Genomic DNA, 57312 nt, shown 5'->3' with positions numbered 1-57312 from the left:
CCGAACCGGATGTTTTTGCCCAAAAATCAACAAATGACGGTGCCGTCTGGGTAATTTCAAACACAGAAACCAGGGCTTCGCTAATAGCAAGCGTTTGTTCACTATCGTCTTTGCTGAAAGTAACCTGCTCATCCCCGGAAAAAGCCAACAGCTGGAGCAATTCATCTACCAGGACCTGGTCATTTTCGAACCAGACACCCAGAGCATCACCCGGCTGATAAGTTAATCCGGACTCGCCCAGGTCAATTTCGATATGACGGACATCTTTTGCCGACTCCCGACCGGTAATTTTCTGACTTACCAGAAACTCTGCAGCATAAGGGTTTTGCTTGTTGTAACTGCTGTCAGCGCTGTTTGAAACCGGCAGGTTCACTACAGGCGCCAGGGCGTCAGCAGATGACGTCAGCTCTTCCTTTAAGGTTTCAACAATTTGTGTGCTCCAGGCCTTGGCATCGCTGTCGTAGTCGACGTCACAGTCAACCCTGGCGCTTACCTGGGTTGCACCCAAGGCTTTAAGGCGTTCATCAAAATCTTTACCCGTCTGGCAGAAGAACTCATAACTGCTGTCCCCTAATGCCAAAACACTATATTTCAAGTTCGGCAGTTTAGGGGCTTTTTTCGAAAACAAGAACTCATGGAATTCAAGGCCGTCATCCGGCGCTTCACCTTCGCCGTTGGTACTGGCAACGATTAACAGGTGTGTTTCCGACTTCAGCGACTTCGCTTTATAGTCGGCAACATTTTTTAAATTAACTGTGATCCCCGCCGCTTCAGCGCTTTGCGCCAACTGCTGCGCCACACCTTTGGCATTACCTGTTTGGGAAACGTATAAAATGGTTAACGTCGATGAAACCGCCGCTTGCGCCGCCGGTAATACCGCCACCGAAGACTGCTCGCTTTTCGCGGCTAAATAACCACTGGCCCAGGCAAGCTGAAGTGGAGAATAACTACCTATGGTTTGTTGAAGGGATGCCAACTGATCCGCATCCAACATGGTTTGACTTAAATTTCGCTGCTTTGGCAACATAACAGATACTTCGCCCATTAAATTTGATAGCGACAGGATAGACAAAGCAAAACGAAATTAAAAAGAATAGAAAATGATTTTTTATTCCAAAAGTGTATATAAGCGTTAATGAAGTGAAAAAGTGCTTTTCGTTCAGATAACAAACAGGTTTGCACTTGTTTATTCCTGCTGTTACTAAGGAAGGTGTAAAATACCGTTCCTCCTGAACATCGCCATTCTTTCACATCCATGTAATCATGGCATACCGTGCCTCCTGAACATCGCCATTCTTTCACATCCATGTGATCATGGCATACCGTTCCTCCTGAACATAAAAAAGAGGCCGTAGCCTCTTTTCAAATAACAAAGGTTTAGTTGTTAACCCTAGACCATATCTTCAAACGGATTAGATGTCGGTAAAGTGATGTCATGCTTAAACCCGGGCACGGATATCGACTGTTCGCTGATCTTGATGTCATTCTCATCAATCTGGCCCTGGCCAAACTTATAGATCAAGCCAAACTGGCCATTATCGGCATTTTGCTGGTAACGGGCCTGCGCCTGTTCTACCTGCTGCAGCTTCTGCTGATAACCGGCAAAGGCTTCTTTACCGTAACGTTTTTCCATCATCGACAGCGTCACCTTAGGTGAAAAGATAGCCGCCGTGGCATTATTGCCGCCAAAACCCTTGGAGTTGATAAAAGCCACGTCCATATCCGGGCAAGTCCAGTGCTCGGTGGCAATGTTTAATCTTTCATCATGAACATCATCCGCCACCTTATCGATTGTGGTCACTCCCGGCATAATGTTATGGGCAAAAATACCCAGCGCCATCGCCAGCTGATCACCACTGGCAGGGCCTATGGTATGACCGACAAAGGCTTTAGGGGCTGCTACCGGCCAGTTGCTGATATTAAAACTGTCGGCAATGCGATCATAAATCAAGGACTCTGTTACCCGGTTTTGCGGGGTACTGGAACCGTGGGCGAGAATAAAGCTGCGCTGTTCCAGGGCTTCGCCCCCTAAAATGCTTTTTGCCAGCGCCACCGATTTTGCCATGGTGATATAATTACCCGGACCCGGGGCAGTAATAGATTTCTTAAAGCCGTCGGCATTAACAAAAACATCGGCTACTGATCCCATCACCTGGGCGCCCATTTCCAGCGCCAATTCATCGTCCATTAATACCGCAAACTGAGCGCCTTCACCTATGGTAAAGCCGCAATTCTCCCCGAACGGACGGCTGGTTCTGCGGTGATCGACACTGTCTGTGCCATCGAGTCTTTTCAGGCCTTCTTCATTGGCCAGGGCGCTCATATTACCAAAACCTTCTACCACTTCAGGGGTCACAGCTGCTTCAGCACTACCGACAATCGCTACCCGGATCCTACCTGCCTGCATATCCTGCACGGCGGCGCGCATATTATAAAGAAAAGTAGCGCAGGCACCGGAAGCGGTAAAGGTGGTACCGACATTACCGGTAACATAGGCATTGATAAAATCGGTAGACATAGTATTTAAACCTAATGCCAGGTTTTTCGTTGACACCCGGTCACCGCGTAAGCGGTTGTTCATCATGCCGCCCAGACCTTCATTTTGTACCTGCCCCATCACGGAAGCCGAGTACACTCCGATCTGATCGGCGCCGATCTTTTCCAGGATATCTTCCCAGGCAATCCCGGTTGAATGTATGGCATCGCTGGCGCCAAAAATGGTCGCCTGCAAACCTCTGGGCTGATAACGGCTGTTATAAAGATTTTCCGGCTTAAAACCGGTAGGAAACTGTCCTGCCGCCTTAATGGGATTGTCGCGCACCGAGTGATGTTTAATATCCAAATTATCCGGAATGTCCACCTTCACCCGGCCATCATCAAGCTCAGTGACTTGCCAGCTTGATGGTAATGGCGTTGGTAGATCACGTTTACGGGTTTCAAAACTAAAACCCTGCTCGCTTGGGGTCAGGGTCATTTTCTGATGCCAGGGGGTCGCATCCGGATCAAAGTGGTTGTTTTCTATTTTCCGGATCAGGGTGCCGTTGAGGATCTGTTCGCCAAACACGCTTTCAATATCGGCAGGTGCAATCGCCTTACCTTCTTGATCAAAGAGCTGGCCTTCACGGTAGCTCACCAGGTTCATTAATGTCGCCAAACCGACAAAAGTTTCCTGCCGTGCCCGGGCATTGAGTTTATCGATAACGATTCGGCGAAAGCCCTGATGAAACGATGTACGTCCTGCAGCGTTGATGCCGCCCATGCCAACAATAAGAGGTAAAGCCGTCATTAATAAACCTTTACTTAATTCAATAGTTTTCTCAGATGTTATTAGTTTATGTGCTTTACCCTAAAAATAATTAGCATATCAGGCCATATAAGATGCAAAAAAGGCCAAACAAAAGTAAACTGACTCAATATAAAGAAAAAACAGAACCCTCATGAGCCAAAAGCAAATCACCATAGCCCTGCCGATTTATCAGCATGTGCTGGCAACCAGCTTGACCTTACCGATAGAAATGTTACTTGCCGGAGAAGCCTTTGCCAGACGCCATGACAGAAATGCAACTTCATTGAATATCCAGCTGGTCAGCCAGGATGACCGGGCAATTGCCTCCCGTGCCGGTATTCGACTCACACCTGATGCCCAGCTTCGGGACTGCCCGACTCCGGATATTGTGATCGTACCCAGCCTGTGGCGAAATCCCAGGCCGGTGTTACGCCAGCAGCAGGAGCTGATTCAATGGTTACATGATTTATGGCAACAGGGCACCACCCTGATAGGCACAGGCACCGGGGTATGTTTTCTGGCACAGTCGGGGTTACTCGATAACCATCCCGCCACCACCCATTGGCATTATGTCGAACAGTTTAAACGTGACTATCCGGCTGTAGTGCTAAAACCGGATTTTTTTATCACCCAGTCGGAGCGGATTTATTGTGCCGCCAGCTTAAATGCCCTGGCAGATATCATTGTTCATATCATAGATCAGACATACGGCCGCGCGGCTGCCCAGCAGGTGGAGCGTAATTTCTCCCATGAGATCCGGAAACCCTATGAAGAGCAGAGGTACAGGGAAGGAGCGGTAGATCGCCACCCAGATGAATTGATTTCCCAAATCCAGTTCTGGTTAAAAACCAATGTCTCTTCCCCCCTGACCCTAAACCAGGTCGCCGCTCAGTTCGGTTTAAGCCAGCGCTCTTTTACCCGGCGCTTTAAAACGGCTACCGGCAGCAGCGCCGGGGACTACTGGCAGCAATTAAAACTGGAGACCGCCAAAGAGCTGCTATCTTCGAGTAATTTATCGATCCAGGAAATATCCTACCAGGTGGGATATCCGAACCAGGGAGATCTGACCCGGTTATTTAAAAAACATCTGGCGCTAACCCCGAAGGATTACCGCCAGATGGTACGTAAAAAACTCTTCAGCCAGGAATAAAGCCAGCCCTTATCAGCCGGAGTCAAATATCATCCGGGCGACCAAGATCACCTTGTTGATAATCACAGACGCCGTCGGGGAAAACCGCTTCAAGCTGCGCTATATATCCGCTCATATCATGCTCTCCGTAAAGACCTGCTTTTACTGCCTGTTTCACCGGCATCAACTGGCATTTGAAGACATCTCCGGCCCAGCCGCCACCGGCCTGGATACGGCTGGTGCTGTACATGGGATATACTTGCTGACAACTGCCGCTCTGTTTTTGATTCCACTGGCCATCCCAGACATCCTTCCCCCGGTGCAAGATGGCGCCGTCGGCAGCAAAACAGGTATCTTGCAACTGCTCCGGCTTGGCTTCAAGTACACCGGCAAAAGAGTCCTCTTTTTTATTTAACAGCCAGCTATCCATCATATTAAACGCCTGTTGCAACGGATTATGCTCTTTGTGAGAGATCCAGATCACATGATTATCCGCATGGCCATTGGCTTGCTGCATCCTCAGCCGGCTGTAAAATGATGCGGAAACATGGTGCATATCCAGATCATCCTCTAAATAATGGCGCACATCGATCACCGGCAACGCCACCTTACCGATAAAGACCTGGCCGGAGCGGTAGGCCGCCTGCATAGCAGCAAGGGAACCGGTCCTTCTTTGCGCCGCATGCCCGTTCACTTTAGTGATATTCTGATTGCCCCATAAGGAAAGCCATAAGGGGAGTTTTTTACCAAATGGCGTGATCAGCGATTCTGCTTTCATCTTATCCTGGGGTTTCCAGCTACCGATATGTTTATTGATATCCAGAAACTCTTCAAAACTGATACTGTTATCAACAAAAGCCGATAAACCATACTGCACGCCGACATTATCCCAGGTGGTCAGGCCAAAACCCTGGTTATCCTTGCCCAATACATTTGCCATATCCTGCCAGTAACTCCAGTTGACCTTCTCTACCACATCGGGGTGGAAAAAATCGCGGATAAAGCCCTGCCTGGGATTATTGATAAAACTGGACAAACCAAAATAACCATTGATGCATTCACTGTTGCCCTTAGGCAGGGAAGGAACAAAGCCCGCCATCAACTGGTTAACCGGCTGCAGGAAGCCGGCTCTTTGAGGAAAGTCATTAATGGCATTCATGCCTTCGATCAGCTGCCTTTTTTGCCAGTCATTCCAAGTCGCCTTATCCCGGCTGCGGAAAGTGAAGTAGTTATTTAATAAATCGCAATCTAAGGCATAAGTGGTTTGGGTGATCATATCGGGATAAGAATATAGGGGGATCAAACCGTCGAGTATACCCCTGCTGTTCTGGCCTATCAGGTATTGAGCCAACCCGCCGCCTGAGCCACCGATACCAACAGTGTAAAGGGGCTCACCATATAAGCTGACAAATTGTTGTTTCACCCGCCGCGCAGTATCTTCTGCCAGCAACATATTATAAGTATAACTGGTGCGGTTGCCGCTGGAGCTGATCACCGCATAACCGTCCTGTAACTGCTGCAGCTGTCGGGTGATCACCCGGCGCGCCGTTTGCCGCCCCTGGCGGTAGCCTATGCCGGAGCCGCCGTTAAACTGATAGATCAAACGCTGATTCCACTTGGATGTTGCCGTGCGAGAATCCAAGTCATCCGGGGATACCGGCACCACCAGGGTATAAATAAAGCGGTTAATGGTGCCCTGCTCCACCCGAAATAAATTCCCTTTGCTCATTTGGCCATGTGCCTGCTGCTCCAGCAAGTCCTGAGTAACCCGCTCAACCTTATCCCCGGCGTCAACCCTGTAATAGGCCACGGATGTTGGTAAAGAGCAATCTTTGCTGTAGCCGATAACCTCTTTTTTGTCCGTTATTGAGCGGTAGACGGGTACTCCCAGACCAAGCTGGTTATCCACTTCAGGCTGTCCAAGCCCGGAATCTAAGGTCATGCAATAAAAGGGATATTGCATTTTTCCGGCATATAAGCTGTTGACCGGCCCGGTTTCACCGATAGCAATCGGGAAGGCAAAGGTTTCTTGCGGTCTCGGCAGCAATCGAATATGGCGCGTAACCGGCAGTTGAAAATTATCCGGCGCCACTGCCACGGCTTTTACCTGCCGGTAAGCAAAAGATTTAGCCGGCTGCCAAAGTTTAATAAAGAAAAAACCAATGATAGTGACTAAAAATAGAAGTGTAACCCCAAGGAAAATCCACCTTTTTTGTGTCATAACCCGCTCCTCCTGTACAGCTGTTTTTGAGCATATACACCTTTAATTCTAGTTTAAAAAAGCACAGGTTTTCGACGAGCCGGTTGCAACTCATGTAAAGTATTTGGATTTAATCAGGTTATTTTTTTATTTGATAACGGGGAGAAAACAGAGAGAAATAACCGGTACCGGAAAAACCAGCACCGGCTGATAAAGATTAAAAGTGCATGATAACCCCGGCAAACAGACCTTTAAATTCAAGATCTGCATAAAAGTCATCAAGATCATCTAATTCAAATTTCACTGCCCGGTAACCTGCAGTTAAGTTAACATCCAGGGCAAAGTTATCCGTCAGGGCATAGCTGACCCCGACCTGGTAATCATATAAGGTATGATCATCAAAAGTTAAATAGTTACCTTCGGCAAACAGGTTCCAGTCGGTAAAAGGCAAACCTATGATCACCGAGCTATAGGCCATAGGTATGATTTCCGACACCGAACGGCTGGCACTTTGAGTATTACCGGTATCGGCAACCTTTACATCACCGTCGAGATCCCTGGCGGTTAAACCAAAATCAAAGGTCAGCAGATCATTGTCAAACAACTCATAATAAAAAGTGTAATCGTTATAGCTGACATCAAAAACCGCATCGACACTGGTATCTGCGCTAAAAGTTTGATCGTTAAATTCAAAATCAGTTGTCAGCGTAGTATTACCGTCGGTATCCAAATTGGTGTGCGCCAGTTTCACATTCGGTAAAAACGGCAGCGGATGCTCCACGGCAACGAAAAAACTGCCCTGCTGCTCATCCTTTAAATTAAAATCGCTTTGGGTGGTGCTTTCCCCGAATACCCCTTCGGCTTCGTTATCCCATACCTGGCCGCCGAAATAGACCCCCAATAAAGTGTCCGCCTGTACCGATGCCGATAACAAGGTGGTAAGAGTTAATGCTATTGCTGCTTTTTTCATGTTTTATCCCTGACTTAATAATTCATTTAAATCAATTAATGCGGCATTGGCCCGCGAAATATAATTGGCCATCACTAACGAGTGGTTGGCAAGAAAACCAAAACCGTCGCCATTAAGGATCATCGGACTCCATACCGGCTGCTGGCTCGCTTTTAATTCCCGGATGATTTGCTGCACGCTGACTTTGGCATTTTTCTTCTCCAGGACATCATTAAAATCGATTTCTATCGCCTGCAAAAAGTGCAATAACGCCCAGCAGGCGCCCCTGGCTTCATAAAATTCATCGTCGATTTTCCACCAGCTGGTTTTCATTTGCAGACTCGATGCCGCACTGGTGGACTGCTGGGCCACACTGTCACCCGCCAGATCGGTATTCATCTGCTCCCGGCCGACACTGGCACTTAACCGCTGGGAATAGCTGCCTAAGCGTTTTTCCACTTCTTTAAGCCAGTCGCGCAGGTTATCGGCACGGGCATAAAACTGCGCATTCTGGCTGCTGACATCGGTAAGCGCACTGCGATAGGCATATAACTCTTTGATCGCTTTCTTATATTCCCCTTCGGCACTCGGCATCGCCCAGCTGGTATGGTCGATATTCAATTGCGGATGGGCATTTTTTAAATGCTGATTTTCCAGCGACTGGGACTGGGAGCGGCTAAACTCCTGGCGCATCACCAGGGCCATATCCCGCACCATTTCCAGGGCGCCAAATTCCCAGGCGGGAATATTATCTAAAAACACCGACGGCGGGATGGCATCGTTGGATAAATAACCGCCGGGTTTATCCAGCATGGTTTCGATCACCCGGATCAAAGACGTGGTTGTGGTATAACCGACCACAGGCGCAACATTATCAAGGGTGGCATCCTGGGTCACCTGGGTCTTGATATCAAATTCATCCGGCTCAAAACTCCACCACACCCCGACAAAATAAAAAATAAAAAACACAGCCACGACCATAGTCACGACTGTTTTTGTGGAAAAACTAACTTTCATAAACGGCTCCTAATCTCCTAATGATGGTGATGGTGATTGTCTTTCTTCTGATGAGTGTTTTTTTTCTTTAAGCCCTGCACCGGCAACTCGATATTGACATCCTGCCCCCCGGAAAAATGCAAGGTGACCGGCATGTTTTCCCCATGCTTTAACGGCCCAGGTAAATCGAACACCATTAAATGCAGTCCTGAGGGTTGTAAGGTCACACTTTCCTTGCCCTTGATAGTGATTGACGCCTTTTGCCTCATACGCATCATGCCGTCGGACATGGTATGCTCATGAATTTCAATGCGCGGGCTGCGTTTGCTGCTGGCGCCGGTTAAAGTAAAGGTCTTATCGCTGCTATTGGTGATGGTCATGTAGGCTGAGGAAATAACGGTGCCGGGAATGGTTTCCCTGACGTAGCCGCCATCAACAGCGATTGCTCCGCTTGCGGTAAAACTTAAGGCCCTGAAGCTGCAAACAGTTAAAAAACAACATATAAACAATGAAAAAGCCGGGTAAAATTTTTTCATCTCTCTCTATACTTCCTTATCCAGACGCATTATGGTTGTGGTGCCCGCTATTGTAACTAAGCTAAGACAAAATGGATAATTTAATTCTTACTCATGAACACCAAGGTGTTTTCACTATCACCTTGAATCGCCTTGATAAAAAAAATGCCCTTAACACGGCCATGTACCAGTCCCTGATCAAACACTTTGCTTATGCCAGCGAAAGCGACACTGTGCATTGCCTGCTGATCCAGGGGGATCAAAATTGCTTCACCGCAGGTAACGACCTGCAGGACTTTATTGAAAGCGCCGAAAGCGGAGACCTGGTGGCAATGGATTTTGTCAGGGCCCTGGCCGCTTTCGACAAGCCAATTATTGCCGCTGTCGCCGGTGTTGCCGTGGGTATAGGCACCACCTTGCTGCTGCACTGCGACATGGTGGTCGCCGCCAACAACAGTCACTTTAAACTGCCCTTCACCCAGTTAGGCCTGTGCCCGGAAGCCGGCTCCAGCTTATTGTTGACCCAACGCCTTGGTCATAACCGCGCCTTTGAACTCCTGGTCTTAGGCAAGTCCTTCGAAGCGGAGCAGGCGCTGGAATATGGCCTGGTAAACCAGGTATGCCAGCCGGATGAAGTACTGTCACGTGCCGCAACCCTGGCCGCTGAAATTGCCGCCCTGCCGCAAGATGCCGTTAAAACCAGCCGGGCCCTTATTCATCAAGCCAGCCAGGCAATATTACCGGCAGTCATTGAAAATGAAGGTAAGGAGTTTGTCCGGCTGATGGCCACCGATAGTTGCAAGAATATCCTGGCTAAATTCTTCAAATAATTGTTTTATCTAACCTTAAAGCCAGATAATGACCACAAGTTATCTGGCTTTTTTCTTCACGATAAAAAAGTAAAAACCTCTCTTTAATGGGCTGGTTGGCGGCCACCGCGGCTAACCAGCCAAATAGCACAGGCAATCAAAATGATCGGCCAGAACATGCCCAGCATCAACATTAAAGCGCCACCGAAGATCAACAAGATAATAAAAATAATCGAACCAAAGACACTTAATACTATGGCTAACGCCGCTATCACCAGCACCACCACAAACAAGGCAGCAAAACTGACCGCCTGAACCGGCTCAAGCAACTCATTGTCCATATAAACATCTACGTTAAACCAATCGATAACACTGGCGCCAAACACATAGGTTAAAAATAATGTGGCAATAATGGCCAGCAATAACGACTTCATAAATGACATAAAACCTCCTTCTTTAGTTCTTCCACCGCAGCTTTTACGGTTTTGATTACCTGTCCGACATCAGCAAGGCCGACACCAGGTAAGCCACGCCGGTTGCTACCGGAAAGGTGATCAGTGCTACAATTGCTGCCACCCTTACCACTAATCTGGGTAACTGATAATACTTGGCCAGGCCGGCGCAGACCCCGGATAGTTTTTTATGGTGGACATCTTTGCTCAGTGTTTTTTTAACTGAATAACTTCTCTCGTATTGCATCTCTACTCCCCTTTCCGGCACCTTCAAGGCGATTCCATCATTGAAGGCATACCGGATTACTTGTTGATAAAATCATTGCCAACCAGGGTTGGCGGCCGGAGCCTGGTTAATAACTAACCGTTAGCCACCTGCTTTTTCAGCTGCGCCAGCTCCTGCTCTATGTTGTCGTCATTTTCCAGCTCACGGAACTGGCTATTAAGATCTTTGTTTTCCGTCAGATCATAAGCCTCAACTTCCGCCTCGACCCGGTCGATTTTTTGCTGGTAACGTTCAAACTTGGCTATCGCTTCATCAATATTGACCACCGCCGCCTGCTGACGTACTTTCAATCTGGCCTGGACGCTTTGCTCACGCACCACATATGCCTGCTGGCGACGTTTGGCTTCGGTTAACTTATCCTGCAAGCGCTGGCTGTCTTCCTGCACCTTGCTTAAATATTCTTCCAGCGTATCCAGCTCTTCCTGAATGAGCTGCGCCTGCTCTTTGCTTTTGTTTTTTTCTGCCAGTGCCGAACGGGCCAAATCTTCTCTATCTTTACTAACCGCCAGTTCGGCTTTCTCCTGCCAATGGCTAATACTGGTCTCTATGGTGCGTTTTTGCCGTAATAACGTTTTCTTCTCGGCAATATGTTTTGCCGCCGCCGCCCGCACTTCAACCAGGGTTTCTTCCATTTCCTGAATGATCAATTTGATCATTTTTTCCGGATGTTCAGCCTTATCTAACATGCTGTTGATATTGGCGTTGATGATATCGGCAAATCTTGAAAACATACCCATAATGGCACTCTCCTACTCTTGTAAATAATTTTTATATTCTTGACTGTTTTGTTTTTTATCCGTTGTCGTTTTGGCCGTTTCGCCGGAAAACAACTGGGCACTTTCGGCTTTAAACTCGCGGATCTCCTGGCTGATAGAATGGCTCAACTGCTGTGTCAGCTCAGTCACCATCTGCTGTCCCTGGGCAACAACAAACTGGCTTACCGTCGCTTCTACCGACACCTGTTGGGCATTGGCGTTAGTTGCTAAAGCCGTTAATAAAATACCTGCTAGTGCCAGTTTTTTATTCATTCGTTTATTCATAACCGAGATCCTTATAGCCTTTAAATAACCTGATAAAAGTGCTTAATCACATAAGCTTTGAACTATCTATTACAATCCACATGCCAAGTTAAAAATAAAAAATAAACAACTGATAAATAAAGACAAATTCAAAAGTAAGGATTGACACCCCAAACAAAGACATATTATGTCAAACTAAAATATAGCGATTTTAACCACTGAAGGAGTGAAATTGACCAACAAAAAAAGTTAAGTGCAAATGGGTGTTTTCGTTAAAGGTAACTAAGGAGAAAGATCAGGAAAAGCCCGCAATTACATACGGGCCTGTTGCAGCGTTCAATATTAATCGCAAGTAACGGGTAAATTCAGCTTTTGTCCCCATTCACTCCAGGAACCGTCATAAACACTGATATCCCGATAACCGCAATAATCGGCGGCAAGCGCCAGGATACAGGCGGTGATACCTGAACCGCAAGTCATCACCAGGCTATTTTTCTCCCCGGTTAATGCCCGAAGCTTCTGCTGCAATTCATCTTTTGTTTTAAATTGCCCGTCGCTGAGCAACTCGCGATAAGGTAAATTTACCGCCCCCGGCATATGGCCGCTGCGGACACCGGCTCTGGGCTCAGCTTCCTTACCATAAAAGCGGGGCGCTCCCCTGGCATCCATCACAGTAACATCAGTATCCGTCAATACCTGGCTCACCTTATGATAATCACAAAAATACCCGCCCCTGGGGCTGGCAATAAAATTCCCTTGTGTTATTTCCTGCGTTGTAGCTGGCGCCTGCGGGAGTTGCTTTTGACACCACAGGGGCAAGCCCCCGTCTAATACCGCCACATTGTCAAAGCCCATGGCTTTAAACATCCACCAGGCCCGGGCACTGGAAAAAATCCCCAGATCATCATAAACCACAATCTGGCTATCCTGATTTATTCCCAGCTTTCTCGCCTCGCGGGTAAAAGCTTCGGCTGAGACCATGGTATGGGGTAAATCACTTTGCTGATCAGAAAAGAGTCCTTCCAAATCAAAACGACGGGCATTGGCAATGGCATATTGCGGCCACTGGCATACCGGAGCTGGATTATTTCCCACAGGAGGAATACTGGCATCAAGAATAATTAAATTAGCAGCTTCCAGGTTTGATAAAAGCTGTTCGGGGGTAATGATATGCTTAAAAGTAATTGACATAGCTAGCATTTATAGAACAAGAATTAAACTAGCTTAATTTTAAAAATGGCCGGTTTCAACCACTAAATCAGCAGCCAAGCGCCGAAAAGAAAGGCAATAAAGGGAATAGCCTATGGCTTAGGCAGCAAAGAAAAAATAGAGATAAAACGGACAGCCAGCACCATCCGTTTAATCACAGCCGGTAATCATAGACGATTCATCGTTGAGCAAACTTGTTTGCTTACCTTCAAAATAAGCGACGATTAATGACACGGCTAACAAACCAACCCCGGGCAGCATCATCAAAATAAATAACATGCTCAAACTGATCATAACCACAACCCCACTTATTTTGCGTTAACCTGGACATTGTTTTTAGCACCGCTGAAATAACCAGTCTGTACCAGCAATTCATTCGCTTTGCTTAGCTCTTGCACCGATAACAGGTTTTTCCTGATCGCCTGGCGATTTTCCTGCTGCATTTGTTTGTTCAACTGCACAGCATTTTGCTGCATCATATTTTCAACTGCCTGCTTTACTGATAGTTCTTCATTGGCTTGTACGGATAAAGAGGTTAAAAACAAGCCGGTCATCACTACGGTAACTAAAGATTTCATCACTATTCTCCACAAGTCTGTTATTAAAAAAGGTAGCCAAATCAGCTCCCTTTCATTCGGTATTAATTATTAAGTCGACATAACTATTACAAAGGTTGTGCCAGCAAATGAAAAAAATCATAAAACCATGATTTTTAATGAAATTTAGTTTTGATGGCAAATTAAGATAGAAAAAGAACTAACAAGGAAAGCCATTGAACAGCTGAAAGTTAGTGAAAAAAACCACTAATTGGTAAAAATAATGATTAAATAACAATGAGGTTATAAAACAGTAAGAAGGGTAGAAGAAACAAGATCCCGAATTAGGGATCAGATTTCCCGAAAACGGGAAATCTTAATCACAAAAAATATTTTAAACGACAGACAGAAGCCAAAGAAACGGATGCCGCGTTAATCAAAAGACACTTGGGCGAAAGCATCCCGCAACACTTTACTGTCAGCGCCCGATTTACTTGAGCTCTCACTTAAATGACGACGAAACAACCTGGCACCGGCAAAACCGTTGCACAGCCCCAGCATATGCCTGAGCACATGCCAGGCCCTGCCGCCGCCTGCAACATAACGGTCAATATAATCGGCCATTTCATCGATCACCTGCGCCCGGCTAATCACAGGTGAAAAGCTTTGCCACAGGCTTTGATCTGCCTGTGCCAGCAAATAAGGGTTCTGGTAAATTTCCCGGCCGATCATAACACCGTCGAGATGGCCTAAATGCTCATTCGCTTCCGCCAAGGACTTAATCCCGCCATTAATGGAGATTTCCAGATCAGCAAAATCCTGTTTAATCTGGTAAACCCGCTGGTAATCCAGCGGCGGCACTTCACGGTTTTGCTTCGGACTCAAACCGCTTAACCAGGCTTTTCGCGCATGAATAATGAAATGCTGACAACCTGCTTGCGAAACTTCGCTGATAAACTGGTGCAAAAACTCGTAACTGTCCTGATCGTCAATACCAATACGGGATTTTACCGTGATCGGAATATTCACCGCCGCTTGCATTTGCTCAACACACTGGGCCACCAGGGACGGCTCCGCCATCAAACAAGCACCAAAACGGCCGTTTTGGACCCGATCCGAAGGGCAACCGACATTAATATTGATTTCATCATAACCACGCTGCTCAGCAATTTTTGCGCACTCGGTCATGGCAAGCGGATCACTGCCTCCCAACTGCAACACCAGTGGATGTTCCTCATCATTAAATGCCAAATACTCCCCTTTGCCAAATAAAATTGCCCCTGTTGTCACCATTTCTGTATATAAAACAGTCTTTTTTGACATAGTCCGGTAAAAATAACGACAATGACGATCGGTCCAGTCGAGCATGGGAGCCACGGATAGTTTATGAGAAATCATATAGTTAACAAAAAACCTTTAAATTTAAAGCGAGTTCAGGCATTGGAAGTAACAGCTGAAAGATGGCTAAATTATACGGGATTATAAAGTGCTGAACAAAAAAATAATAATCTATGATTAAACAAACTATTGCTGCCTATCACTTACTTTATGATCGAAAGAATCTTGCGAAAGTTTTCAATTTTAGACGTTTTCATCAATTCAAAAATACACATTTCTAAGCTGGTTAAACGGGCGCCGCTATCCCTCATCTTTATTAACGCCAAATCTATATTTGATTGTAAACGAGAGGAAATGCAATCCGAAACCACATCAACTTTAAACCCTTCATTTAACAAACCTAACACACTTTGATAGACACAAATATGGGCTTCAATGCCGGCAACCAGCCACTCCTGCCTTCCCGTGGCTTTAATAGCCTTATTGACCTGTGGTTCACACATAGCATTAAAATGAAACTTCTCAATTGCATCCGCTCCCTTCATCAATTCAACTATTTCCGGAACTGTTGCACCTAAGCCTTTGGGATTTTGCTCTAGCCATATAACCGGCATCGCCAGCAATTTACTGCACTGAAGCAATTTTTTGGTATTAGCAAGAAATAGCTCACTATGCTGCACCATCCTGGCTAAACTGCCCTGTATATCCACCAGGATCAGACCGCAATTTTCTTTTTCAAGCATAAATCCCCCTAAAGCCAAAACGCTCTCCTGGCTAGAGTAAAATAACCTTGACCCAATGTAGCACTATTATCACTTACAGCGACACCACTGTGTGAGGCTAGATATCTTCAAGCACCTCATAAGTGACTATTTCAGGAGCTTGATTAAGAAAGCTCAGCAGGATGGCAAAATCTCCCTTCTTCTCTCTCCAGCTCAGATACAGTTCTAAATTTTGCTCCTGCTGCCAATAGGTTATGATCATAAATTCATTTTCAGATAAGCGTGAAAGCTCGGCGCCGTTATTCCCTATAAAGCTCCTGGTTCCCGGTAGAATTTTTTTAAAAAAAGATAAAAGCGCTTCTGATTGCCCGGGTTTTGCTTCAAATGCAAATGTTGTCATTCGGCTCACAATATAATTCCTAATCGATAATCCAAACACTGTTCATCCGGGCTGATTAAGGCTATTTACCGGCATCAGCCCTTAAGACAACTCTCCTACCGGACTAAACTCAGCAAATTTTCGGAACTGTCAACATTACAATAACCGAAACTTAATGCCGCCATAAACGCATGATGGACATGATGAGCAGGTACGACCACCCCGTTAAATTCCAGATCCAGCGTTGCACAAGCATCGTGGGCAACATGGCATTCATAACCAAAATCGACAGCAGCACGGGTCACAGCATCTATGCACATATGGCTCATTGCACCAACAATAACCAGTTTTTCGACATTAAGACGCTGCAAGAGGCTTTTTAATTCAGTATCACGAAAACTGTTTATTTGATGCTTCAAAATAACCGGCTCACCTTTAGCCGGGGCTACTCTGGTGTGAATTTTTGCTCCCTCGGATTCAGGCAAAAAGAAAGGTGCATCATGTGAAGGAAACTCATGGCGGACATGAATAACCGGCAATGCCTGCTTACGAAACTCAGCCAGCAGAGCAGCAGCATTCGCTGCAGCGGCTTCAGTCGCCGATAACGCCCATTTAGCGCCCGGGTAACTTGCATAATAGTCGTTTTGAAAATCAATTAATAATAAAGCTGTATTTGACATAATCATCTCTCGTGTATTGTTTCAACGTGTTGTAGGCACTATTATGCAAAACACATATCAATCACACCTATGGCGTAACTGCCATAAACCAGTTCAAAAATGACAAAAAATGTTCATGTCGTTATTATCGACTATCCTAATGCACTGCAAAGTGCGGTACAGGGGTTAAAAGAACTTTTTTTAATCGCTAACCGGATAATTGCGGAAAGCCAGCTGGATACCCGGTTTGCAATAACCGTAGCCTGCCCAGAGAAAGAATTGGGCTCTGTCGTACAAAGCGATATCGTTATTCTTCCTCCCAACTTAGACGGTGATTATTACCGTGCCCCCGAAAGCGGATTATTAACATTTCTCAACCACGCCCACCAAAGCGGGGCAATCTTATGTTCAGCCTGTGCAGGCACCTTTATACTTGCTCAAACAAAGCTTTTAGATCACCGGGCAGCGACCACACATTGGCAGTTGGCAGATAAATTCAATAAGCAATACCCCAAAGTCTGCCTTAAGATAGAAAGCTTGCTCATTAATGATGGAGATATAATCAGTGCCGGTGGTTTGATGTCGTGGGTCGACCTGGGACTGGAAATAGTCGCACAATTCACCCGGCCACATATCATGCGCACACTTGGCAAATACCTTATTGTCGATACAGGCAAAAGAGAACAGCGCTATTACGACAGCTTTACCCCCAAACTCAGCCACGGCAATCAACAGATATTGCAAGTTCAGCACTATATACAGGCACATTATAACCAAGCCTTGAATATTGCTATGTTGGCTGCTTTGGCCTGTATGAGTGAACGTACCTTCCTGCGCCAGTTTACCCAGGCAACAACAATGAAACCTATACAATATATTCAAAGAATTCGAGTACAAAAGGCATGCGAACTCTTAGAATCGAGCACACAGAGTTTTGAGCAAATATCCCTGAATATCGGCTATGATGACGTCAACAGTTTTCGTAAAGTTTTCATTAAAGTCATTGGACTAAGCCCGTCAGCTTTTAAAGCCAGATTTGTTTGAATAACTTTTCATGAAACGGGCCCCATTCATTTGTCGCCAGGACAAAACCCTAACCAAGGATAATAAGGCCTTTAACAGAGCCCCCACACAAGAACTAAACAAAAATAATGACAGGTAGGGTTACTTACGAGATAAGAGCCACAAATGATGTTACCGGTTTGATTTGCACCAGGATACTTTGCAAACAATACTTCATTACAATTATCCCGGTAAAGAATATGCAGAAATTCAACAAGAATGAGATAATCCCGGTCAATTCCCCTATTCCCGCTCCCGTGAATTCTTTGCTGATTAATTGACTCTCGCCGACAGTTAGATATAACGTATGAGCTAAACCGATAAGAAATTAAGCAAATCGGTAAAGAGTATATATATATTTTGTTAACGCAGGTCAGATCTTTTGAAGTTAATCACCGCATTATTGTTCTTTATGCTGATAAGCCCCGGCTACACCGAACAAATTTCTATCGGTGCCGATGAGTGGCAGGGATATACCCATAATGACGGCAGCGGCATCTATTTTGAGTTATTGAAGAAAATTTATCCTGACTACCAGCTAGACTTTAAACTCGACAGTTTCAACCGCACCCTGAAAAAATTCAACCAGAAGAAACTTGATATCATTATCGGAGTCTATAAAGAAGACTTAGCACGCGCCCTTTTTCCCAACTGGTATCTGGATACCGAATATCCGATCATGGCTTTTTACAATCCTAAGTCATTAACCATCAATCACTTAAACGACTTCAAACAACTGAGTATTTCCTGGCTCAGGGGTTATTCTTTTCAGCGCTACCTGCCGCAGTCTGAAAACACCTACCTGATTGACGATATCAATCTGGGTTTTAAAATGCTGGCCAATCAACGTATTGATACTTTTATCGACTATAGCTATAACCTGCCGGAGCAATATCAGGACCAATTTTCCTCCTTTGAAGTATTACCGTCCCGCCGTATTTATATCGCCTTTCAGCGCAACCGGCATGGCAAAAAGCTGGCATTACAGTTCGATCAAAAAATGGCGCAATTAAGGCAATCAGGAGAGCTGGAAAAATTATTTTCAGATGATTATCAACGCACCGGACTTGCCGATTTTAATCCCGATAAAAAAGAAATTATTATTTACACCGATGAAGTCAATGTTTTAAAAGAACCACATTCAGAACAGCTTATGCTGGAGCCCAGCCTGAACCGTATCCTCAACCTGACACTGGACTCACTGGATAATTACCACTTTACCTATAAGGTCATGCATGACTTTTCCAAGATATATCAATACAAGCAAAGAAATAACGTTTGTTTTATCGATATGCTCAAAACCCGGCAACGACAGGCGCACTTTGCCTTTAGCGAGCCTTTTTCCCTTTATTTAGGCCAGCACCTTTACAGTAAAATCCTGCTTAGCGATAAAGAAGCCATTAATTTGCCACAGTTTTTCGCTAAGCAAGCGTCGAGAGGGGGAAAACAGCTCAGGCTGGCAAAAATCAGCGGCAGGAGTTATGGCAAAGGCTTAGATCAACAGCTTAGCCAGATAGACCAGACGCATCGCTACCCGACCCCGGTAGATGCTAAAACCGCCTTAAAACAACTCAATAACGGCCGTTTTGAACTCCTGATAGAATATCCTTCCGAAGTTGACTTTTACTGGCCGCAAATCAGCAAAGAAGAGATATACAGCTACGCTATTGAAGGAGCCGACAGCTATCTTTTAGGACATATGATGTGTGCAAAATCGGCGAAAACCGCGCAATTAATTGACGATTTTAATTTCTCATTAAAGAAACGCATCCCCACCCAAGCCTTTTACCAGATGCAATTGCAAGGGGTGGCAAAAAACAATCAAAACGAGTTTACCCGTTATTTCAACCAGGTTTTTCTAAATAACCATCAAGTGCAATAGCCCTTCGGCAGTAGCAGCTCAGCCAAAACCAGTTCAGACCAGTTTATCGCCAGCGCTATTTTGCAGCAGCGCACTCATATGATAAACTGAGGCAAACTCTCAAACGATAACGATATGGCTATTCAGGGACTACTACAACAAGCTCAACAGGTGTGCCAGCAACGGGGCGCCCGGTTGACAAAAATTCGCGAACAAGTCTTTTTGCTGCTTGCCGAACATGACGGTGCCGTCGGCGCTTATGAATTGCTGGAGGAACTGAAAGCCATAGATCCGGCAGCAAAACCCGCCACCATCTACCGGGCGCTGGACTTCCTCAGCAAGCAGGGGTTTGTCCATAAAATAGAATCTATTAATGCCTTTGTGATGTGCCACCATTTCAGTGAATGCAATCATCCAGTACAACTGCTGATCTGCGATGAATGCGGCCATGTGGAAGAAATTCAGTCAAACAATTTTGACCTGGCATTACGCTCAATGGCAGACGCCAGCGGTTTCAATATCAGCCACCAAATCATCGAAGCCCACGGCACCTGCCAGGCATGTAATTAAGAGAGCATAATTTAACTATTTATAAACTATTTTTATAAGTTAATAAGGCGTGTCAGCCACCAGACCATATCAAAAGAATATGGCGTTATAAATAATCATCCACCACGTTAGGAAATCCATGAAATACTCAATGCGCACAGCTTTTGTCTGCTTATGCCTTGCCGTGAGCGGCAATGTTACCGCAGGAAAATTAGCTTTTGATGACAAGTTTCGTCAGTTAGAAGAAATTTTACCGACTCCCAACAGCTATCGTACCGCCTCAGGGGCCCCCGGCCACCAGTACTGGCAACAGCAAGTCAATTACGACATCGACATTTCATTGGATGATAAAACTCAGCGCCTCACGGGAAGTGAAACCTTAGACTACCAGAACAACTCTCCCGACAGCCTGCGCTATCTGTGGTTGCAGCTAGATCAAAACCGGATGAAGCCGGGCTCAGGCTATAAAATGAGCGAAAGTGCTCCCGCCAAGAAAAAGATCACCTATAAAAAGTTCCGCACCCTGGTGGAAACGCCGAAATTTGACGGCGGTTATCAAATCACCAAAGTCACCGACAGCAACGACAAGCCGTTACATTATGTGATCAACGGCACCATGATGCGGGTCGACTTACCCAAGGCACTAAAATCCGGTGACAGCGTTGAAGTCAATATCGACTGGAATTACCAACTGCATGAGCAAAAAGTGCTCGGCGGCCGCTCAGGTTATGAATATTTTGAAAAAGATGACAACTATCTTTATGAACTCGCCCAGTGGTTCCCGCGCGCCGTAGCCTACTACGATGTCATGGGCTGGCAAAACAAACAATTCCTCGGCCGCGGTGAATTTACCCTGGAATTTGGCGATTATGAAGTCGACATTACCGTACCGGCGGATCATATCGTTGCCGCCACCGGGGTATTGCAAAACCCGAAAAAAGTCCTGACGAAAACCCAGCAAAAACGCCTGAAAAAGGCTGAAAATGCCAAAAAACCTGTGCTGGTAATCACCCCGGAAGAAGCCCTGGCCAACGAAAAATCCCGCGCGACAACAACGAAAACCTGGCAGTTCAAAGCCAAGAATGTCCGTGACTTTGCCTGGGCATCAAGCCGTAAATTTATCTGGGACGCCCAGGGTTATAAAGCCGGCAACACAGATACCATGGCCATGTCCTATTACCCTAATGAAGGTAACCCGTTATGGGAGCGCTACTCCACCGAAGCCATCATTCACACCATGGAGCAGTACAATAAGTACACCTTCGATTACCCCTACCCGGTATCGATTTCTGTAAACGGCCCGGTAGGCGGCATGGAATACCCGATGATCACCTTCAACGGCCCGCGTCCGACCCTGAATGAAGAAACCGGTGAAAAAACCTATTCCCGCAAGACCAAATACGGTTTGATCGGCGTGATCATCCACGAAGTGGGCCACAACTACTTCCCTATGATAGTTAATTCCGACGAACGCCAGTGGACCTGGATGGATGAAGGCTTAAATACCTTTTTGCAATTTATCGCCGAGCAATCCTGGGAAGAAAACTACCCGTCCCGCCGCGGCCACGCCAATGATATCACCAGCTATATGAAAAGCAGCAACCAGGTGCCTATCATGACCAACTCCGAGTCTATTATGCAGTTTGGCAACAATGCCTACGGCAAACCGGCGGCAGCCCTGAATATCCTGCGTGAAACTGTTCTCGGCCGGGAACTGTTTGATTTTGCCTTTAAAGAATATGCCCTGCGCTGGAAGTTTAAGCGTCCGACCCCGGCAGATTTCTTCCGCACCATGGAAGATGCTTCCGGCACCGACTTAGACTGGTTCTGGCATGGCTGGTTCTACACCACAGATCATGTCGACATTGCCCTGGAAGACATTCACTTATACCGCCCCAACAGCCAGAACCCGGATACCGAAGAAGCCTGGGAACGTGCGCTGAATAATGAAAGCCCTGAGTTTATCAGCAACTTACGCAACAAAGGCCAGTGGTTACGCACCCAGGACAAACCTGAGTTGTTAGACTTCTACAATGAGCATGATAAATTTACCGCCACCAATGCCGACCGCAATAAATACAACAAGGCGCAAAAAGATCTGGAACAATGGCAAAAAGAGCTGCTGGTAAATGACAGCAACTTTTATATCCTGGATTTTCGCAATATAGGCGGCTTGGTGATGCCGATTATCCTTGAAGTCAGCTACCATGACGGCAGCAAGGAGCGGTTAATCCTGCCGGCAGAAATCTGGCGGAAAAACCCGAAGAAGACCTCGAAAATGCTGATCACCGACAAGGAAATCACCGCCATTGCCGTTGATCCTAACTGGGAAACCGCCGATGTTAATGTCAATAACAACTACTGGCCGGCCAGACCAATCAAATCCCGCTTCGACCTATATAAGAAGAAGAAAGCAGATATGATGCGTGATTATAATGAAGCGCTAAAATCAGCGGATGAGGAGCCTTCAGCAGGTAAAGAGCCATCAGCGGGTAAATCAGAAGATGAAACTTCTGCAAATAATGAGGCTCGATAAGCGCACTTATGCTTAAGCCATTATTGCTTTGCCTGGTTTTCTCGGCCTATTGGGGGGCAGCACCCGCTGCCGCCCATAACTTTTTCTTCGCTATCACCGACTTGTCGGTGAACCCTAGCAGCAAGCATATCGAAATTATCCACCAATTTACCGCCCATGATATTGAAAATGCCATTGCCGAACAGCAGCAAACACATTTTTCCCCCGAGCATAAAAACTACCGGGGACTGATCCGGCAATTGTTCGAGCAACACTTTTCCGTGATGGAAGAGCAGCAGGTTTTGCCCCTGACCTGGGTAGGGCTGGAAGTTGTGCGCGGAAAAGTCTTTGTTTATCAGGAAGGACCGGCAAAAAACTTTTTGTCGGGTTTAGTGGTAAAAAATACATTACTCGTCGATACTTACCCTGAGCAGATAAATACCTTGAATTATCAAGATAATGATATCAAAGGTAGCTTAACTTTTACTCAATTAAGGAAAATTGCTAAAATTGAGTCTAATAACTAACCCAGATGGATTTACATTTGCCCGATAAGCATGCAAAATCAATCTACTAAGAAACAATCAAGGTCCGGAAAACTTCATGAATGTAGAGTTTATTAATCCTTTTTTAGCTTCAATGCTCAATGTAATGTCCACTATGGCACAAATGGAGCTGTCCCCGGAGAAGCCTAAGCTGAAGAAAGATGAAGTAGCCATGGGTGATGTCTCGGGATTAATCGGCATGGTCAGTGATCAGGCTAAAGGCTCATTATCCATAACCTTTGAAGGCCCATTAGCCATAGCCACCATGAAAAACATGGTCGGGGAAGGACCTGATGAGATCAACGAAGAAATCACCGATCTGGTGGGTGAAATCACTAACATGGTCACCGGCGGCGCCAAGCGCATGTTAAGTGAAAAGGGTATCGAATTTGATATGGCAACCCCTATGGTAGTTTCCGGTAATAACCACACCATACACCACAAAGCCGAAGGGCCAGTGGTGATTATTCCGTTAAACTCCCCTCACGGTAAAGCCTTTATCGAGTTCAGCTTCGATAAGTAATCAGATCAAATCAATTATCAAAACCTAAAAAGCCCTGCTAAAGCAGGGCTTTTTAATACATGGACGTGTGTATCCTCCAAGGCTGGGATAGCCAGGAGCCAGGTAATACATCGAGGTATGTATCCAGCGAGACAGGGATAGCCAAGAGCCGGATAATACATGGAGGTATGTATCCGGCGAGGCGGGGATAGTCAGGAGCCGGGCAATACATGATTGTCCCCGGCCCAAACAGGCAAAACGCTATGAAACCACTTTATCCTGCAATTGCGCCCTGAGGGCTTTTGCCGCCAGCACCATATTCTCCAGTGCCGCCTTAGTTTCCGGCCAGCCACGGGTTTTCAGACCGCAATCCGGGTTGACCCATAAACGCTGTGCCGGTACATAATCCAGTGCTTTATCCAATAAATTCACCATCCAGTCGACATCCGGTACATTAGGGCTGTGAATGTCATAAACCCCGGGCCCTAGGTCATTGGGGTACGCCTGCTGCTCAAAGGCATCCAGCAACGCCATATTCGAGCGGGAAGTCTCCACCGTTAATACATCGGCATCGAGGGCAATAATCGCCTCCAGAATGTCATTAAACTCCGAGTAACACATATGGCTGTGGATCTGGGTCGCCGACGGCGCCGTTGCCGCCGATAACCGGAAGGCAGCGGTAGCCCAGTCAAGGTACTCCTGCCATAAACTCTGTTTCACCGGCATGCCTTCACGGATCGCCGGTTCATCGATTTGAATGATTTGCGTGCCGTTGGCTACTAACTCCGCCACTTCATCCCCTATCGCCAACGCGATTTGCTCCGCCACCTGTTGCCGCGGCAGGTCATCGCGGACAAAAGACCAGGCGAGGATAGTCACCGGGCCGGTTAGCATCGCCTTCACCGGTTTGTCTGTCAGCGACTGGGCATAGTTGATCCATTCCAGGGTCATGGCCTGCTTACGGCTGATATCGCCGAAAATGATCGGCGGTTTTACGCAGCGTGAGCCGTAACTTTGCACCCAGGCAAACTGGGTAAAAGCCACTCCTTCCAGTAGTTCACCAAAATACTCCACCATATCATTGCGTTCGGCTTCACCGTGCACCAGCACATCTAAACCTATGGCTTCCTGCTTAGCGACAACATCGGCGATTTCCCCACGGATATATTCCTGATATTGCTGATCGCTGATCTCACCACGGCGCCATTTGGCCCTGACTTCCCGGATCTTCCCGGTCTGCGGGAAAGAACCTATGGTCGTTGTCGGCAGCAAGGGTAAGTTAAGCTCTCTTTGCTGTATAGCCTTACGCTCGCTAAAGGTTTGTTTACGATGAAAATCTTCCGGCTTCAACAGGCCAATGCGTTGCTGTACCGCTTGATTATGAATACGTTCAGACACCCTGCGCGCTATCGCCGGGGCAGAATACAGGGTAATGGCATCGCTGTTCTCCTTTACCAGGGCAGACTTTAATAACGCCAGCTCAGTGCATTTTTGCCGGGCAAAGGCCAGCCAGGAGCTAAATTCCGCATCCAGCTTTTGCTCCTGGGCCAAATCAACCGGGGAGTGCAGCAAAGAACACGAAGGCGCCAGCCACAAGCGCTCCCCCAGGCGGCGATATAGCGGCAACAGAGTTTGATAAACAGAAACCAGATCGGTTTTCCAGACATTGCGACCGTTGATCACCCCTAATGAGATCACCCAGGAATCTGGCAAAGTATCAATAACATTAATCATATCCGTTTCTTCAGCCACAGTATCCAGGTGAATACCGTCAACAGGCAACGCCTTGATCAGCTCAAGATGATGATCAATGGAAGCAAAATAGGTGGTTAACAATAACTTTACTGTCCCCTTATCCAGCTGCTGATAACTACTTTTAAACGCCTGCTGCCAATCTGGGCTTAATTCCAGTCCCAACACCGGCTCATCAATTTGCAGCCAGTTGATACCGGCATCTGCCAATTGAGTCAAAATCTGCTGATAACCTTTGAGTAACTGCGGTAGCAGGGATAGCTTCTCTACGTCCTTGGCAACACTTAAATACAAATAACTCACCGGCCCCAGCAATACAGGCTTCACCTTGTCGCTAAGCTGTTGTGCTTCGGCTATTTGCGCCAGCAACCGGGGCGTATTCACCTTAATATCCAGCCCGTCACTAAGCTCAGGCACGATATAGTGATAGTTGGTATTAAACCACTTGGTCATATCACTTGCCGCACACTGGCAGCCGGAAGGAGCCTGGCCACGGGCAATACGAAACTCCAGATCCAACTCATTGTCATCGCTGCTGTGACGAAAACGCTCCGGCACTATGCCCAACAGTAAAGAAGTATTGAGGACATGATCGTAATGGGCGAAATCTCCCACCGGCAAATATTCAATGCCCTCATCCAGCTGGGTTTGCCAGTTTGTTTTACGAATATTCCGGCACTCTGCCAGCAAGGTTTCTTGCGAGCTTTCACCGCGCCAGTACCTTTCCAGGGAAAATTTCAATTCCCGCTTTGCGCCGATGCGGGGAAAACCTAAGTTATGAATTTGCATATTGTCTCCAAATATTTACATGGACGTCTAGATGTTTATACGGATATACTTATCCAATAAAGGAAGACAAACAAGCGCAAAATATTCAACGGGGTATGAAGAAACTTCATCATGTTCGAGCTTAAACATTTAAAAACCATTTCGGCCCTTAATGCCAGCGGCACGATTCGTAAAACGGCGGAAAAACTTTTTTTAAGCCAGTCGGCCTTATCCCACCAGCTTAAAGAGCTGGAGTTTAAACTCGGCGATAAAATTTTCATCCGCAATACCTCCCCGGTGCAATTTACCCGCCCGGGCCAGCTTTTGCTTGAACTGGCCCACAAGGTACTGCCGGAAGTGGAAAACACAATGTCAGCCCTGAAAGGCCAGAGCGGTGCTGAAAAAACATTAACCCTGGCTTTTGCCTGCCACGCCTGTTTTCAATGGTTATTACCGGTAACCCAGGCATTAAGTCAGCAAAATCCGGGATTAAGGTTCAGCTTTGCCGATCCTTTGTTTATAGAGGAGTATCAACAGGCAGATATTCTGTTTACCGATGAATTAACTGAAAAAAACGACCTGGAGTTGGAGGAAATAGGCCAGTTTGAGCTGGTTGCCGTCGTGGCAAATCAGCACCCGCTGGCGCAGAAGACATTTTTATCGCCGCAGGATTTTCAGGAAATAAACCTGCTGACTTATCCGGTGAAAACACAACGCCTGGATATTTTTAACCTATTTCTGAGCCCGCATGCAATAACCCCGAACAAGATAAAGCAGGTGGAAAACAGCCATATGATGTTGCAAATGGCAGCGGCAGATATGGGGGTGGCGGTATTGCCCGACTGGCTGGTCACCAGCCTGGCCACGCCTGCGCTGTTGAAAAGATTGCCATTGGGCAAAACCGGCCTGTTTAAAACCTTATATGCCAGTTATCGCCCGACCAATAGCAAGCTGACTGAAATAACAGCCTTCCTGCCCCGGGCCATCGACGCCTTTAAGGCGCTGTACCGATAACATCATGCTCTAGTTAAAGGTCAGTGCCAGCGGCTTACCGTCAAAAGTCAGTGATAACTTCAGCTGCTTGCTGCTGTGATCATAACTGCTGTTGAGACGCTTGCCTTCCAGGTATACCGCTTTAAAATGCGGCGCATTATGCACCACCAGGCTCAATTGCTTACCCGGTAGCTGTTTTTTGGTGAGATCGGCCAGGGCTATGTTAAAGCTGAGCTGCTGCTCCCTTGCTTTCGCGACAAAGTCGATCTTAGTAAACTCACCTTGCTGATACTCCTGCGTTTGCCCGTCATCCTGGTAAAGCTGAAAACGTGACTCGCCGACACCGGCATCAAACCAATAATGGATAATAAGTTCATCGCCGGAATACTCCCGGGTGTTTTGCATATCCGGGGCATGGGGAATAATAGCGCCCCCCTTCACCAATACCGGAATCGTTTCCTTATTAACGGGGATCTTTGACTTAGCGCCCTCTTTAGCCCTTGAATAGCGCTTACCGGTAAAGTAATCATACCAGTTACCGGCCAGCAACTGATAATCAAGCGCTGTCACCCCGGGAGCGGTAACCGGCAACACCAGCAAGTTCGGCCCCCAGAAGTAAGCCTTAGTGTCCAATAAAGCATCACCGGCTAAGGTGTCATCTTCAAAAAACACCGGGCGCATCAACGGCGTGCCCTTGCTATGATTTTCCCAGGCCAGAGTATAGTTATAAGGCAAGAGTTGATAACGCCAGCTTAAAGCCTCCTTCACCCGCGCCGCCACTTCTTCACCATGAAACACAGGCTCAGGCAAGACACTGTCGTCAGCATGGGGGCGAAATACCGGCGAAAAGGCGCCAAATTGCAGCCAACGTACGTAAAGTTCGGCATCAAAGGTTTCTGCCGCAACAAAACCGCCTAAATCAGAATGGGTGTAGCCCAGGCCCAATAAGCCCATTTGCAGCGATAACTCTACCTGGGACGCTAATGCCGCCCAGCTGCGGCTGACATCCCCGGTCCAGGGGATCATGCCGTAGCGCTGACTGCCGGCAAAACCCGAACGCATCATGATAAAAGGACGTTGCTTTGGTTTCGCCCGGTTAAAGCCCTGATAAAGGGTTTTCGCCCATTGATGGCCGTAAACATTATGCACTTCATCCGCCAATGCGCTTTGTCCGGACTCGCTTAAGCTATGTACGGCATCCGCGGGATGCACTTCCGGCTCGCCCAAATCCCCCCAAAAACCTGCTATGCCCCAGTCGAGCTGTTTTTGGTAAAAAGGCCAGAACCAGTTCTGCCCGGTTTCGGAAAAAATATCCACCAGCGAGGTATTACCGAAATAAAAATCAAAGGTTTTTGCCTTACCCGAGGTGTCTTTGGCAAACGCCCCGGCATCACTCCCTGCCTGCCAGTTACCGGAGCTGGTTAAAACAAAAGGTTCACTGATCAAGATGCTCTGAATGCCCATGTCGGCAAAATCTTTTACCATCTGCTCGCCATGGGGGAAGGTTTTCCTGTCCCAGTCGAGATTCCCCATATGCCCTTTGATATCCGGACCAAACCAGTAAAGATCGAAAATAATAGCATCAAGCGGCATGTTTTGTTTTTGGTATTCGGCCACCACCGCCCTGGCCTGGGCTTCGCTGCGGTAACCAAAACGCGATGCCATACTACCCAGGGCCCACATAGGCGGCATAGGCTGCTTGCCGCTGGCCGAGGTATAATGATCGAGCAAGTCAGCATAATCGTCCGCCATAGTCACCAGGTAGGCCGTTCTGCCGCCACCGGCGCTGAAGGCCAGAATATCTTGTTCACTGGCCCCTAAATCAAGCGAACCTTTGGCGCTGTTATCGAACATCAGCATATATTTATTGCTGGACATCAAACCGGGCAAACCAAAATACATCTGTTTGGAGTTATTTTCATAACCGTAATGGGCCTTGTTATACAAAGGCAGTTTAAAACCGCGCCTGTCCATGCCCAGCACCCTTTGCCCGCCGGCAAAGAGCTTCTCATCCGCCGTTAACTTAAAACGAAAGCCCTGGCTGTTTTTAGCGGCGATATAACCCAGCTCTTCCTCGAGTTTCAGCTGCCCCTGATGATAAAAAGCAAGTTTAAAAGGTGATTGTTGGATCACTACCGAAGAGGTAGTACTGCTAAAGCTCAGCGCATCTGTTTTTTCAGTGACTGACGTCGTTATGCTTTGCTTATCAAGCAGTAAGTTTTCATCTAGCCTTTTCTCATCAAGTAAATAACCGGGCAATTGCTTGACGCCATTGGCCTGATAATGGACATAAACACTGTTATCGGTAATATATTCGATAGCAATCTGTCCCCGGGGCGAGTGCAGCACAAGTGTATTGCCCTGGTGCCGGTAACTTTGCCACTTTTCAGCAAAAGCCGGTTGCGTCACTGTATCTGGAGCCAAAGCCTGTACCGGCAGGAATAAAGCCGGAGATAAGGAGATACTCAGGGCTAACAACAGTTTAGTTAATAACTTCATAAGGTTTGTTCCATTTGCTGGCGGCTTTTCAGGCTGAGAGCAGGCGTCAAAACGCCATAATATCAGGGCAATATAACCCGCATAAAATGGCCCAGGCCAGCCCCGCCAGGGTGAATACGTATGCAACTGCTTGTCATATCCGTGCCCGAATGAATAGGATAAACTCACTCGAAGCAGTACCCGGCCGGATAATATAAATAACACTAACGCCGGAGGCCAAAATGCCGGAAGCCGACAAACCTGGCCTTAATCCCTGAATATTGGCCATATAAACAGCAATAAAAAATAGGAATAATTAACCATGAACCTGACCCGCCTGGCTTTACTGCCGGTTTCGGCAATCTTAACCCTCTCCCTTGGCGCCTGTGTGTCACAGCCGGGACAAAAAGCAAATTTACCTCATGAACAGAGCATGAAGCCAGCCTTTTATGGCAGTCAAAATCCCTTTGCTTCAGAGTCGGTTTATTTCCTGTTAACCGACAGGTTTGTCGATGGCGACCCCAGCAATAACCAGGAAAATCAGGGGGGAGAATATCCCACCTTTAACCGGGTACTCAAGGGGGAAAACGGCGAACAGGCCAATGTCGGCTATATGGGGGGTGACTTTAAAGGGGTACTGGATAACGCAGATTATATCAGGGACATGGGCTTTACTTCGGTATGGCTGACACCGATAGTCGATAACCCGGACCAGGCCTTTAGCGGCGGAGAAGAAGTCACCTATGGCGCCTATTACAAAGACGGCGGTAAAACCGGTTATCACGGCTACTGGGGCACAAACTTCTACAAGGTAGACGAACACCTGCCGTCAAAAGATTTAACTTTTGCCGATTTTACCCGTAAGTTAAAGCAGGAACACCAACTGAATTTTATCCTCGACATAGTGGCCAACCACGGCTCACCGGCCTACAGCATGCCCGAGCAACAGGGGAATTTCGGCAAAATCTTCAATGAACAGGGAGAGCTGATTGCCGACCACCAAAATATCCACCCGGAAAAGCTGGATAAGCACAATCCCCTGCATGCCTTTTATAATACCCATACCGGCCTGGCCCAGCTTTCGGATGTAGATGAAAACAACGAAGCGGCACTTGATTATTTTACCGGGGCTTATTTGAAATGGATCGACCAGGGGGTACATGCTCTCAGGGTAGATACCATCAAGGAAATGCCCCATGCTTTCTGGAAAAAATTGTTTGACCGCATCCGCGCGGTTCATCCGGAGATCTTTATTTTCGGCGAAAGCTATTCCTACGAGGCAGAATTTATTGCCGAACATACCCGGGAAGAAAACGGCGGCGCCAGCGTACTGGACTTTCCCGGCAGAAAAGCCATCACAGGCGTGTTTGAAAATCCCGAAAGCGACTTCGGGGATCTTTTGTCTTACCTGCATTTAGATGACGGCGTATACCAGAATCCCTATGAGCTGATGACCTTTTACGACAACCACGATATGGAGCGCATGAATGCCTCCGACATGGGCTTTGTTGATGCCAATAACTGGCTATTTACTTCCCGCGGTATTCCGGTGATTTATTACGGCTCAGAAATGAACTTTATGACCGGTAAGCCGGAGCACCAGGGCAACCGCAACTATCTCGGCCAGGAGAGGATCGAAGAGGCGAAAAGTCATGTTATCCATAACGAACTCAAAAAAATCGCCGGACTGAGAAAAACCACTCCGGCCCTGCAGCGGGGATTACAGCTTAACCTTGACTTTAACGGACAAACCGCGAGTTTCTACCGGGTTTATCAGGACAAGGGCATCAGCCAAACCGCGTTAGTACTGTTAAACAAAGGGGACAAGGCCGCCGATTTTAACATCAGCGAAAAGCTGAGCAGCGGCCGCTGGACGGACGCCATCAGCGGCGAACAATACCTGGTTGACGATAGTAATGCCGCCATCAATACCCGGGTGAAAGCACACGGGGTCAAGGTATTGCTGCTAAATGCCCGGGCGAACCATCCTCAACTGCTCGCCGAGCTGGCAAAACAGCAAGAGAGCTTATTTCCTGTCAGTGCAAAAAAAACTGAAATCGCTGCCCATTAGGCCCTACTTGTAAGACAACAACGGACAATCAGCATAAATAAGATAACATTCATTTGAAAAGTTTTATTGCTGATTGCCCGGCCCCGGGTTATCTGCTAAAAATACCTGTCAGCAAAGATGTTTTAGCAATCGTTTAGCAAGAATAAAGCGGGAGAGTAATGATGTGGTTTCAGACGGAAATAACTCTGGCGGCGAGGGGGCGTGGTTTTCATTTAATCACGGATGAAGTTGAACATAACCTGCCCCAGCTGGCCTCAATCAAATGCGGCTTGCTGCATTTATTTATTAAACACACTTCCGCTTCGTTGACCATCAATGAAAACGCCGACCCCACGGTAAGATCGGATATGGAAGAGCACTTTAACCACTTTGTCCCCGCCGATGCCATCTATTACCAGCATATTTATGAAGGCAGCGACGATATGCCCGCCCATATCAAGGCCAGCACTTTAGGCAATAATGTCACTATCCCGATCAGCAAGGGCCAGCTCAATATGGGCATATGGCAAGGTATTTATCTGGGTGAGCACAGGAACCACGGCGGTAAACGCACCCTGGTGGCTACCATTCAGGGGGAAACACTTTAACTTTTACTTAGCTCACATGTTTTATCTGCTTTAACAGCCGCCAGCAGTTATCAAGATTAATCAGCCTTATTCGCTATGATAAAGCTGCGGTACCTGCTTTAAGGTACAGCAGCTTGGCTTATGGCCTTTTAAAAAAACCTGGGCTAGTTTTCAGCGGACAGGCTTGGTGCCGCCTGCTTAGGTGTGACGACCAACTCTGCCTGATTGACAACAATACTGATCTTTTGTCCGACAGGGAAACCGGCCAACCGCAACCATTTTCCCCTGAGTATCACACAGGGTTCAAGCTTGACGGGCACATAGTTAATGCCTATGCCGCGGGTTTTCGTTGCCGTGTTGCAAACCGTTTCCTGCACGGTAAGTTGCCGATAAATGGGATATTTTACTTTTGCCGAGACGGGCTCTGGCGTATGATGATATTCAGCCATGACGTACTCCGGTGAGTTCGTTGTGGTTAGCGACCTCTGGGTGTTGACGCACTCAGGGGTTGCGACTTAAGTTATTACTTTTGCTTTATTGCTTAGTAATAACGCCTGTTATTGCAGCAGTTCATTGGTGGAATTGCTGCAATAAATGCTCTCCTTTTGGACTGGGATAGCACTATTAAGGAAAGACCAATTTGCGGGGAAATCAATAGTGAATTGGTCTTTTTTTGAGGTAAATTTGCAGGTCTTTTGCTTAATTGTAAAGAGGGCGTCCGAGCGAGCCGAAAGCAGAATTAGACATATATCCCCTAGCCCGCTCTCATAAAGTAATTAACCGTTAGCCAGCTGTTTAAACCACTTCTATCTGTACTCGCCGGGTAATATTACATAACAGCTCGTAGGGTATAGTGGTCGCATGCAGGGCTATTTCCTCCACCGGCAAGCCCTGCCCCCATAAGATTGCCAAATCTCCTACTTGATCCTGGGAGTCTTTACCAAGATCTACAGTGATCATATCCATGGACACCCGCCCGACCAGCGGTACCCGGCGGCCGTTCACCAGTACCGGGGTGCCATTGCCGGCATGGCGGGGATAACCGTCGCCATAACCTATGGCAATCACACCGATAGTGGTATCTTCTGAGCTTACCCAGGCAGCGCCATAACCCACGGCCTCCCCTGCTTTCAGGGAGCGCACCGCAATCAGGCTCGACTGCAGGGTCATCACAGGTTTGATCCCCAGGCTTTGTGCACTTTGCTCCGGCGACGCCATGGGCGATACCCCGTATAAAATCAGTCCGGGGCGGATCCAGTCATAGCGGGTTTGCGGCCAGGCATAACTGCCGGCGGAATTGGCCAGCGATTTTTCATTGTTATAAGTCGAGGTTAATTGCTCAAACAATGCCAGCTGGCTGTTGGTGACGGGGTTTTCTTTGTCATCGGCGCAGCCTAAATGGCTCATCAACACTATATCGGGGTCAACATTATCGCTTGCCGAAAGTGCCTGATAAAATTCATCAAATTCTTCCGGATTGATACCTAACCTGTGCATGCCGGTATCTATTTTCAGCCAGACTTTGAGCGGCTTTTCCAGTCTCGCCCGGGTAAGGGCGTCAAGCTGTTGCCGGTTGTGTACTATGGTTTGCAGGTTATTGACCGCCAGAATCGGCAAGTCCTGCTCGGTAAAAAAACCTTCCAGCAAAACGATAGGTTTAACCACACCGGCGGCACGCAGGGCCAGCGCTTCATCGAGGCGGGCAACGCCGAAGGCATCCGCCTGGGGCAAGGCGCGGGCGATGCGCTCCAGGCCATGGCCATAACCATTGGCTTTAAGCACCGCCAGGACCTTGGCCTTGGGAGCAAACGTTTTTACCCGGTTGAAATTATCCACCAGGGCCTGGCGGTCGATCACCGCCGTTGCTGTTGTTAAAGTCACTGGGATAACAGCCTTAATCTTCTTCTAATACATGTGGACCGGCGTAATTGTCAAAGCGGGAGAATTGCCCCTGGAAGGTCAGCGGCACCCGGCCTATCGGACCGTTACGCTGTTTACCGATAATGATCTCCGCCATACCTTTAAATTCCGAGTCGTCATGGTAGACCTCATCCCGGTAGATGAACATGATCAAATCGGCATCCTGCTCGATCGCTCCCGATTCACGCAAATCCGAGTTTACCGGGCGTTTATCGGCACGCTGCTCCAAACTACGGTTTAGCTGCGACAGGGCGATGACCGGTACTTCCAGCTCTTTCGCCAGTGCTTTTAATGAACGGGAGATTTCCGAGATTTCCAAGGTACGGTTGTCCGCCAGCGCCGGTACCCGCATCAGCTGCAGGTAATCTATCATGATCATGCTTAAACCGCCGTGATCCCTGGCGATACGCCGGGCGCGGGAGCGGACATCGGTCGGGGTAAGACCCGCGGCATCATCGATATACATCTTGCCTTGTTCCATCATCAAGCCCATGGTTGATGATAACCGCGCCCAATCCTCGTCATCGAGCTGACCGGTACGGATTTTTGTCTGATCAATGCGGCCGAGGGAGGCCAGCATCCTCATCATCAATTGCTCTGAAGGCATCTCCAGGCTGAAAATAAGCGCGGGTTTGTCCTGCATCATGGCGGCATTTTCCGCCAAGTTCATGGCAAAGGTGGTTTTACCCATAGACGGACGGGCCGCGACGATAATTAAGTCTGAGGGCTGCATCCCGGCAGTCATCTTATCGAGATCGGCAAAGCCGGTGGAGACCCCGGTAACACCGTCATGGGGCTGCTGGTACAGTTTTTCGATACGGTCTACGGTTTTTTCCAACACCGAGGTGATATTTTCCGGACCTTCGGATTTATTGGCCCTTTGTTCGGCAATTTTAAAGACTTTGGTTTCGGCAAAATCAAGCAGGTCGGCACTGGTGCGCCCCTGGGTATCATAACCGGCCTCGGCTATTTCATTGGCGACACTGATCATTTCCCGGGTAACCGCACGTTCACGGACGATTTCCGCATAAGCGGTAATATTGGCGGCACTCGGGGTGTTTTTCATCATCTCGGCGAGATAAACAAAACCGCCGGCATCTTCGAGTTTTTGATCGTTTTCCAGCGATTCCGACAAAGTGATCAAATCCACGGGTTCGCCTAATTCAATCAAGGCGCCGATAGATTCAAAGATCACCCGGTGTGCCCGGCTGTAGAAGTCGGGGGCAACCACCCTTTCGCTGACCCGGTCCCAGGTATCGTTATCGAGCAGCAGGCCGCCGATCACCGATTGCTCGGCTTCGAGCGAATGCGGCGGTACTTTTAATGCGTCAACCTGCTGGTCACGATCAAAATCTTTGTTCTTTTTAAATTTAGGTGGCTTGCGCTCGGCCATGAATAACTACCTTGACGATTGTGCTGATCACCGGGATATAAGGACAAATATCACGGTCATTGTATAAGACCGCTAATGTAGCAGATTATGGCGCTAAGAAGAATATCAAAGCATAAAGAAAGGAATTAAAAATGCGCCCGGAAAAGAACTTTCCGGGCATGTTCGTGTACACTTTAGCGGCTGGCAACCCTGATATTGCCGCTAACGGTATTACCCCTGACCGAACCGTTACCATTGCCGGTCACAAATTCCAATTTTGAGCTCGGGCCATATTTAGCTTCCACCGCCTTGTCTGAGGTGAGTTTATTGACTAAGTCGCCCCCGGCATTGGCCTTCAGGCGGAAACTTGCCTGAACGTCCGGCTGAAATTTCAACGCCATATCACCGCTGACACTACTGAGTTTAACCAAACCGCTGTCATTTAAGTTCAACTGCCCTTCCACATCGCCGCTGACGGTGGATATCGCCAATTCATCGACCTGCGCCAGATTAAGTTCGATTTCACCCGAAACACTTGTCACCTGGACTTCACTGGCCTCGGACTGACTCTTGATATCGCCACTGACGGCTTTCAACTGAAGGCGGCCACTTGATGCCTTATCCCGAATATCTCCGCTGACGGTAGAGAGCTGCACCTTGCCAGATAATCCCTTAACTTTAATATGGCCGCTGACGGTTAACAGTTCCACATGATTGCTGAGGTTTTCCCCGGTAAGATCGCCGCTCACCGTTTTCACGTCAACATTACGGGTTAACTCCGCCAAGGTAACATCGCTGGAAACACCGCCAAAACTTACCCGGGCATTTTTAGGCACGAAGATGGTCAGATCTGAGCCTTGCTCATTCCAGCGATTGTTGCTGTTATGCGGCATCATCACTTTTATTTCAATCAACGAGCCCTTTTGTTCAAAGGTAAGCCCCTCTGCGTTATCGTCCAGCTCCCCTTTAACCGAGACCTGGTCTTTATCCCAGCCGGTAATACTCACTTCCCCGTTTGGACTTTCGATGCTGATATTGCTGTCCCCGGAGGCGGGCAAGACTTTATCTATTTTTTCCCCGGCCAAGGCCGGCAACGCCAAACTTGTCAGTAAAACCGGTAAAATGTATTGAAAAACCTTCATAATCAACCTCTTTCCGGCAAGTCTCTTTCGCCGGTAAAATTACTTTCTTAAAATTCGTTACTTAACACAACACTCAAAACCAATAGTCAAAGCCAGACTAAATCGATTGCCACTGCGGGCTGTATAACTGTTCGATTAAATCCAGCTCTTGCTGCTGGGTCCAGCGCAATAAATTCAACAAATCGGCATTGTTGGGATCTTCTGCCAGGGCTTTATTTATTGATGACCTTGCCGCCGCCAGCTGATTCAGCTGGTTCTGCATATCAAGCGGTAGCTCGCTTATTTTCGGCTGGCCAAAACTCACCAACATGGTATTTTTTTGTAATTCAAAATCTTGCTGCATCGCCACCACTAAATTTAACTGGCCTGGCTGGCCCTGCTGCGGGGCTAAATTCATCCAGGTCAATAATACCGCGGCAACTACGGACGCCGCCCAGGCCAGTGGCATTTTCATGTTATTGGTTTTCATACCAACGGATAATACCGGCTCATTTGTCTGCTGCGGCTTTTGTTGCGGCAGCTGCACCAGCGCCCGCTCAATACCCGGCCACAAATCACGCTCCGGTGACATTTCTTCAGGCAATTGATCTATCCGGCTCTGTAATGCCTGGTCAGATAGTGGTTTGTTCATCTCGTTACTCATTCTTCCACCCACTCTTTTAGCAAACTTCTTGCCCTGTGATATTGCGCCTTACTTGAACCGACCGCCATATTGAGCATTTTGGCAATTTCCTCATGCCGGTAGCCTTCAACGGCAAATAAAACAAACACTAACCGGGCGCGCTCGGGTAATTTCAAAATTTGTTTATCCAGCTCGTGCAGTTCAGGCATCTCGGCACTGTCTTCCGCCTGCGGCTGGTCTTCGATACTGAAAACCCGCTGCAGCCAGTTCTTCTGCTTTCTCAAATGCGCCAGTACTATGTTGGTGGCCACACTGTGCAGCCAGGTGGTGAACTTACTTTCACCGCGAAAATTGGCAATTTTTTGCCATAACTGCACAAAAACTTCCTGACAAACATCTTCGGCACTGTTTTTATCCGCCAGCATACGCCAGCACAACGCGTAAACCCTGCGATGATGCTGCTGATATAAGTGATGAAATGCCTGCTGATCTCCTTGCTGGGCAGCTTTAATCCACTGCTGCTCCTGATCGGCAAGAAAAACTTTCTGCGCATCAATTATTGTTGAATTGTCCAATCAGCCTGCTCTCGTATTAACCAAATGTGTCGTGTTAAAAGATTAGATGCAGTATGCCGGAAAAGGGTTTAAAGGAAAGGATAATTTTTTAATTTTTATTTGTTTTCAAAGAAATAAAAAACAATTTACCCCCTAACGGTAAAAAACAATGGCTATGGGGTCATGAAAGGTACAGGAGAGGCTTTATGTCCCGTTAACGCAAACAAAGAGTCGATGAAAGATTTGTCCTGATTGCCAGGAGTCGGAAAGCGAAATATTAAAGTGAAAAATAACAGGGGGAAAAGTGGCAGGCAGCTTGGAGAGGTAAAAAATCAGGAACAGTTGTTCAGATAAGCCTTTGTAATGTTGTGTAATGTCATCCGTATTGGCGGCCATGTTAGATTAACGCCGTATTAACTTTTAGCAACAAATAATTTAAGGACGCCATCGGCCAGAGAGGCAGGTTATAAGCGTTTTATTATCAAGAATAAAAATAAGGAAAAATGAATGAAGAAGTACATTTTCTTAAGCGCAACTTTATTGTCAGCATGTTCTGTCACTTATGAAGCGCCACATACGGTAGAGCCGGTAGTTAAAGCCAACCATAGCCAATCGGTAAAAGATATCCTTAAAAATGCTAAAAGAACACTTTTAATGGATGGCTACCGGATCCAGACCTTTGATGATGAAGCAGGTATTATTTCCACCTCATTAAAAAATAAAAAGCTCACGCCACAGGAAGCCGATTGCGGACAAACCATGGGGCTTGATTATCTCAAAGATAACCGCACCAAAACCGAACTGGCCCTGAACATTATCGTGACGGAAAAAGAAGTTACCGTGAAATCCAACATCCACGGTGAATACAAACCCGGCAGAGTAGACCAGGACATCACCTTAACCTGTATTTCCAAAGGAGTAGTAGAAAATAAACTGCTTAAACAGTTAATCACAGGTTAATTGATAACGGATAATGTTGCTATTGAAACTAGCCTTTTGCTAGCGGCAAGGACGCCATACCTTTTTTAGCAACCAGGCAAAGAAACTTGCCCAACGACAATAAGCCAGCAGCATCATCCCTTAAGTTGCTGGCAAATCGCTTTAGTGACAAACCCTTTTTTATCAATCAGGTGCTCAACTTCCGCCACAAACCAGGCACCGTCAACCCCTTCCCTGACCTGACTGATACTCACGGTACCGCCGGCCCTGATATCAGGTTCACCAATGACCATAATTTCTATGGTTTTCGCCACCCGGCTGGCATGGTTTAACCGGGTTTGCGCCGCCCATTTGGCCGTGGTTTCATCGGCATAGGTATAACTTAAATCAAAGCAGGGAGAGCCGGAGCCCACTTCCACCATAGTGCGGGTGGCACTGATAAAGTCGTGATACCAGGCCCGGCACGATTGATAAGCAGGGTATTGGCTTTGCAGGGTGCGCCAGCTGAGTAAATCTTCAATATCCAGCGCCACTTCGGCTATGCCCTTGCCACTGAGGGTTTTACCTGTGCCACGCGGCATGAAAAAGATCACATTTTCCTGTACCTTGCAAACCGCATCATAATAACTTGCCAGCCGGGTCAATAGCTGGATATCGCTTTCGCTTTGCTCTATTTGCGGCAACACTATGCTCTCAAGCTCAGGCGATATTTTTGCCTCAAGGCCGTGGTTACCGGCAACCTTAGCAAACAAATCTTTGAGCAATAAAGGTTCTTCCGGTGTCGATAACCAGCTGAATTTCACCGGCGCCTTTAAACTTTTTGTCCACAGACGCTTATCGCCATATAAGGTTAATTTGTCTCGTGGGCCATTAAGAGCAAACTCGCCAACATTATACTCACCAAAATCATGCAAGATCTCCTTTTCATCTTCTTCTTTGCCATAGCCCAGGGAAATACGCACTTTGTCGTCATCACCGGGCAGCTGGATACGGTGATCGACATGGTCGTCCACCACCAGCTCGCAGCTGTCGCTGACCAGGCCCATTTTCTGGTTTACCCGGACAGAGATCACACGCTCCATCAGTTTATTGCTGATGTCCTTGTTGTTGGCTTCGATATTAAATATTGGAAATTTTTTCATGCTTAGTCCCAGATATTGATGGTGTTTTCGGTTTTAACCACCGCCAGTTCAGGTAACACGATCGTGACATTTTCCGGATATATCACGCCAAGTTCCGCCAGACCCGGGTTAACGGCTAAGACTTGCTCTACCGCCCCCGACTGACGGCCATAATGTTTCCAGCAGATATAATCCAGCGAATCCCCCTGGCGGGTTTGATATTTAACACTTGCCATAATTCCCCCCTGCTACTCGACTTTGAATTTGTATGCTTTTAATGACATGGTAAAGGTAATTTCTCTCGGGTTACCGTCGGCTAAAAACAAGGTACGTTCCTCATTGATAGAGCTGATACACCATTTACCTAATATTCGGCCGACTCCGCCAATGCCTCCGGAGGCGGCTTCGACATAACAAAGTTGAAGCGGCTCACCTTTACTGGCCTGCTTACGCATATCATCAACCTGCTTTAAGCCATTGGGCGCCATTTGCGGATAAATAATCCCTTCAATATCCAGGGTACGCTCCCCCGGTCCGATATATTGCATTAACGGACTATTCGTCTTTGTTGGCGCCTCATTGGGCTCCCAGCGATAGCTGGAAGCATAACTGAGCTTATGAAAGCTTGCGGCTTTCACCGCAAACTCAAATTCCCCCAACTTCATCATGTAGTTTTTATTGCTTGCCGCCATGATCAGGCCACCTCATCCATATAACGTAAACGCACGCCACGCAGGGCTTCACGTTCTTTTTCTTCAAGTTGTTGTCTAATTTGCATGGCGAGTTTGTGCTCATCCATACCGTCACTGGCGTTCACCGTGATTTCGGCATTGACCGTCACCGAAGCATTGCCTGGCTGAGCCGCACCTGCGCCAGAGTTAACCGAGGCAATATTCGCCTCTTGCTGGTTTAATGCACTCACCTTGGCCGATGACAATCCCTGAGGAGCTGTGGTGCCAGCAGATATTGCCGCATCGGAAACTTGATTATTTAAAACATTTCCTGCTGCTACACCTTGCTGGCTCTGAGGGTTTTGTGCCGATACTTTTTCAGCGTCGTCACCACCAAAAAAGCCCGATACCAGGCCACCGACAGAGCCACCTAAGCTTTCACCGCCAAATGCTCCCAGAGCGCCGCCGATCAAACCACCGATAGCGGTACCGAACACCGGGATGACGGAGCCCATGGCCGCGCCTGCGGCGGCTCCTGCCAGGGCTCCGCCCATCCCACCTGCAGCTGCCCCTACCTGCTTGGTTTTTTCATCGGTGCTGAGGCTGTCGTCGGATAAAGTGGTGGCAATATTAGCCGCTCCCATCAGTGCGGTTACCGGAGCCGCAACCCTTCCTAAGAGTTTGGACGCCGGGCCTTTAAGCAGGGATTTAAACAGTCCCCCCTTGCCTTTACCGCCCAGCACCTTGCCAAATGAGCCTAACTTACCCTGTTTAGGGCTGGGTTTAGGTTTCGCTTTGGCCTTAGCTTTTTTCTTCGCCCCGTCGCCTTCATCATCAACATCCGTTAGCTGAGACGGTTTAAAACCTTTTTTGCCCTTATGCTTTGCTTTGCCCTTTTTATTCTTATTGCCTTTACCCTTGCCTTGGTTTTTACGCTGTTTTTTCTTCTCTTTTTCGGCTTCTACCTCAGCCATGGCTTCATCCTGCGCCTCACCAAACAGGTTATCGTACAGACCGTCCATAGACTCAAAAATGTCGGCAGCACCGTCAAAGCCAAAGCCTTTTAATAAATCAGGGGCGGCATCAAGTACGGAAGAAAGATCCCCCGACATCACCTCTTTAAAATTAACCTGTTCCAGGCCAGCAATACTTTGATCAAAAATATCGGCCACGCCGCCCATATCGAGGGAGCGGAATAAATCTGAGCCGGCGCTGGCAATCGAGCTGATATCGCCGCTCATGATGCTGTTGACATCAAGCTTGTCAAAAGCCGCCTGGCCTTTCGCCATCACATCTGCGGCTTCGTCTAAACCTAAGCTCTGTAATAATTCAGGGCCGGCATCGAGTAATGAGCTGAGATCGCCATCAAGAATGGCCTTGGGATCAAGCTTTTTAAAACCTGCTGTGCCTTTGGCCAAGGCATCGGCAGCATCACCGTAGCCCAGTCCCTGCAAAATTTCCGGACCGGCATCAAACAATGAACTGAGATCACCGTCTAACATCGCCTTAGGATCAAGCTTTTTAAAGCCCTCGGCACTGTTGGCTAGGATATCGGCCGCCCCCTCGTAACCTAAGCCTTTTAACAGCTCGGGGCCGGCATCAAACAGTGAGCTGATATCACCGGATAATATCGCCTGAGGATCGAGCTTTTTAAAACCGGCGGTGCCGTGAGCCAGGGCTTCGGCCGCGCCGTCATAACCTAAGCCTTTTAACAGCTCGGGCCCGGCATCCACCAGGGAGTTGAGATCGCCATTTAAGATCGCTTTGGGATCGAGTTTTTTCAGTCCCGCCGCATGACCGGCCAGTACTTCGGCTGCACCGTCAAAACCAAGCCCCTGCAATAACTCGGGACCGGCATCAAACAAGGAGTTGATGTCGCCATTTAGGATTGCTTTAGGATCGAGCTTTTTAAAGCCCGCGGTGCCCTTAACCAGGGCGGCTGCCGCGTCATCGTAACCTAAGCTCTGTAGCAGTTCGGGACCGGCATCAAGTAAGGAGTTAAGATCGCCTTCGACAATAGCTTTGGGATCAAGCTTTTTAAAACCGGCAGTGCCTTTGACTAAGGCCTGCGCCGCACTGTCATAACCCAAACCTTTTAGCAGCTCGGGACCGGCATCAAGCAGAGAAGTGAGATCCCCTTCGAGTACGCCTTTGACATTGAGCTTGTCAATAACCGCCTTGCCCTGTTCAAAGGTTTTCGCGGCATCGTTAAGATCGAATGAGCGCAACAGCTCAGGCGCAGCGACACTCAATGAGCTTAAATCGCCATCGAGTACACCGTTAATATCAAGCTTGGCAATACCGGACTGGGCTTTTTCCACCACATCGGCGGCGTCATCAAGCTTAAAAGCCCGGAGAAATTGCGGCGCAGCACCGGTAATTTTCGTCAGATCTTCCGCCATCAGGTTGTGGAAGTCTAATTTCGCCAGGCCGTCCATCGCCTTAACCAATTCCGGCGATTTTGTTTTAAAACCCAGTTGCGTCAATTGCTTAACAATTGAGCCCAGGCTCTCGCCGAGATCCGGCATTTCTTCTCCGGCAGCAGCTGCTTGAGCTTGCTCAGCCGCTAATTGTGTTTTTACCTGCTTATTAACCGAAACCTGCTGTTGTGCCGCTTTTTTTTGTCTTGATTGGTTTTGTTTTGATTGCTTTTGCGCAAGCTGCCTTTGTTTTGATTGCGCTTGTTTTGAAGATTTTTGCGAAGTCGCAAGGTTCTTTTCACCTTTGTTTTTCTTGAGTGGCATAACGTAATCCAAAGAATGCAAAGAAAAATAAGGAAACGAGAGGCTTCCCGGCTTGAATAAATATCCGCTTGCTAATAACAAGCACGCATCAACGGACTTGCTATTAGCAAAGGGATTATTACGAGGTGATAGTTAGGTGATTAATTGCAGCGTTAACCTGGGAAAATAAAAAGAGCAGCCCTTATCCCGCAGGATAAACATCTCCATATGTAAAGCCGCTCTTGAGCATCCATGATTTTTTATCTGCAGCAAAGGGGGACCCTATCCGTGTCACCCTTTGCTGTTGTGCATCCCTGCTTAAAGATGAGGAAAGCTAAGTGCCTCCCGCGCTTGTTAAAGCGCTCAGGACTCCGTTTCCTGCTTATAACTCAGAGCAGCCTCAAACCAATCGGTTAAGTCCTGCTCTGTTAGGGCCGTCAGTTCCTGCATGCCCCACCCGGTATACTTAGCTAAGGCAATAACCATAGCTTTTAAGCGCTGGGGCGGGATGCGAGAAAAAGTTGCAATTTTTCCCTTAACTGCACGAAATCACTCCAGTCTAACTCTTCAATAACATCGGGAGAGACTTCACATAAATGCGAGAAGTAGTGAATTTCACTTTCCGATTCATGCAGGTCATTACGGTCAATCATCAGACGGTCACGTACCTTAGGTCGACGCATAGAAAGATTCGTATATTCATGGCCATCTATTTTAATGGGGAAGGCTAACTTGATATGTTCTTTCATTGTCTATTACTCTCCTAGAGCGGCACGTAGTTTAGTCATTTGGTCGACACCGTTGATTACACGAGTATCGTTATAAAGATCAATCTCGTAGATAGATTCGCCGTTGATCTCTAACTTGTATTTTTGTACGGCATATTGCATTGAAAGCTTGGCTTCTTCGCCGTCTTTCCAGTTACCCATGTCCATTTCTTTGAAGAAACCTTCCAGGGTAACAACAACCGGCTCAGGATCTTTACCTTGCGCCTGGATAGCACCACGGGCTGTCATGGTAGTGGTTTTACCACCCCAGCCGCCCATCAGCTTCATCACATCGGTGTTATATTCCAGTAAGGAAATGGAGCCTTCAAGTTTTTCCAGCTGGCCGACATCAAGTTCGATTGGTGCCTGAAAACCGGAAGTTACTTCACGGGTTTTTACCGTCACTTTAGGTAACGTGATTTCATCGGCAATGCCCAGGTAACCTTTACCGTCAACGAACAATTTGAATTTTTTTAAGATTTTAGGAGAAATAGCCATTATACAAGCTCCTCTAAGTAGTCATTAGTTAAGATGCTGCGGAATACGATGTGCTCGGCAGGTGTTGGCGGGGTGAAATCAAAGTTGAAGTAGATTTTGCCGGCCTGGATGCTTTCCTTGCTGTTAAGGTCTTCATCCGCCCAGATTTTACCGCCCAAGATAGCACCCTGTGCTTTTAAGCCATCCAGGAAGGACTGCACGCCGTTGGTAACATCTTCGATGTAAGTTTTGGTGATGTTACGATCCACCGCCCACATATGAGCGCGTAATAGCGAGTCATTTACCATGTCTGCGGTACGGACAACCGATAAGAATGCCCATTTATCATCACCGGAAGTGGTGCGGTTACCCCATAAACGGAAGCCGTCCTGACGGATGATAGTGGCCACTTTACCCTTGTTCAGCAGGTTGGCGCGAGAAGCATCATTACCCAATTGGAAGTCAATAGAGCGCGCAAGACCGGTAATACCGTTCATGATCTGGTTACTTGGGCTCCACCAGAAGCCACGTTCATTGTCGGACTTGGCAATCATACCGGCAACACGGGCACTGGCAGGCTCAGTCGCAGGAACACCATTTTTTAATACCTGAACATGAGGATCGACAAGGAATAAACGCTTAGAAGCAATACTGTCTACCTGCGCAATAGCTGCCGCATCGGTGTCATTCGGACCATCGGCAATCACCACTGCACGTAAACTATTGGCCGCCGAAGTCAACGCCTGGGCTACACCCACCTCATGACTGAAACCAGGCGCAACTAAGATACGCGGGGTAACACCTAATACCGACTCAGCGCCTAAAAAGGCATGGATGCCTTCAAACTCGGCGGAAAGATCCGAGCCAATCACGTTACTGAGCGTCGCGGCATCATCCTGACCTTCCTCAACACGGATAACCACAACTACAGCGCCAACCTGATCAAAAATACCATCAAGGGCCGCCGGCAAAGTACCTTCTGCTTTATCCTTATCGGCAACTAATGCAGCGGCCTCGCTTCTTTTACCGGCAATTAATACCGGCTTGTTTGCCGGAAACTTAGCAGTATCAGCACCAGGCGCGGTACCGATAACACCAATAACCGAACTTGTTACCGTCTTAATTGGACGTGTTCCCTGATCGAGTTCGATCACTTCTACCCCGTGGAAAATATCTGACATATGTTTCTCCTTTGAAAGTCGTCAGTAAAAAAACCATGCAAAAATACCCGGTAAGCGAACTTATCGGGGGATTAAGCAAAGTAAATGTAAAAAGCCGGGTGAATACCCGGCTTCAATAAAATGAATTAACTGATTTCAGTTAATATAAAAGAATAATGAAGTATTGCATCAAGCCTTAAACCACCAGGCCTTCTAGTTTTACCGGCTCGCCGTTAAGCAGATAACGGCCGGTAATGTCCAGGCCAAGCTTGCCGTTTTCAATCCTGGAAACGGCAACACTTTCCAGCTCAAATCTTGGCTCCCATAAGGCCAGCGACTGAGAAATATCCATAGTGACATCCCCCACCAGTGACGGCGAATAGGGCCGGTCGACCAAGTCGAACAGGCCGCAGCCATAATCACGGCGCATTACCCGACTGCCCTTGGGCGTAGTTAAAATATCAACAATACTTTGTTTTAAATGGGCTAAGCCAGAAAGGCTGCGCCCGGTTTGTGCATTCATACCTAACATATGTTATCGCTCCTGCTTTTGTGATGTGACCGGCAATCAGCCTCCGGCGGTAAAAGTGCCAAAGCCCTGGGCCATTTTTGCGCCACAGCCGCAAGCATCACCAATACGGGCAACGGCTTTGCCACCGATGCTAAAACTACCTGAGCCTGCGGCTATGGTAATTTTTTCATGCTTGACCTTAGGATCTGTGCTGAGCACATGGGTGCTGATTTCGTCGCCAAGGCGCAGCGGCGCGATACCGCCTATGGTAAAGTTACCAACAGTAGCCGAACCGGCACCCGGTAGAAAAAGCGAATGAACATCGGTAACATGACCGTCAAGTGATACCTGTGGCATCTGACCTCCCGTTATTAACCATAAATGCCGCTATTCCTGGGCACTGATATGGCTGGCATTGAGTTTCATATTGCCGCCGGCTTCCAGAGTCATATTGCCGCCCGCCTTGATACCAAGATCTTTACCGGCATCCAGGCTGATATTTTCGCTGGCTTTGACACTGACCGATTTGGCCTCCAGATCAATATTTTCCTTTGCCGTCACTTTGGCATTCGCTTCAGTAACAACAGTAATATCAGCAGCGGTATTGATATTTAAAGTACCCGCGGAAACAATATCTAAGGTGGCATCCTCCCCTTTGATATCGATAAAATATCTGTGGGTTTTACGGTTATATTCCACCACAGTGCCATCAAGATATTGCATCCGCTCGATATCCTGGCGCTCTTCGGCGGGGATATCGGATACCAGCTCTTGCTGTTGCTGCTGATAAACAGCGCCGAGCACCACTGCCTGGGCAATGTCCCCACAGGGGGCCAGTACCAATACCTGCTCATCAATTTCCGGCGCCTGCCAGTTCAAATTATTGCTGGCCCGGGCCGTTAACCAGGGTAGCCAGCTTGTCAGCCAGTCGCCAATAGTTACCTTAACCCGGGCAGTTTGATAGTCCACCTCAGCGATAGTGCCGACACTGATCAGCTTAGCTAACCTGTGGGGTACATCGGCAGTACCGATCTCGGCAAAGACCTGATTTAAATTCATAAAACCCTCCCCGGAATTAAAGCAAACCTCTTATGCTTAAGGGTTAGCGATATCATTCTGCCACCTCGGGAATTGAAGCAACCAACTGATAATTCTCCCCCTGTATACCAAGGTAGACCTCATGAATATCATGACCCGGTATTTCTGCATCCGGCTCTGTATAATAGTAAAGATTCACTTTTTGGCTGACAGTGGCAACCATACTAGTGTCAATAACTTCAAAGCTGAAATCACAACTTACCGGTTGGGCTCCCTGCCAGGGCAGCACCTGGCTTTCAGTTTGTTCCTCTAAGGGGTCAAGTGCCTGTAAACTGCTTTCCAGCGCCGTGGCTAGTTGATCCACCAGCAGCATTAAAGCATCACTGTCAGCAGCCCCAACCCGGGTCGTTAACATCAGTTCGAGTTTACGTTTGTGATCAACGTGATTCTGCACCCCTTCACTAATTGCGACATAACTATCATCACTCTTAGCTACTGCGGGCGACAGTACTTGTTCACTTTGAACATTAAGCACTACTTCCGGCAAGGCCGGCACCTGGTTTTGCGCCTGGCTCGGCAGCAGCAGGGACACTAAGGTATGCTCTAAGGATTGGGCCGACAGCCCAGCCTTTAACCGCAGCACTAATTGCTGCAGCAAGGCACTACGGTTAATTACCATGATTTTTATCTCGTTATTGAACGAAAAGAATAAGACAGATAAATGCCTAGCGGCGCTTGAATACTGCCAGTGCGGACATCAGCTTAGCGGTGAGCCCTGTGCTAACTTTATCGAGACTTTCTGCTTTACGATCACAGGGCAAAGCCGCAATAAAGGCCAATGCCTCTTGTTCACTTAACCATGTCTGACTGGTTTCAGGGTTAATGGGGTTTAACGCCCCGCGCATAAACACGCTGTTGGTTGCTTTATCGTAATAAGGTGCTTTCATTATTTATACTCCCCGTGTATGCCATGATAACGGCTGGCTCTTGAAAGCCGGGCGAGCTTATAATAAAAAACACTATTGGTATATTGAGCGTGGCTGAATAACCAGGCATCGGCATAAGGGTTATAATGAGGCATATCAATATAATAAACACCTCGGTAGGCGCCGGTTCCTTTCGTTTGTACTATATGTACACACTCCCCCAATATTTTCTGGCTGTCCATACGAATAGCTTTGGCATTTAATTTTACCTTCACCCACTCATCATCACCACTACTGGTATTAGCACCAAGATGCGTACCGCCGACAATTTCAGCAACCAGTTCATTAAACACCGGGACTAAAGTTTTAGTTGCCACTTCCCATAAAAAGGTCTGACTCCCAGTCCAGCTTGAAGAGGTATTTTCCCTTTCATCGCTGCCACATTCACTGGTCATATAATCCAGACCGGCATAATAGTAGTAACTAGTGGAATGGCTGTCACCCGTTGTAGTGCTGCCCAAACGGCCAATATAGTGAGAAGAATACTGATTAACCTGCCCGTTCAACTCCGTCTTATCATGGTAGGAATTATACTTTAACGGGTGAGCCGGATTCGTCGTGCCCGGCGCTCTAAGAGCCACTAAAAACATATCCTCTTGCGCATCTACCCAGGCTTGCGCAAAAGACAGGTTGGCAAAAGTTGGAATATTGGGATCCACCCAGCCGTCACTATACAAGTACCAGGCCTTTAACGACTCAACCACCACCAGGCAATTTTTGCTGTTATCATAAAAAGCAGTCACAGGATAATTACCGGTGCGGTTTGTGGTCTGCGTCGCTTTACGGCCATATTTATCGGTTAGTAAAGCATCATTATAATGGCCGACAGTCATGCCATAATCGGTATCATTATATAACCCTATCCCCCGCCAGTTGGCCTGAGTAAGCGATGCTGAACTATGGTCGGCACACACCATTGAGAATTTTATGTTATTGGCATCATCTGATTTGGCTAAAGGATATTCACCGGCTACCGGTTTATAGCCATAACGATGCGAAGTAGACGTTCTGACGCTATTGCTAGAACAGCCCATATAATCTTTACGAGTAAAAGTTCCTTTATGAAAATCACTACCCGCAGCAAGCTCATACCAGTTATGGCTGTGCTGTACCGAGCTCGGCCCTCCGGTTGTCTCAGTATATGCCGAAGAGCAGATATTCACCTGACCATTATCACTGAAAATTACCGACTGCTGCGGGCAATTACTTAATGCTTCATCTATTATTTCATTGTCACCATCTAGCACCGTCAAGTTATAGGTACTGCCGATAGCCCCATCTTCCCGACGCTTTAAACCTTCAAGCATATGACGCAGCTCATTCACCAGGTTTAATTCATCGGTTTTACTGTCAAAAGTAGTTTTGGCACTTTCCAGCGCGCTAGTGGCACTATTGACATCATCTTTTGCCGTGCTCATATTGGCTACCGCCTGAGCCACTGCATCAGTCATGCTCTGCTCTGCAGTATCTAAATGTTGCTCGGCAATGGCGATAAGCGACTGTTCAAAGTCTTTATTATCGGATAATGCCTGCACAGCTTTAGACAACAGCAACAGCTCTTCGGCGGTCATTTGCGCTTCGGCGCCGGCCTTGAGTTTCGTCAGCAGAGATTGCACCGAGGCTGATATATTAGTCGCCATGGTTAAACTCCTGCAGCTTCAGTTGAAAGCTCACTAGCGGTTAATGTTGCCGCTATGCTTGCATCAACATTAACTACGGCAAAAACAGTTTTGTCCAGACCTAAACGAAAGTTATCGGCTAACTTGCTGTTAATCAGTTCTTCATTAACTTCCCAATAACCAGCCTTGGTCATAGGTGCATTAACGGTGATCACCCCATTCTCCAGGATACCAGCAAATAAATCCTGTTCACCGGTACTCTCGTTCTGTACCGGGATCCGAAATAGATCTTTAGCTACACTAGTTAAGAGTGACTCAGGGTTTTCTTTATCTTTTAACAATTTCGCCGTCAGCTGTAAAGTCGAACCTAAAGTCACTGTCGTTTCACTGAACTCCGCTTCCGGGTTAGGGGCCTGTAGAATGACCCCACTATCAGCAGCAACTGCCGGTGTATCGAAGACCACATACGCCGTATAATTTTCCTCAACTTTTTTCTGCTCAGCCTGATATTCGGTTTCTGACTGCGCAAAAGCGAGCGCTTCGTCTTCACTTTGCCAAAGCAAACCAGTTTCCGGATTGTTGGTAAACTCAGTGCCATCAGCCGACACCAGTGCATATTTTTCTGTATTCCAGGTAAGTTCTGTCATCTGTTACCTCCCGAATGATAAGCTAGTATTTGAATGATAATTACCCGAGGTAGTTTGATAATGATCATAGCCACCTATGGACCAAATCAGGCATTTATGAATATGCGAGTAAGCGATAAAAACAGGAGATTGCATATTCTGGCTACTGGGGTTGTACAAATTCGCATTGGCATGATATTCAACCGCTAACCGGGCATAATTGCCATAAATATCAACAAACGAAGTCTGCCCGCGTAAGGTACTCAACATTGGATATGTAGTGGTACCGCTTTTAGGAGTTATCGCAGTCTCGCCGATCAAAAAGTGTTGCGGAGCCAACCGGGTTACCGCCTTAATCCCGCTGGTAGCATCAAAACCGGTAAAATTAGTATAAGAAGCACTCTCACCTCCAATATAGGAAGTAAGATATGCAGCGGAAAAGTAGCTGGAACTATTACTAATAGAACTGGTACTCGAGTGGCTATGTAAATAGGTCTTAAAAGAGTCGGCTCTCAAGTATCCTGCCGCCTGTGCCCAAGCCGTGAAAGCAGCCTGGTCAACAAAGGTAGTATCTGCGACAACAACGAAACCGTCGGTATTGATCTTATTTAAGAAGCCGCCACTAACAACATACAAGTCTTTAGTGGCTTTATCATAATAAATCTCCTGATAATCCACTGCCTTACTAAATTCCCAGCTAAAGGCGCCCACATGTTGAATATTCAAAGTTCCCGACTGATAGTGGCAAAGCCTGCTAGTATCATCGGCGAACGGACAAAAACCAAAAGTGCCGCCGGTAAAAAGCTGACTGGTTTTGGAAGCAACTTGTACAGACTGATCTTTTGTAACCCGAACAATATGAGCTCTTCTATAGGTGGTTGTTTGACTACCAAAATCCAAGTACGCATAAAACTCACCAGTAACATAGTTGTCTAAACAGGTAACATTAGCCGCCCGTTTAGAATAGCCATTACTATCATGATTTCTATGTAGTTGATGCTCGTAGGCATTATAACCTATCTGAAACTTGTTAAAGCTACCACCGATAGTATCACGCACCGTCGGCGCTATCGTTGCCAGAGAGCTGTCTAAGCTAGAGTTCATACCCGATAAACTGGTGTCGATACTGGTTTGTAACCCGGGAATTAAATTTAAATTTGTCGATTGAGTCTCTATCGAGGCTTTGGCGGCATTAATATCGTTTTTCGCTGCGGTTAACGCGGCATCTGCGGTATTAAAGTGTTCCTCGACAACCGCAATCAAGGCGGTTTCAAAAGTGGTGCTGTTTTTCATGGTGTCCAGCGCTTTTGCCACCAGTAACTGGTCTTCGGCGCTAAGCGGTGTTTCGCTGTTTAAATCGGCGACCAGCTTGTCAACCATGATTTGTGCAGCATTGGATATTGTTGACATGTAATTTCCTTAAAGCTTACTTAAACGTTAAACAACTGGTCATCCACCAGGTGGTTGATCTTGATGCGGCGGAATCTTTCTGCGTTGATCCTTTCTTCCTGCTCCAGTTTTTCCTGGAGATCGACGGAGTTTTGAAAGAAATCATTATCGATGGCGGTGATCGCTTCAGCGATGCGGACCACGTCGTCCTGCAGGAAGTTATCGGCATCCGGCAAGGGGTAGTCCTGGTGGAGTGTTCTGTTATCGAACATAAATCCTCCTGAAATGTAAATGAGGTAATGAAATACCAGAGAATCAAGTGACCAGGGATAAAGCCGGCCACTTGAATGTAATTGTTGAAGTTCATACCGGCGGTTATAACGCAAGTATTAAGTGGTCATTACCCGTAAATCACGCACCCGGGGTCTGTCCTGGGCGCTGCCGGTAAGCACCAGCTTCACGCGCACGGTATCGCTGGTCACATCATCAAAGATAAACTTCAGACTCTGCCACTCATCCCCGACAGCGCTGGCGGAATTCACTGTCATCTGCTGCCACTCACCGTTAAGTTCGGCAAAGACATCCACGCTGGCCAGCCCGGGAACAAAAGATTCGAACACTACGGTTACTTTTTTGTTAGCGCCGCAGGTAATGGCCCGGGTGATATAATCAGCGGTTTGCGCCAAAGTACCCGATGCCGCTTGTACCCCCGGATATAATACCGGGCTCAGGGTCTCGGTACCGGTGAGACGCGCCTGGACATCCAGTTTGCCGGTAAAGTTGGCCGACAAATTAACCGGCTCCCCTTCCTGGCAGGTATAAACCGGCTGGTTTTCCCCCTGCGGGGTAAATTCAAAGCGCAGGTCGGTTTCCGTGCCCGGACGTTCAACGGTGCCCAGCGGCAACCAGTTGGACATATCAGCAACCTCCATTTCACCCAAAGGCAAGACCATGGAAGTTTCATCGAATTTCGCCGCCAATAAACGGAAGGTTAAATCCATGCTTTGGTGCGGGGTCCAGGTACTGGCGTTACTGGATGACAGTAATACCCCTACCTGGTACGGCTGGCTGGTTACCCAACCCTCTTCTTTATCATATTTACCCAGCTCCGCTACCGACACTTCATAGTCGGCATCATCGGTTAGTACCACGATGGCATATTCCTGATCGGCATTTAAGAATACCGGGGCAAATTCAAAGCGTGTGCTCTGGCCGTTTAATAAAATGTCGTCCTTGGTCAGGGTCGCTTCCGCCAGTACTTCCTGATTAGGCAAACCGGTGGCGGTTTCGCGGATTTGCACCCGGACAGTGTCTTCACCCAGGGTGGTAAACCACAGATCTACCCCGGCAATATGCCGGCTTTGCGGTAAGGTAAAGGTTTGCGCCAACGGATCCCAGCGTTGCCGCCAGGTGTTAATGGTACGTACCCGGCGCATGGTTGCGACCTGGATACGGCCACTGCCGGTATAGCTGGCTTCGCCAAAAGAGCCGCCATCACCGCTAAAGGTTACCGATTTCGTGCCCGAAGGCACACCGCTCGGTACGGTAAAAGAACCACGGACAACGCCGTTGCTGTCTGCTTGAACCATTATTTTGCTCCCGCTGTAATCTTTATTGTTGCCTGTGCAAAAACCATTATCTTGCTCCCGAGGTAATGTCGACGCCGTCAAACATCAGCTGATCTAATTTCTCACCACCGCCAAAGCCGGTGATCTCAAAATTGACCTGGCGTACCCGTAAAAACTCGGCGGCAGTGGAAGAAACCGACACGGTTTCATTGGTATTGCTGACAGTATTCCAGCCCCTTCTCCAGACCCAGTTCCAGGTACGGGTGCGGCTATTCCATACCCGTTGTCTTACCCGCCACCAGCCGCGGGTGATCCAGCGGGTAACAGGGCTGGTCCAGACCCGGGTGGTTTGGGTCCAGTGATCCACCGCCGGGGTGAGTTTCACTGTCGCCGGGATAGGTGAAAACGCCTGATAGGGGTTCACTTTCATTTTGCCGGTTTTCATGGTCTGCTCAAGCACGGCTTCAAGCTGGTAATTGAGCGTTACCGGACGATCCTCACTGGGCAGGGCTAAATCGCTGACTTCGACATCCACCGGCAGCATCAACTCACCGTCGATAATGGCGGCCGTTTGTGCCAGCCCTTCATCACGCATATCGTCATCAAGGAAAGGGTCGACAAAGACGCCGTGTTTGGCTGCCGGCTCTTCGGCATTGGCATCGTTTCGCAGGCGCTCAATGGCCAGCAAGTCATATAAATCGCCGATTTGCTGCTGCATTTCTTCCAGCGTCGACATAGGTACCGAGCGTACCGCTAAATTGGTTACTTCCGGCTTGCCGTCGCTAAACCAGTTTTGTCTGATTTGCGCCAGCACCAGCTGATTATCCGGGGCTACCGGTGCCGTCGGTTCGTAACTGTTGGATGCGCCTTTAATACGCTGTACCTGGCCTTGTTGATCCAACACCACCAGGTCGATACGGTTCATGCTCCACTGATAGTCAACATCAAAAGCAGAGTTGGCCACTATGGTGGTGCCGTCAGCCAGGGTTTGATTTAAGGTAAAACCGGTTTCATCGGCGGTGACATCCAATTGTTCACGGAACTGGTAAACAACCTCATAACTTTCACCGTCATCCGGCCTTGCGCCACCCAGACCCCAGTTGACCTGATTACCGGCGAGGCTATAGTCAACCCCTTCCTGATAAACCGTCTCGTTCTGAGTCACGGAGACTAAAGCATAAACCGCGACATCCGGCAGCGGATCGACTGATCCGCGTATATCACTGCGGGTCAGGGTGACGGTTTTTTCCAGGTTGGCATCCACACGGCTGATATTGTTCACCGGAGAGAAAGCCAGGTTGATACGCATATCACCGTTTTGATCCGGGGTAAAAACATGCGGCTCACTTTCAATCAGCTGCTTGTCGGGATCATAGGCAAAAAGTTCACGGCGTGAGGTCGGAAAAGACACTTCATAGCCCTGGATATGGGCCTTGCCCTCTTCCAGGCTGTAAACCTGATAATCACCCTCAATATCGCGATAGGTTAATTTCATGCCGTCAACCACATAACTGCCGCCGTTAGCTTCACGATCGTAACGGGCCAGCGCCACAGTCACAGCATCAAGTTGCGGCGGCGGCTGTTTGATGATCAGCACGCCTTTGTCGATGCGGTATACCGGGTAAAAGTTGGCGTCATCGAAACCGCTGTCGGTAGCCAGACCCCACTGACAGGTGATTTTTAAACGCGCCGCGCCGGGCTCGTCGTAGTTGTGGGCGCTAACCGCCGGATCTCTTAGGCTGGGATCTTCAAGTTCAGTCACTTCACTTTCGCTGAGCCAGACGCCGATATCGACAATCTGATCGGTAGCAACCACCAGCTCAGACGGCTCCAGGCTACGCACTTGGCCGCGAAGATAAACCGAACAGGCACCGATTTGTACCAGGCCGGTTTCACTGTTCACCGCCGGTTCGCCGTCAAGCACGACATCACCGTCTTTTAACAAGACATCGGCAATACCTTTGACCTGGTGGGAAACCTGGGCCTGGATATCGTTTAATTCCGCGCTTTGCAAACCTTTGCCCGAACGAAACAGCAGTTGTTCATAACCCTTTGCAGGGTCAAATCTTTGATAATAATCTTGCATAAAGCTTCCTTTAAAAACTCAGGACAAATTCAAATGTTTCCTTGACCCCCTGGTCACGGAATAAAGGCTTGCGATGCTCCAACAGCATTAAGCTGCCAGCAGACTCCAGCTCATCCGGGGTAAAATAGTATTGCCCGTCAGGTAAGCCGGCTTTAGGCTCAGCACCTACCATCACCGCCACTTCCCTTAAGGTTTCCCCTAAGCCGTTGTCAAAGTCGAAATTAAACTCGAGATAAATATGGTTGGTGGGTGTTTCCACCAGGGAAAACTTCCCGGTGGGTACCTCAATCACACCGTCACTGTCCGGCTGGCAAAATTTAATGCGGCTGGCTTTACGATAACCAAAAGCATCAAGTAATGTCGTGCTGGTGATCTGCTCTGCCGGGGGGTTGTCGCCCCAGCTGACATCACCTCGTCCCCAGCCGATAAAAATAGGCTGGCTGGCAACAAATTCCGCCAGGGCAGTACGCCCGCTTTGGGTAAGTATGGCCACTGTAGTTCACTCCTGTGGGGTTAATGACGAACATCACCAGCCATAGAGTCAATGACTTATGGCCAGCACACATAACACCAGCACCGGGATAACTGAATTCAGTTCCGGTCGTTGGTTTATCGTCGGGTAAAAACGAAAAAACCCGCCGGCGGCGGGTTTCTTTAAAAGGCAACCATTAAAAAGAAATGGTTGGTTTTCATTGCTGTAGTTAATGAAGCCTTTAATGGGCTTCTTTGTCAGTATGGGTAAATAATACCCTTTTTTTCGCTGCGTTACAGGTCAAGTCTGACCGGCGATAAACTCAGTGAATACTGCCTTAAAAACAGACAAACCGTTATATCAGATAAGCTTGATATAACGGTTTGTCTGCTATTTACTTCTTTGTCAGTATGGGGAAATAATACCCTTTTCTTCGCTGTATTACAGGTCAAGTCTGACCGGCGACAAATTCAGTGAGTATTGCCATAAAAACAGAGCGCCGTGAAACCTGGTAAACCGGGTTTATTACAGCTCACCTGATTGAATATTGTTAACATCTGATGTCAAAAGCACTTTGTTTGCTTCTTTGTCAGTATGGGAAAATAATACCCTTTTTTTCGCTGCGTTACAGGTCAACTCTGACCTGATAACCTTTATCGGCTAAATTAAGCCAAGTTTGCTGACGTAAACTTAAGCTTAATTTAAACGACAATTTCCCCGGAGGCGCCAAAGCACAGGACTCTGGGGCTAAATAGCAAAACCCGGGCAATAACCCGGGTTTAAATATTGCTAACCGAACAATCAGCCAATTATTCAGGTTTTAGCGGCCAGGCGATATCATCGGGATTAGCCGTTGATTGCGGCAAGTCACGCAAGGCCTGGCGATACTGGGCAAACTCAGCTTTTTTTTCTGCGGACAAGGGACTGTCAGAAATTTGTGTCCAGTCGGTCGCGGCCATCAAGGCATCCCGCTTCGTTCTGATCTGGGTCCATGCCATTAACTGGATTTCTTCCGTGGTCGGTGTTGGTAAAGTGATATTATCCATACATACTCCTAATGTTAAAAATCAACCGTATCGGCAAGCGAGACTTTGACATCCAAATCACCGGCATTAAATAAACGGCCATTGCCCACCCGCATGGTATCAATACACACGGAATTGTAATAAGTATTAGGCACCAAAATACGTAAAATGACATTACCGGCTGCATCTGAGTATGAGTCAGGACTCATGCCCCCGGCGTTAGCCTTGTTAATAACGGACTTGCTGGTGGCATAACAATAACCGGAGATAACCTCATCGATCAGTTTTGCTGCACCATAACAATAACCGCGGATATTGAACCAATACATTTCACTATGGGTGTTGATGTTCATTGGCGTTTTAAAATGCAAATAGACA

58 protein-coding genes (2 of these 58 running past the window's edge) are annotated in these 57312 nt (G+C 47.7%); 12 read left to right on the top strand and 46 right to left on the bottom strand.

Translation table 11 applies throughout. The annotated features are described in order from the left end of the window. On the bottom strand, positions 1-1027 hold the 5' portion of the coding sequence (locus QL234_RS19610; RefSeq protein WP_281559474.1) for an assimilatory sulfite reductase (NADPH) flavoprotein subunit. The gene continues 785 nt to the left of window position 1, outside the view; only the first 1027 of its 1812 coding nucleotides appear in the window; the start codon lies at positions 1025-1027; its stop codon lies beyond the left edge, outside the window. Positions 1028-1390: 363 nt separating this feature from the next. Beyond that, positions 1391-3286: a beta-ketoacyl synthase gene (locus tag QL234_RS19605; RefSeq protein ID WP_281559473.1), complete on the bottom strand. Its 1896-nt coding sequence runs from the start codon at positions 3284-3286 to the stop codon at positions 1391-1393. A 151-nt stretch (positions 3287-3437) separates the two neighbouring features. Here QL234_RS19605 and QL234_RS19600 point away from each other — a divergent pair, with 151 nt between their 5' ends. Beyond that, positions 3438-4436 carry a helix-turn-helix domain-containing protein gene (locus tag QL234_RS19600; protein ID WP_281559472.1) on the top strand — a complete coding sequence of 333 codons (999 nt, stop codon included), beginning with the start codon at positions 3438-3440 and terminating at the stop codon, positions 4434-4436. A 22-nt stretch (positions 4437-4458) separates the two neighbouring features. Here QL234_RS19600 and QL234_RS19595 read toward each other — a convergent pair whose 3' ends face one another. The 4 genes from QL234_RS19595 to QL234_RS19580 all read right to left on the bottom strand — a co-directional run bounded on the left by QL234_RS19595 (position 4459) and on the right by QL234_RS19580 (position 9096). Beyond that, positions 4459-6636, bottom strand: coding sequence for a DUF6351 family protein (locus tag QL234_RS19595; RefSeq protein WP_281559471.1), 2178 nt, complete (start codon positions 6634-6636; stop codon positions 4459-4461). Between the two features lie 196 nt (positions 6637-6832). Beyond that, positions 6833-7585, bottom strand: coding sequence for a TIGR04219 family outer membrane beta-barrel protein (locus QL234_RS19590; RefSeq protein WP_281559470.1), 753 nt, complete (start codon positions 7583-7585; stop codon positions 6833-6835). A 3-nt stretch (positions 7586-7588) separates the two neighbouring features. Next, complete coding sequence (locus QL234_RS19585) at positions 7589-8581, bottom strand: DUF2333 family protein (protein WP_281559469.1); 993 nt, start codon at positions 8579-8581, stop codon at positions 7589-7591. 17 nt (positions 8582-8598) lie between these two features. Further along, positions 8599-9096 carry a copper chaperone PCu(A)C gene (locus tag QL234_RS19580; RefSeq protein WP_281559468.1) on the bottom strand — a complete coding sequence of 166 codons (498 nt, stop codon included), beginning with the start codon at positions 9094-9096 and terminating at the stop codon, positions 8599-8601. Positions 9097-9167: 71 nt separating this feature from the next. Here QL234_RS19580 and QL234_RS19575 point away from each other — a divergent pair, with 71 nt between their 5' ends. Next, positions 9168-9905: an enoyl-CoA hydratase-related protein gene (locus QL234_RS19575; RefSeq protein ID WP_281559467.1), complete on the top strand. Its 738-nt coding sequence runs from the start codon at positions 9168-9170 to the stop codon at positions 9903-9905. An 83-nt stretch (positions 9906-9988) separates the two neighbouring features. On the opposite strand, the gene QL234_RS19570 is transcribed toward QL234_RS19575, so the two are convergent. From QL234_RS19570 to QL234_RS19520, 11 genes are all read right to left on the bottom strand, one after another. Then, the gene (locus QL234_RS19570; RefSeq protein WP_281559466.1) at positions 9989-10327 is read right to left on the bottom strand and encodes a hypothetical protein; all 339 of its coding nucleotides are present in this window, start codon (positions 10325-10327) and stop codon (positions 9989-9991) included. Positions 10328-10373: 46 nt separating this feature from the next. Beyond that, positions 10374-10583 (bottom strand): PspC domain-containing protein, encoded by a 210-nt coding sequence (locus QL234_RS19565; protein ID WP_281559465.1) that lies wholly within the window; start codon positions 10581-10583, stop codon positions 10374-10376. 113 nt (positions 10584-10696) lie between these two features. Then, positions 10697-11359, bottom strand: a complete 663-nt coding sequence (pspA, locus tag QL234_RS19560) for a phage shock protein PspA (protein ID WP_281559464.1) — start codon at positions 11357-11359, stop codon at positions 10697-10699. 12 nt (positions 11360-11371) lie between these two features. Further along, positions 11372-11662: a hypothetical protein gene (locus QL234_RS19555; protein ID WP_281559463.1), complete on the bottom strand. Its 291-nt coding sequence runs from the start codon at positions 11660-11662 to the stop codon at positions 11372-11374. 321 nt (positions 11663-11983) lie between these two features. After that, the gene (locus QL234_RS19550; RefSeq protein WP_281559462.1) at positions 11984-12832 is read right to left on the bottom strand and encodes a sulfurtransferase; all 849 of its coding nucleotides are present in this window, start codon (positions 12830-12832) and stop codon (positions 11984-11986) included. Positions 12833-13000: 168 nt separating this feature from the next. Next, positions 13001-13144 (bottom strand): hypothetical protein, encoded by a 144-nt coding sequence (locus tag QL234_RS19545; RefSeq protein WP_160298238.1) that lies wholly within the window; start codon positions 13142-13144, stop codon positions 13001-13003. A gap of 14 nt (positions 13145-13158) precedes the next feature. Next, positions 13159-13428 carry a hypothetical protein gene (locus QL234_RS19540; RefSeq protein ID WP_281559461.1) on the bottom strand — a complete coding sequence of 90 codons (270 nt, stop codon included), beginning with the start codon at positions 13426-13428 and terminating at the stop codon, positions 13159-13161. Positions 13429-13818: 390 nt separating this feature from the next. Then, positions 13819-14784: a tRNA dihydrouridine(20/20a) synthase DusA gene (gene dusA, locus QL234_RS19535; RefSeq protein ID WP_281559460.1), complete on the bottom strand. Its 966-nt coding sequence runs from the start codon at positions 14782-14784 to the stop codon at positions 13819-13821. A 143-nt stretch (positions 14785-14927) separates the two neighbouring features. Then, on the bottom strand, positions 14928-15467 hold the full coding sequence (locus QL234_RS19530) for an isochorismatase family protein (RefSeq protein ID WP_281559459.1): 540 nt from the start codon (positions 15465-15467) through the stop codon (positions 14928-14930). Between the two features lie 97 nt (positions 15468-15564). Further along, entirely contained in the window at positions 15565-15846 is a 282-nt protein-coding gene (locus QL234_RS19525; RefSeq protein ID WP_281559671.1) for an antibiotic biosynthesis monooxygenase, read from the bottom strand. A 95-nt stretch (positions 15847-15941) separates the two neighbouring features. Continuing rightward, complete coding sequence (locus tag QL234_RS19520; RefSeq protein WP_281559458.1) at positions 15942-16511, bottom strand: cysteine hydrolase family protein; 570 nt, start codon at positions 16509-16511, stop codon at positions 15942-15944. Between the two features lie 93 nt (positions 16512-16604). Between QL234_RS19520 and QL234_RS19515 the strand changes: the two genes are divergently transcribed. The 6 genes from QL234_RS19515 (at position 16605) to QL234_RS19490 (ending at position 23539) form a co-directional block, all read left to right on the top strand. Then, the gene (locus QL234_RS19515) at positions 16605-17528 is read left to right on the top strand and encodes a helix-turn-helix domain-containing protein (protein WP_281559457.1); all 924 of its coding nucleotides are present in this window, start codon (positions 16605-16607) and stop codon (positions 17526-17528) included. A 400-nt stretch (positions 17529-17928) separates the two neighbouring features. After that, the gene (locus QL234_RS19510) at positions 17929-19428 is read left to right on the top strand and encodes a transporter substrate-binding domain-containing protein (RefSeq protein ID WP_281559456.1); all 1500 of its coding nucleotides are present in this window, start codon (positions 17929-17931) and stop codon (positions 19426-19428) included. Positions 19429-19542: 114 nt separating this feature from the next. Continuing rightward, positions 19543-19977, top strand: a complete 435-nt coding sequence (gene zur, locus QL234_RS19505) for a zinc uptake transcriptional repressor Zur (protein ID WP_281559455.1) — start codon at positions 19543-19545, stop codon at positions 19975-19977. Positions 19978-20095: 118 nt separating this feature from the next. Next, entirely contained in the window at positions 20096-22492 is a 2397-nt protein-coding gene (locus tag QL234_RS19500) for a M1 family metallopeptidase (RefSeq protein WP_281559454.1), read from the top strand. An 8-nt stretch (positions 22493-22500) separates the two neighbouring features. Further along, positions 22501-22998, top strand: a complete 498-nt coding sequence (locus tag QL234_RS19495) for a DUF6702 family protein (protein ID WP_281559453.1) — start codon at positions 22501-22503, stop codon at positions 22996-22998. A 76-nt stretch (positions 22999-23074) separates the two neighbouring features. After that, entirely contained in the window at positions 23075-23539 is a 465-nt protein-coding gene (locus QL234_RS19490; protein ID WP_044831364.1) for a chemotaxis protein CheX, read from the top strand. A 240-nt stretch (positions 23540-23779) separates the two neighbouring features. Here the strand turns inward: QL234_RS19490 and metE are convergent, their stop codons facing one another. Next, positions 23780-26059 carry a 5-methyltetrahydropteroyltriglutamate--homocysteine S-methyltransferase gene (gene metE / locus QL234_RS19485; protein WP_281559452.1) on the bottom strand — a complete coding sequence of 760 codons (2280 nt, stop codon included), beginning with the start codon at positions 26057-26059 and terminating at the stop codon, positions 23780-23782. 111 nt (positions 26060-26170) lie between these two features. Between metE and QL234_RS19480 the strand changes: the two genes are divergently transcribed. Continuing rightward, on the top strand, positions 26171-27052 hold the full coding sequence (locus QL234_RS19480) for a LysR substrate-binding domain-containing protein (RefSeq protein WP_281559451.1): 882 nt from the start codon (positions 26171-26173) through the stop codon (positions 27050-27052). 9 nt (positions 27053-27061) lie between these two features. Here QL234_RS19480 and QL234_RS19475 read toward each other — a convergent pair whose 3' ends face one another. Next, positions 27062-29530 carry a TIM-barrel domain-containing protein gene (locus tag QL234_RS19475; protein WP_281559450.1) on the bottom strand — a complete coding sequence of 823 codons (2469 nt, stop codon included), beginning with the start codon at positions 29528-29530 and terminating at the stop codon, positions 27062-27064. A gap of 301 nt (positions 29531-29831) precedes the next feature. Between QL234_RS19475 and QL234_RS19470 the strand changes: the two genes are divergently transcribed. After that, positions 29832-31580 (top strand): alpha-amylase family glycosyl hydrolase, encoded by a 1749-nt coding sequence (locus QL234_RS19470; protein ID WP_281559449.1) that lies wholly within the window; start codon positions 29832-29834, stop codon positions 31578-31580. Between the two features lie 158 nt (positions 31581-31738). Continuing rightward, positions 31739-32167 carry a secondary thiamine-phosphate synthase enzyme YjbQ gene (locus QL234_RS19465; RefSeq protein ID WP_281559448.1) on the top strand — a complete coding sequence of 143 codons (429 nt, stop codon included), beginning with the start codon at positions 31739-31741 and terminating at the stop codon, positions 32165-32167. A gap of 143 nt (positions 32168-32310) precedes the next feature. Here QL234_RS19465 and QL234_RS19460 read toward each other — a convergent pair whose 3' ends face one another. The 6 genes from QL234_RS19460 to QL234_RS19435 all read right to left on the bottom strand — a co-directional run bounded on the left by QL234_RS19460 (position 32311) and on the right by QL234_RS19435 (position 37777). Then, complete coding sequence (locus tag QL234_RS19460; RefSeq protein ID WP_281559447.1) at positions 32311-32595, bottom strand: SymE family type I addiction module toxin; 285 nt, start codon at positions 32593-32595, stop codon at positions 32311-32313. A 346-nt stretch (positions 32596-32941) separates the two neighbouring features. After that, positions 32942-34027 (bottom strand): alanine racemase, encoded by a 1086-nt coding sequence (gene alr / locus QL234_RS19455; protein WP_281559446.1) that lies wholly within the window; start codon positions 34025-34027, stop codon positions 32942-32944. Between the two features lie 13 nt (positions 34028-34040). Then, positions 34041-35459 (bottom strand): replicative DNA helicase, encoded by a 1419-nt coding sequence (gene dnaB / locus QL234_RS19450; RefSeq protein ID WP_281559445.1) that lies wholly within the window; start codon positions 35457-35459, stop codon positions 34041-34043. A 173-nt stretch (positions 35460-35632) separates the two neighbouring features. Then, complete coding sequence (locus QL234_RS19445; RefSeq protein WP_281559444.1) at positions 35633-36580, bottom strand: DUF4097 family beta strand repeat-containing protein; 948 nt, start codon at positions 36578-36580, stop codon at positions 35633-35635. Positions 36581-36677: 97 nt separating this feature from the next. Beyond that, positions 36678-37211, bottom strand: a complete 534-nt coding sequence (locus QL234_RS19440) for a hypothetical protein (protein WP_281559443.1) — start codon at positions 37209-37211, stop codon at positions 36678-36680. Positions 37212-37219: 8 nt separating this feature from the next. Then, positions 37220-37777, bottom strand: coding sequence for a sigma-70 family RNA polymerase sigma factor (locus QL234_RS19435; RefSeq protein ID WP_281559442.1), 558 nt, complete (start codon positions 37775-37777; stop codon positions 37220-37222). A gap of 486 nt (positions 37778-38263) precedes the next feature. Here QL234_RS19435 and QL234_RS19430 point away from each other — a divergent pair, with 486 nt between their 5' ends. Next, positions 38264-38716 carry a hypothetical protein gene (locus tag QL234_RS19430; protein ID WP_281559441.1) on the top strand — a complete coding sequence of 151 codons (453 nt, stop codon included), beginning with the start codon at positions 38264-38266 and terminating at the stop codon, positions 38714-38716. 113 nt (positions 38717-38829) lie between these two features. On the opposite strand, the gene QL234_RS19425 is transcribed toward QL234_RS19430, so the two are convergent. The 21 genes from QL234_RS19425 to QL234_RS19325 form a co-directional block, all read right to left on the bottom strand. Further along, positions 38830-39837 carry a phage tail protein gene (locus QL234_RS19425; RefSeq protein ID WP_281559440.1) on the bottom strand — a complete coding sequence of 336 codons (1008 nt, stop codon included), beginning with the start codon at positions 39835-39837 and terminating at the stop codon, positions 38830-38832. Positions 39838-39839: 2 nt separating this feature from the next. Next, positions 39840-40052, bottom strand: a complete 213-nt coding sequence (locus QL234_RS19420; protein ID WP_281559439.1) for a tail protein X — start codon at positions 40050-40052, stop codon at positions 39840-39842. Positions 40053-40064: 12 nt separating this feature from the next. Beyond that, positions 40065-40508, bottom strand: coding sequence for a phage tail protein (locus QL234_RS19415; RefSeq protein WP_281559438.1), 444 nt, complete (start codon positions 40506-40508; stop codon positions 40065-40067). Positions 40509-40510: 2 nt separating this feature from the next. After that, positions 40511-43231, bottom strand: coding sequence for a hypothetical protein (locus QL234_RS19410; protein ID WP_281559437.1), 2721 nt, complete (start codon positions 43229-43231; stop codon positions 40511-40513). Positions 43232-43701: 470 nt separating this feature from the next. Next, positions 43702-43959, bottom strand: a complete 258-nt coding sequence (locus QL234_RS19405; RefSeq protein WP_044836121.1) for a phage tail assembly protein — start codon at positions 43957-43959, stop codon at positions 43702-43704. A gap of 6 nt (positions 43960-43965) precedes the next feature. Then, on the bottom strand, positions 43966-44475 hold the full coding sequence (locus QL234_RS19400; protein WP_053043467.1) for a phage major tail tube protein: 510 nt from the start codon (positions 44473-44475) through the stop codon (positions 43966-43968). Then, complete coding sequence (locus QL234_RS19395) at positions 44475-45635, bottom strand: phage tail sheath subtilisin-like domain-containing protein (protein ID WP_281559436.1); 1161 nt, start codon at positions 45633-45635, stop codon at positions 44475-44477. The genes QL234_RS19400 and QL234_RS19395 overlap by 1 nt, the downstream gene beginning before the upstream one ends. Before the next feature lie 175 nt (positions 45636-45810). After that, entirely contained in the window at positions 45811-46146 is a 336-nt protein-coding gene (locus tag QL234_RS19390; protein ID WP_281559435.1) for a GPW/gp25 family protein, read from the bottom strand. 36 nt (positions 46147-46182) lie between these two features. After that, the gene (locus QL234_RS19385; protein WP_281559434.1) at positions 46183-46482 is read right to left on the bottom strand and encodes a PAAR domain-containing protein; all 300 of its coding nucleotides are present in this window, start codon (positions 46480-46482) and stop codon (positions 46183-46185) included. Positions 46483-46512: 30 nt separating this feature from the next. Further along, a complete protein-coding gene (locus QL234_RS19380; protein WP_281559433.1) occupies positions 46513-47184 on the bottom strand; it encodes a phage baseplate assembly protein V in 672 nt (223 codons plus the stop codon). Positions 47185-47236: 52 nt separating this feature from the next. Next, entirely contained in the window at positions 47237-47842 is a 606-nt protein-coding gene (locus tag QL234_RS19375) for a hypothetical protein (RefSeq protein ID WP_281559432.1), read from the bottom strand. Between the two features lie 46 nt (positions 47843-47888). Further along, on the bottom strand, positions 47889-48110 hold the full coding sequence (locus QL234_RS19370; protein ID WP_281559431.1) for a hypothetical protein: 222 nt from the start codon (positions 48108-48110) through the stop codon (positions 47889-47891). Beyond that, a complete protein-coding gene (locus QL234_RS19365) occupies positions 48110-49789 on the bottom strand; it encodes a hypothetical protein (RefSeq protein WP_281559430.1) in 1680 nt (559 codons plus the stop codon). Before QL234_RS19365 ends, QL234_RS19370 begins: the two co-directional genes overlap by 1 nt. A gap of 2 nt (positions 49790-49791) precedes the next feature. Next, positions 49792-50415, bottom strand: coding sequence for a hypothetical protein (locus QL234_RS19360; protein WP_281559429.1), 624 nt, complete (start codon positions 50413-50415; stop codon positions 49792-49794). 3 nt (positions 50416-50418) lie between these two features. After that, positions 50419-51804, bottom strand: coding sequence for a hypothetical protein (locus QL234_RS19355; RefSeq protein ID WP_281559428.1), 1386 nt, complete (start codon positions 51802-51804; stop codon positions 50419-50421). Positions 51805-51824: 20 nt separating this feature from the next. Further along, a complete protein-coding gene (locus QL234_RS19350) occupies positions 51825-52055 on the bottom strand; it encodes a hypothetical protein (RefSeq protein ID WP_281559427.1) in 231 nt (76 codons plus the stop codon). A gap of 117 nt (positions 52056-52172) precedes the next feature. Then, positions 52173-53372, bottom strand: a complete 1200-nt coding sequence (locus tag QL234_RS19345) for a hypothetical protein (RefSeq protein WP_281559426.1) — start codon at positions 53370-53372, stop codon at positions 52173-52175. Positions 53373-53418: 46 nt separating this feature from the next. Then, the gene (locus QL234_RS19340) at positions 53419-55437 is read right to left on the bottom strand and encodes a DUF4815 domain-containing protein (RefSeq protein ID WP_281559425.1); all 2019 of its coding nucleotides are present in this window, start codon (positions 55435-55437) and stop codon (positions 53419-53421) included. Between the two features lie 10 nt (positions 55438-55447). Next, positions 55448-55930: a hypothetical protein gene (locus QL234_RS19335; protein WP_281559424.1), complete on the bottom strand. Its 483-nt coding sequence runs from the start codon at positions 55928-55930 to the stop codon at positions 55448-55450. A 788-nt stretch (positions 55931-56718) separates the two neighbouring features. Continuing rightward, positions 56719-56955: a tail fiber assembly protein gene (locus tag QL234_RS19330; RefSeq protein ID WP_281559423.1), complete on the bottom strand. Its 237-nt coding sequence runs from the start codon at positions 56953-56955 to the stop codon at positions 56719-56721. Positions 56956-56969: 14 nt separating this feature from the next. Continuing rightward, a protein-coding gene (locus QL234_RS19325) for a hypothetical protein (RefSeq protein WP_281559422.1) crosses the window boundary here: on the bottom strand, positions 56970-57312 show its 3' portion. The gene runs 284 nt beyond the window's last position; the window shows 343 of its 627 coding nt (coding positions 285-627); its start codon lies beyond the right edge, outside the window; its stop codon occupies positions 56970-56972.

This window comes from Thalassomonas sp. RHCl1, from assembly GCF_947387555.1.
Lineage (GTDB): Bacteria > Pseudomonadota > Gammaproteobacteria > Enterobacterales > Alteromonadaceae > Thalassomonas.
The sequence above is the reverse complement of the archived record's forward strand: the minus strand, read 5'-3'. Positions and strand labels throughout refer to the sequence as shown.

What these genes read in the sequence shown, in the direction of transcription:
- QL234_RS19605 (WP_281559473.1), bottom strand. Translation starts at nt 3,286, where the DNA reads ATGACGGCTTTACCTCTTATTGTTGGCATGGGCGGCATCAACGCTGCA.
- QL234_RS19600 (WP_281559472.1), top strand. Translation starts at nt 3,438, where the DNA reads ATGAGCCAAAAGCAAATCACCATAGCCCTGCCGATTTATCAGCATGTG.
- QL234_RS19595 (WP_281559471.1), bottom strand. Translation starts at nt 6,636, where the DNA reads ATGACACAAAAAAGGTGGATTTTCCTTGGGGTTACACTTCTATTTTTA.
- QL234_RS19590 (WP_281559470.1), bottom strand. Translation starts at nt 7,585, where the DNA reads ATGAAAAAAGCAGCAATAGCATTAACTCTTACCACCTTGTTATCGGCA.
- QL234_RS19585 (WP_281559469.1), bottom strand. Translation starts at nt 8,581, where the DNA reads ATGAAAGTTAGTTTTTCCACAAAAACAGTCGTGACTATGGTCGTGGCT.
- QL234_RS19580 (WP_281559468.1), bottom strand. Translation starts at nt 9,096, where the DNA reads ATGAAAAAATTTTACCCGGCTTTTTCATTGTTTATATGTTGTTTTTTA.
- QL234_RS19575 (WP_281559467.1), top strand. Translation starts at nt 9,168, where the DNA reads ATGGATAATTTAATTCTTACTCATGAACACCAAGGTGTTTTCACTATC.
- QL234_RS19570 (WP_281559466.1), bottom strand. Translation starts at nt 10,327, where the DNA reads ATGTCATTTATGAAGTCGTTATTGCTGGCCATTATTGCCACATTATTT.
- QL234_RS19565 (WP_281559465.1), bottom strand. Translation starts at nt 10,583, where the DNA reads ATGCAATACGAGAGAAGTTATTCAGTTAAAAAAACACTGAGCAAAGAT.
- pspA (WP_281559464.1), bottom strand. Translation starts at nt 11,359, where the DNA reads ATGGGTATGTTTTCAAGATTTGCCGATATCATCAACGCCAATATCAAC.
- QL234_RS19555 (WP_281559463.1), bottom strand. Translation starts at nt 11,662, where the DNA reads ATGAATAAACGAATGAATAAAAAACTGGCACTAGCAGGTATTTTATTA.
- QL234_RS19550 (WP_281559462.1), bottom strand. Translation starts at nt 12,832, where the DNA reads ATGTCAATTACTTTTAAGCATATCATTACCCCCGAACAGCTTTTATCA.
- QL234_RS19545 (WP_160298238.1), bottom strand. Translation starts at nt 13,144, where the DNA reads ATGATCAGTTTGAGCATGTTATTTATTTTGATGATGCTGCCCGGGGTT.
- QL234_RS19540 (WP_281559461.1), bottom strand. Translation starts at nt 13,428, where the DNA reads ATGAAATCTTTAGTTACCGTAGTGATGACCGGCTTGTTTTTAACCTCT.
- dusA (WP_281559460.1), bottom strand. Translation starts at nt 14,784, where the DNA reads ATGATTTCTCATAAACTATCCGTGGCTCCCATGCTCGACTGGACCGAT.
- QL234_RS19530 (WP_281559459.1), bottom strand. Translation starts at nt 15,467, where the DNA reads ATGCTTGAAAAAGAAAATTGCGGTCTGATCCTGGTGGATATACAGGGC.
- QL234_RS19525 (WP_281559671.1), bottom strand. Translation starts at nt 15,846, where the DNA reads ATGACAACATTTGCATTTGAAGCAAAACCCGGGCAATCAGAAGCGCTT.
- QL234_RS19520 (WP_281559458.1), bottom strand. Translation starts at nt 16,511, where the DNA reads ATGATTATGTCAAATACAGCTTTATTATTAATTGATTTTCAAAACGAC.
- QL234_RS19515 (WP_281559457.1), top strand. Translation starts at nt 16,605, where the DNA reads ATGACAAAAAATGTTCATGTCGTTATTATCGACTATCCTAATGCACTG.
- zur (WP_281559455.1), top strand. Translation starts at nt 19,543, where the DNA reads ATGGCTATTCAGGGACTACTACAACAAGCTCAACAGGTGTGCCAGCAA.
- QL234_RS19500 (WP_281559454.1), top strand. Translation starts at nt 20,096, where the DNA reads ATGAAATACTCAATGCGCACAGCTTTTGTCTGCTTATGCCTTGCCGTG.
- QL234_RS19495 (WP_281559453.1), top strand. Translation starts at nt 22,501, where the DNA reads ATGCTTAAGCCATTATTGCTTTGCCTGGTTTTCTCGGCCTATTGGGGG.
- QL234_RS19490 (WP_044831364.1), top strand. Translation starts at nt 23,075, where the DNA reads ATGAATGTAGAGTTTATTAATCCTTTTTTAGCTTCAATGCTCAATGTA.
- metE (WP_281559452.1), bottom strand. Translation starts at nt 26,059, where the DNA reads ATGCAAATTCATAACTTAGGTTTTCCCCGCATCGGCGCAAAGCGGGAA.
- QL234_RS19480 (WP_281559451.1), top strand. Translation starts at nt 26,171, where the DNA reads ATGTTCGAGCTTAAACATTTAAAAACCATTTCGGCCCTTAATGCCAGC.
- QL234_RS19475 (WP_281559450.1), bottom strand. Translation starts at nt 29,530, where the DNA reads ATGAAGTTATTAACTAAACTGTTGTTAGCCCTGAGTATCTCCTTATCT.
- QL234_RS19470 (WP_281559449.1), top strand. Translation starts at nt 29,832, where the DNA reads ATGAACCTGACCCGCCTGGCTTTACTGCCGGTTTCGGCAATCTTAACC.
- QL234_RS19465 (WP_281559448.1), top strand. Translation starts at nt 31,739, where the DNA reads ATGATGTGGTTTCAGACGGAAATAACTCTGGCGGCGAGGGGGCGTGGT.
- QL234_RS19460 (WP_281559447.1), bottom strand. Translation starts at nt 32,595, where the DNA reads ATGGCTGAATATCATCATACGCCAGAGCCCGTCTCGGCAAAAGTAAAA.
- dnaB (WP_281559445.1), bottom strand. Translation starts at nt 35,459, where the DNA reads ATGGCCGAGCGCAAGCCACCTAAATTTAAAAAGAACAAAGATTTTGAT.
- QL234_RS19445 (WP_281559444.1), bottom strand. Translation starts at nt 36,580, where the DNA reads ATGAAGGTTTTTCAATACATTTTACCGGTTTTACTGACAAGTTTGGCG.
- QL234_RS19440 (WP_281559443.1), bottom strand. Translation starts at nt 37,211, where the DNA reads ATGAACAAACCACTATCTGACCAGGCATTACAGAGCCGGATAGATCAA.
- QL234_RS19430 (WP_281559441.1), top strand. Translation starts at nt 38,264, where the DNA reads ATGAAGAAGTACATTTTCTTAAGCGCAACTTTATTGTCAGCATGTTCT.
- QL234_RS19425 (WP_281559440.1), bottom strand. Translation starts at nt 39,837, where the DNA reads ATGAAAAAATTTCCAATATTTAATATCGAAGCCAACAACAAGGACATC.
- QL234_RS19420 (WP_281559439.1), bottom strand. Translation starts at nt 40,052, where the DNA reads ATGGCAAGTGTTAAATATCAAACCCGCCAGGGGGATTCGCTGGATTAT.
- QL234_RS19415 (WP_281559438.1), bottom strand. Translation starts at nt 40,508, where the DNA reads ATGGCGGCAAGCAATAAAAACTACATGATGAAGTTGGGGGAATTTGAG.
- QL234_RS19410 (WP_281559437.1), bottom strand. Translation starts at nt 43,231, where the DNA reads ATGCCACTCAAGAAAAACAAAGGTGAAAAGAACCTTGCGACTTCGCAA.
- QL234_RS19405 (WP_044836121.1), bottom strand. Translation starts at nt 43,959, where the DNA reads ATGAAAGAACATATCAAGTTAGCCTTCCCCATTAAAATAGATGGCCAT.
- QL234_RS19400 (WP_053043467.1), bottom strand. Translation starts at nt 44,475, where the DNA reads ATGGCTATTTCTCCTAAAATCTTAAAAAAATTCAAATTGTTCGTTGAC.
- QL234_RS19395 (WP_281559436.1), bottom strand. Translation starts at nt 45,635, where the DNA reads ATGTCAGATATTTTCCACGGGGTAGAAGTGATCGAACTCGATCAGGGA.
- QL234_RS19390 (WP_281559435.1), bottom strand. Translation starts at nt 46,146, where the DNA reads ATGTTAGGTATGAATGCACAAACCGGGCGCAGCCTTTCTGGCTTAGCC.
- QL234_RS19385 (WP_281559434.1), bottom strand. Translation starts at nt 46,482, where the DNA reads ATGCCACAGGTATCACTTGACGGTCATGTTACCGATGTTCATTCGCTT.
- QL234_RS19380 (WP_281559433.1), bottom strand. Translation starts at nt 47,184, where the DNA reads ATGAATTTAAATCAGGTCTTTGCCGAGATCGGTACTGCCGATGTACCC.
- QL234_RS19375 (WP_281559432.1), bottom strand. Translation starts at nt 47,842, where the DNA reads ATGGTAATTAACCGTAGTGCCTTGCTGCAGCAATTAGTGCTGCGGTTA.
- QL234_RS19370 (WP_281559431.1), bottom strand. Translation starts at nt 48,110, where the DNA reads ATGAAAGCACCTTATTACGATAAAGCAACCAACAGCGTGTTTATGCGC.
- QL234_RS19365 (WP_281559430.1), bottom strand. Translation starts at nt 49,789, where the DNA reads ATGGCGACTAATATATCAGCCTCGGTGCAATCTCTGCTGACGAAACTC.
- QL234_RS19360 (WP_281559429.1), bottom strand. Translation starts at nt 50,415, where the DNA reads ATGACAGAACTTACCTGGAATACAGAAAAATATGCACTGGTGTCGGCT.
- QL234_RS19355 (WP_281559428.1), bottom strand. Translation starts at nt 51,804, where the DNA reads ATGTCAACAATATCCAATGCTGCACAAATCATGGTTGACAAGCTGGTC.
- QL234_RS19350 (WP_281559427.1), bottom strand. Translation starts at nt 52,055, where the DNA reads ATGTTCGATAACAGAACACTCCACCAGGACTACCCCTTGCCGGATGCC.
- QL234_RS19345 (WP_281559426.1), bottom strand. Translation starts at nt 53,372, where the DNA reads ATGGTTCAAGCAGACAGCAACGGCGTTGTCCGTGGTTCTTTTACCGTA.
- QL234_RS19340 (WP_281559425.1), bottom strand. Translation starts at nt 55,437, where the DNA reads ATGCAAGATTATTATCAAAGATTTGACCCTGCAAAGGGTTATGAACAA.
- QL234_RS19330 (WP_281559423.1), bottom strand. Translation starts at nt 56,955, where the DNA reads ATGGATAATATCACTTTACCAACACCGACCACGGAAGAAATCCAGTTA.